Here is a 57,671-nt window from a genome sequence, read left to right as displayed (position 1 = left end):
TACCGCCCACTCCCCCGACATCAACCACCTGCACCCCAAGATCCGCGAGCACACGCTGCGTTTCCCGCGAAATCCCGAATCCCACTTCTTTGACGATCACAGGCACGCCGGCCTGCGCCACGATCTCCTCCACCGAGGCGCGCCAACCGGAAAACTCCCGCTCGCCTTCCGGCATAACAATTTCTTGCCCGGCATTGAGATGCAGCTGGAGGGCATCCGCGTCCAAAAGCTCCACCACGCGCCGAGCATCCGCGCCGCTGCGCCCCACCCCAATATTGCCCATAACGAAGCCGCGCGGATTTTCTTCCCGAATCACAGTAAACGAGGAAGCCGTAGCCGGATCATCGAGGGCCACCGAGGCCGATCCGCTCGCCATCGGCACGCCCACTTCCCGCGCCGCGATCGCCAGCACTCGGTTAATGCGCCCGGTCGCTTCCGTCCCGCCGGTCATGCCGTTGATATAGAAAGGCACCGGCCACGTGAAGGGCCCGACCTGCGTGGACAAGTCCACCGCGGCGACGTCGCACGCGCCAAGCGCGTGATGAACCGGCGCGACGCAATCAAAATCATTACGGCGGATCTCCTGAGCCCGCGCGAGGGCCACATGCTCATCTTTGCGCGCGGCCCGGGAAGTATCCTGCTGTGCACTGGCTCCATCGCCCATACCGCGCGAAGCGCTAGCCTCAGCCGCGCCGGCCGCATTCACCGCGCTCATCCTTCCACCACCGCCAGGTTCAGCGGTTCGACGCCGCCCGCACGCCACCCCCGATACACGGCATCTTTATCCACATCGCTTCCCACCAGGGCAATCCCGCAGTCACCCCCGCCAGCTCCGGATGATTTAGCAGCTCCCCCCAGCCCGGCGGCGACGTCGCATAAATGAGTCAGGCGCTCGGTTTCGATGGTGATACCCGAGCTGGCGCCCAGCTGGCGCAGGAGCCGGCGCGCGGCGGTGAGCTCTGCGCCGATGCGGCCCCCAGTGCGCAATTGGGTGGCCAGGCGTTCCACCACGTCCTCGTATTCGTCCAGGAAACCGGGGAAATAAGCGCCGCGCGAGCGGGCCTGCACCCCGGAAACCAGGTGCTCGGTGGAGGCGGGCAGGCCGGTCCACCCAACCAGAAGTTCTTCGCGGGCGGGAGCGGGCAATGATTCCACCGCCCATGGCTCCCAAGCCGGGGCACTCAGGGTCTCGGTCACGCTGTGGCTGCGCGCGTATTCACTCAGGCCCGCGCGGTCCGGGGAGCGGTAGTAAACCCAGCCGCGGTAGGTGGAAGCAGCAATATCACCGCCCGAAGCCCGCGGGGCCCGCTCCAAAACGGAAAGCAGCGCGATCTTGTAGCGTTCCTCCAGGGTGAGTTTGAGATCGTAAAAACGATTGAGCACATCCACGATGGCCACCGTCACCGCGGCCGAAGAACCCAGGCCGTATTTACGGCCGTCCTCTTCCACCAGGCCGGAGGTGATATCGAGGTTGTAGTGGCGGGCCTCCAGGCCGCGTTCGCTGCGCAGCGCTTCCACGGTGCGGATGGCATTGGCAGCGTAATCGGAGCCAATATCATCAAAAACGGGAAGTGCATTTTCGTGGCGCCAGTAGAGCGGTGCGAAACCGTTGCCGTGCGAACGCACCAGGCCGGAGCCTTCCGCAGGGGTGAGGACCACGTCAATAAAACGGTTCACCGCGATAAGAATCGCCGGCCGGCCGGCTTCCACCACGGCGTACTCCCCCGCGATGTAGAGCTTGCCCGGCGCATTAGCGTGGATGCGCGCGGAGGCCTGCTCTGTATCTGCTCCGCTCAAGCTATCTGCTTCGCTCACAGCACCTCCCGGTGAGACTCCGGTTCCGCTACAAGGTAAGCACCGTTCCCCGCGTGAGCAATGCTTACTTTGCCGAGGGCTTCGGCGTGGCGTGCCACTTCAGCGGCCAGCTCGGGGCGGGTCAGGAGCACTACATTCGGGCCGGCATCCGCGGTGGCATACACATCCATTCCCACGCCGCGCAGGGTGCGGGCCAGCTCAAAAACGCGCCAGGACACGGACGTCAGGTAATGAATGGGCGGTTCGGAGCTCATAATCAAGGCGTGCATACGCAGCGCGGAGAGCTCGGTAAGCTCACCGATGCACCGCATATCCCCCGCCTTACAAGCTTCCACCATCTGCGCGGCCATATCGCGAGTGGATTCCACCCAGCCGCGGTAGTACGGCGAGGTAGCGCGGGTGGTGACCATCGCTTCCCGGGAAGTAATTTTCTTGTGAGCAGTGTTGAGTACCACCGAGACCATGGCCAGCGGCGGGGCCGGGATTTCTTCAGCAAACGATTCTTCATCCGTTCCGGCATGCCAAAGCGCCACCCCGCTAATAACCGAACGCGAAGCCGATCCCGAACCGCGCCGAGCAAGGCGAGAGAGGTGAGCGGTGTTCACATCCATCCCGTATTCCGTGGCGGCCGCGAGCGCCAGGGCCGCGAATCCGGAAGCCGAGGAGGCCATTCCGGCTCCCGTCGGTGCTTCATTATCGCTGATGACCAGCAGTTTTTCGCTGCGCCCGGCCTGTTCGCGGATAACATTGAGCACCCGCTCTACCCGGCTAAGCGCCTTGTCGCTCGCTTCGCGGCCGTTGAGAATGAGTCGGTCACGCTGGGCGGTGGGGGCGAGCCGGGCTGTCGTCGTCGTCGGAAAAATATCGAGGGTGAGGGAAACGGAAGGTGCGGCGGGAAGCATGAGTTCGTCATCCGCTTTCCCCCAATATTTGATGAGGGCGATATTCGGGTGGGCGCGCGCGGTGCTCATTTGCTGGCCTCCACCCAGGTGGACCAGGCGTTTGCCGCGCCCGCTGCGCTCAGGGCCGCGGCGATGTCTTTCGCGTGAGCACTGTTCTCTGCCAGGGCGATGACGCACCCGCCAATCCCGCCGCCGGTCATCTTTGCACCGAGCGCCCCGGCACTGTGAGCAGCGTTTACGAGAGTATCGAGTTCCGGGGAGGAGACTCCCAGTTGCGCGAGGGTCGCGTGGGCGCGCCACATATTCTCACCCATGCTCGCCCAATCCCCCGTCGCGAGCTGCATTTCCGCGTCCGCCGCGTATCCGGCCAGGCGCGCGACCAGGGTCTCCACTTTCGCCGGGAACTGTTCGCGCAGCTCCCGCACCGAGCCGACGGCTTGCCGGGTGGCGCCGGGCACTCCAGAATCACCGATCACCACGTGGAGGGGGCGCGCCACGATGAGCGGAGTGACGTCCGGCCGCTGGAATTTAATAACAGTATCGGCGACGACGCCGTGGGCATCCATCCCGGAGGGGCGCCCGTGGGCCACCCGTTCGGCTACCTGGATGAGGAGGAAACGCTCGGCGGGCGAGAGGCGCACCCCCGCGGCGTCGGCAATGGCCGAAACAATCGCGGCAGCGACCGCGGCCGAGGAGCCGAGTCCGCGCTCATAAGGAATATCGGAATAAATCGTGACGTGGGCGGAGCTGCCCGGGGCCACGAAATCGAGCCCGGCATCAATAGCGGCGACCACGGGACTCAGGCGCTCCGGGGCGGAGGCGGCCGGACCGCGATAAAGCTCGGAACTAATCGTGGATTCGCCAGTGGTGATGGTGGCATTGGCGATAACGGGAAGCACATGAACAGGGAGAGAAATTGCCGGGGCCCCGTAAACCACGGCATGTTCGCCGAATAGGATCGCCTTGCCGTGCGCGCGACCGACCCCGATGCGTACCTTGGGGATACGGGTTTGGGTATCGAACGCGAAGGATTGCGATTGGCTCAACTGTGCGGCTCCTTGTCACGGCCGCGAGCGGCCTACCTGTACTTGCCCTGCTGCGCGGGGCACGGCTCCGCGCTGGTCATTCCCCTATGGTACCGAGAATTTGGTGGCGTGACGGTGAGGATAGCGCGCGCCACGTTATGCCGAGCGCGTTGAGCTTGCCGAACAGGCGATCTGCCGCGCAGGAAATTCACGCCGCCGGCGAAATGGTTCACCAGATACGAGGGGCACAGCCGGGAGCCGCAACCTTCACCGACCCCGCTTATTAGGCGATTTTCCGCTGCGCTCCTCACCTCGCCCCAGCCAGGCGAAACACCCGATGCCAAGGAACCACAGCGGGAGGGTGTAGAGGATATAGCGGGAACCATTATCGAAGAAGAACAGCACAAAATCCGCGATGCTCGCGAGCGCGATAGCGAGGATTCCCACCCAGGTCAGTACGCCGCCGCGATCTTTCTTTTTGCGCTTCGCCACGAGGGCTCCTCTCTGCGCAGATAGGGCTTACAGGTAGCCGCCAGAAACGGCATTGCGGGCTATAGGCCGGCATAGGCCGGCACTGCCATCCCCTACCAGCGATACAACTCAGGCTCGTTTCGCCTGCTTGCTTCCAAACATTCAAAACGAGCCTGAACTCTGGGGTGGCCAACGGGGCTTGAACCCGCGACCTCCTGGACCACAACCAGGTGCTCTGCCAGCTGAGCTATGGCCACCATTTCGGCGAAAGAACGCCGATAAACAACTATAGCCGGTCACCGCGCGCAAACACAATTCAGCGGCGGTGATAGCGGCCACGTTGTGAGCTAGATCGGCGCGCCGCCCGGCTGCGCCGTCGTACCTCAGTCGCGTTTATTCGCGGGAGCGAAAGCTGCGCCGTCGTGCTACAACCGCGCCGCCCGTGACCGAACTACCAGGCTGTCCGCACCGCAATCGCGTCCGCGAAACGGTTGAGGTGACTCTCATCCAACGAGAGATAGAGCGAGCCGTCGATCAGGGAAATCTCCATGACGTAAAACTCGTTCGGATCCCCCGGCGCGGCCGGCACGATGTCCACACGGTTGAAGAGCAGCAGGTGGTCACGCCCGGTGTGCTCGCGGATGAGCCCGTGCAGCACGTTGCGCACCCGCTCACCCCAACGCCATTCCGATTCGCGCGCCTCTGAAACAGACACGACTTCTTCCTGGATTTGATCCGCGCTGCGGAAACGCGGGTGGAGCAGCGGAGCCTTTTCCACCCGGTAGGAAGCCAGGCCGTTGAGGAAGATCAGTGAGACCTCACCGGTGCGGTCAATATTCTCCAGGTAGCGCTGCACCATCACGCTGCGGCCCTTCGCAAGCTCGTGCTGCGCGTGCAGGATCGCCTGGGAGCGCGAAGCCGGATCGGTGGCGGTGTAGCGCCCCGTACCGCGCCCACCCGAGGACACCGCGGGCTTGACCACGAAATCACCGTGCGCCGGGAAACGGGTATGGACCTGGTGTTTCGTGAGGTTTTCCTCCGGTTCCAGCCAGGTAGTGGGAATGGTCGGCAAACCTGCCGCTTCCAATTCCCGCAGGTAATGCTTATCCGAATTCCACGCCATAATATCGGCGTGGTTGAGAATCCGCGGAACGGAGCGGGCCCACGAAATGAAGGCCTGCGGATCGCGCCCGTAATCACGAACTGAGCGGACAACGACAACTCCGGCGTCGTTCCAGTCGTAATCGGGATCGTTCCACGCTACGATGCGCGGTTCGATATGGCGCTCACGCAGGGCATCGGGCAGACCGGCCTCGTCAACGTCGAGCTTCGGTAAGTCTTTGCTCGTTGCAAGAGTAACAATGGGATCAGACACACTCTTACTCTACCCCGGCTAGTCTTATGACGTGGCGATCCTTGACTCTTCCCCGTTACTAACAATTTTCGTTGTGGTGGCCCTCGGCTCCATTCTCGGTGCGATTCCGCTGGGCCGGATACGTATCGGCGCGGCCGGCGCCCTCTTTGTGGGCTTGGCCATGTCCGCGCGCTTCCCCGAACTCGGGGCGGGTATGGACGTGGTGCAGTCCCTCGGGCTCGCGCTTTTCGTCTACACCGTGGGCATCGCTTCGGGCGCGGCCTTTTTCGCGCAGCTGCGGCGCAATCTTTCCCTGCTTGTAGCTTCTGTGGTTGCGGTTTTCCTCGCCGCGGGCACCGCCCTGATGATGGGGTTGCTTTTCGGTATCGAACGGCCGTTTTTGGCGGGTCTTTTCACGGGTGCGACGACGGCGGCACCGGCCCTTGCCACCGCCACCCGACTCACGGACGGTTCCACACAGCCCGCTATCGGATATGCCTTCGGGTATCCTCTGGCGGTCATTATCGGCATTATCCTGGTTTCCCTCATCGTGGGTCGATCTTGGCCGGGACTGCGCGATACTCCTTCGTTGGCCGGAACCCTGCTTGATCCACGCACCATCACCGTGGAACACCCCATGAACCTGCGCGATATCCCCGAATGGGCCGACGGGCGGGTGCGGGTATCCTACTTGCGACGCGGCGAGCGAGTGCGGGTGGCCCTGCCCGGTGAGGATCTCGAGGTAGGGGACGACGTCGTTGTTGTTGGTCTAGCTGCGGATGTGGAGGCGGCCGCCGCGCACCTCGGACACTTGCGAAGTGACCATCTGGCCGATGATCGCAGCCACGTGGATTTCAACCGCCTGGTGGTTTCCAACCCGGATGTGGCGGCGCGTTCCATCGGGGAACTCAACCTGCCCGCCAAATACGGCGCGGTGGTGACCCGGGTGCGGCGCGGGGATCTGGAGCTGCTGGCCCGCGATGATTTCATCCTGGAGCCGGGTGACCGGGTGACCGTGGTGGCCCCGCGCGAACGCTGGGATGCCATCGCGGATCTTTTTGGGGATTCCGAACGTTCCATCTCGGAGATCGACGTGCTGAGCCTATCGGTGGGGATGGTGGCCGGGTTGCTCCTCGGTTTCGTGACCTTCCCGCTGCCCGGCGGCCAGGTATTCCAGCTGGGCACCGCAGCCGGCCCGCTGATCGCGGGGATGTTCTTGGGCGCGGCGCGGCGCACCGGGCCTTTTGTATGGGCCATGCCGGAGGCGGCCAATCTGACGATGCGCCAACTGGGACTCACCCTGTTTTTAGCTGCCCTGGGACTGACGGCCGGGCCCGGCTTCGCGCAGATTGTGCTTTCTCCGCAAGCGGTGGGCGCTGCGGTGACGGTCTGCGTGATCACACTGGTCTCCTGCGCGGCACTGCTGGTAGCGGGCGCCTGGGTGCTCCGGCTTTCCGCGCCCCGCACCGCCGGGGCTATCGCCGGTTTCCTGGGCCAGCCGGCAGTCCTGGACGCGGCTACCTCTCGGGTGGGCGACGAGCGCATCGATAATGCCTACGCAACGCTCTTCGCTTTCTCGATAGTGGTGAAGATTTTCCTGGTGCCGGCGGTACTGGTGCTCTAGCAAAACCGGAGCACCGCGGTGGCGACCGACAGGCAAACGTGAGCCGCGGCGTGGAAACGAGTGGGCGGGCCGGGCGGCGGCGTCGTACCGCGGCTAAAGTAGGGAAGAAGATTCGGAACCGTTTCCGGAACGTACAGGAAGTGAGGCGTGACATGCGCGATATGATGCGCAAGACGACGGCGAGCGCAGCGGCGCTGTTTCTGGCGGGAGCGGGGGCGCTCCTGCTAGGCGGATGCGATGCCGCTGAGACGACCGAGGCCGGGAGTTTTATGCGGCAGGCGGGGGCGTCGATGTATGTGGTGAGCGTGGACGGACGCGAGCTGATCTCCAAGGTGGTGGATTGCAACGGCGGGGAATCCCAAGTGATGACCGGTACTTTCGAACCCGCTAACAACCTCGTCACCTGGAAGGATGTTGATGGTAAGAAGATCGGAACTTCGGTAGCGCATTTCGCTGAGGACGGGAAGAGTATCACGCTGGCCGATGAGGCCACCCCGAATGCCGGTGCCACCTACGTGCGCGAAGGCACGCCGGAAGCCGAGCTCATGGCGCGCGGGCAAAAGAGCGAGTGCGCGCCGAAGTAATACTGTGCGCGTATAAAAGCGGGGCCCTTCTCTATTGAGAGGAGCCCCGCTTCACTATTAAATTGGTTTACTTCTCAGCGGAGTCAGTTTCCGTGGTGCGCTTGCCCGAACCAATCTGAACCTTGCGACCCTGCGAGCCCGCGGTGGTCTTCACCGTGACAGTGAGCACGCCATCGCTGAGATTTGCATCCACCGTGGTGGTATCCACCGCCTGCTCGAAGCCCAGGCTGCGGGAGACGGACCGCGTGCGCGTACCGCCCTCGATTTCTTCTTCCTGCGAAGCCTTGAGGGTAATGTGATCCGGGTAAACGTTGAGGTCAATATCTTCCGCAGCGAAACCGGGAACATCGAAGAGGACTTCGTAGCCATCTTCAGTTTGCTTGAGCTGCGAACGGTATTGCAGCGCAAGATCCTCCAGATCGGAACGCCGCCCGTTCACCATCCGAGTGGGAACGGCAAAAAATCCATCAAAGGGGCTGAGGAACCGGTCCACCGCGTTAGACACCGTGCGATCAATATCGTATGCCATGGTCAATCCTTCTTTCACTTCTATGAACGACGACGCCGCGCGCCTTTCGGCGCCCGGGCCTATCGCCCTGACATCAATCCCAACCCCCACAGGCTTATCTTTGTTCCGCTCATATGTAATTGTTCACTCTAGGCTCAATAGTAGTTGAGTCAATAGCACTCAGCTTTGGAGAGCGTAGATATCGCAAGCCTGCGAATGTATGGCACAGCGATCATCGCACCGCACATCACTGACCGCGGCGAACATCGCGAATGAAAGCACCGAAGAACAGCAGTCCCGCGGCGGCCAGGGCAGCCCCCAATCCGGTGTAGAAAAAGGCAATGAAGGAGTCGGGCAGCACTCCGCTGATGCGCAGGCCAATTCCGCCACCCATCATGATGGCCATAACAAGGTAGGAGCGCAGGTCGAAGAAATGCCACAAGGGTCGCGCTGGCCGGGGATGGGAGCGAATGCGCCGGATATGCTTCCCGGCAACTTTGGTAAACATTGCCCCAAAGGCGGCAAAAACGAGCGGGGGCAGCAGGCAGATCCACGGCGCACCCACGGTAGAATCCGCAAAACTCTCCACTCCGATGCGCGCGACATTCACTCCCGCCAGGCACCACACCCCGCCCGCGAGCGCAATCAAGCCACTCTTAGAAATCCGGAAATAGGGACAGTCACTCATCAATACTCCTCCACTGAGTCCACCCTCAAGAATAACGCGACAGGTGTCGCTTAGATGGTTATCGGGTAGATCCGCAATTTCGCCCTGCGCGTAGCAGGAACAGGCTTCTAACACGGCCTGCTCAGATGCATTGGATGGAGGTAGACGGAGTATTGTACCCCGGGTAGAATGTGCCCGTAGCCAATTTTGGCATGAAAAAGCTCCGCAGCCGAAGCTGCGGAGCGGATTGTACACCGCCTGGGACTCGAACCCAGAACCCACTGATTAAGAGTCAGTTGCTCTGCCAATTGAGCTAGCGGTGCTCGTTATTCTTTTATGTTCGCCGCCCGCGGCGACGAATAGATACTTTACCCAGGGTTCCCACCCAGCGCAAGTTCAGAAGCCTGCCTGAGGCTGTTTCCTCCCTCACACCACCTTCCCAACTACCGCATAGGCGCGAGATACCGCGCTTTTCGCCGTCCTACCAACGGTATCCCGCGCGATTGCGGCAACCCTTAACCCGGAGATTAAGGGTCTATGGGCACTTGCCCGGCGCGACATCACACCCCCGCTTCCACGCCCCTGCACCACCCTCGCTCGCGCAGGGAAGAGCTGTTGCCGTGGTATCCCTCTAGGACCCGCCCGGCACGACCCTCGCTCGCGCAGGGAAGAGACCAGCTTGGTGACGGTGACCGCCTGCCCCGCGGGAATTACCCCCGCTCGTGCGGGGAAGAGAGCCGCATCCTTCACACCCATACCAATAACCAGCATGCCATCCAAATCAACAACAGGGCGACTGCCGGTTCCCGTGCTGCGCAAAGCGAAGCCTTGCTCACGAGCGGCGGCGTCGTACATAAGAGTGAGACTGCCGGTACCCGCAGCAGATACAGCGCGCGAGTCCCGTCTGTACAGGAAAGATTCGAACGCGGTCACATTGCTATCTTTCCCCAGAATTTACTGGACGCACACCTCGCCATCAGTTCCGGCAAATTTTTATGTCGTAGGAGTGTGGCACCCTTAAGTCATGAGTTCACAACAGTCAGATCAGCCCGGGGCCGCGGCGCTGCGCCCTCGTCCACAACTCAATGTTGCCCTGGACCTTCTGGAGGATAAGTATGGGCTCAACCCGCCTGATGATGCGCTTTATGAGGCTTTCACCCAGTGGGCGGAAAGCACCGGGCGGCCGCTTTACCCCCATCAGGAAGAAGCGCTGCTCGCCGCTATTGATGATGCTCATATGATTGTTTCCACGCCCACCGGCTCGGGGAAATCACTCATCGCACTCACCGCCATTTTCTGCGGGCTCGCGCGCGGAAAAACCGCGTATTACACCGCGCCTCTCAAAGCTTTAGTATCAGAGAAGTTTTTCGAGCTCATCAATGTTTTCGGTGCGGATAACGTGGGGATGGTGACCGGGGATTCCACCATTAATGCCGGCGCTCCCGTGGTGTGCGCCACCGCGGAAATCGTGGCGAACCTCAGTTTGCGTGATGGTGCGGCGGCGGATATCGGCGCGCTGGTCCAGGATGAATTCCACTACTACTCCGATCCGCAGCGCGGTTGGGCCTGGCAAGTTCCACTTCTGGAACTCACCCACACACAGCAAGTACTCCTCTCCGCCACCCTGGGGGATACCACCTGGCTGGCGGAGGATCTTGAGAAGCGCACCGGGCGCGCCGTCGAACTCATGAGTAACGCAGAACGGCCGGTACCGCTGTCCTTCTCCTATTCCTATCAGCCGCTCGGCGAACTCCTCCTGGAACTCACCTCCACGCATCGGGCGCCTGTATATGTGGTGCATTTTTCTCAGCGAGAAGCGGTGGCTCAGGCCCAAGCCCTCCTCACCCACGCCCTCGTTTCCAAGGAACAGAAAGCCCGCATCCACGAAGCCCTCGGGGATTTTTCCTTCGGCCCCGGTTTCGGGAAAATTCTCTCCAAGCTGCTCCGTTCCGGTATTGGCGTGCACCACGCGGGCCTTCTCCCCCGCTACCGGCGGCTCGTGGAAAAACTGGCACAGGCGGGCCTGCTTCCGGTTATTTCCGGTACAGATACCCTCGGGGTCGGCATTAACGTGCCTATTCGCACTGTTGTGATGACCGGGCTGGCTAAATTTGATGGCCAACGCAGTCGCCACCTGAGCGCGCGTGAATTCCACCAGATCGCGGGCCGGGCCGGGCGGGCCGGATTCGATACTAAGGGTGATGTGATCGTGCAAGCACCCGAATTTGAAATTGAAAATGCGCGGCTGGTGGCCCGCGCCGGGGATGATCCGGTCAAGCAGCGTCGCATTCAAAAGAAGAAACCCCCGGAAAATACGGTGCTGTGGTCGGAAAAAACTTTTGAGTATCTCAAGGGTGCCGCTCCGGAAACTCTTACGTCCCAGATGCGAGTCTCCCACTCGCTCATGCTCAATTTGTTCCAACGCCCGGGGGATAACGTGGCGGCCATCACCACGTTACTCACGGATAATCACGAACCGCGCACAGCGTCCAATCAATTGATTCGCCAAGCCACCCGCATTTATATGTCTCTGGAGCGCGCCGGGGTGATCATCCACCACACTCCGCAATGGCTGGCCGAGCATCCAGGGCACTCCCCCATCGAATACACGCGTGAAGTTCCCTATGATTTCTCCTTGAACCAGCCGCTGGCACCCTTCGCGCTGGCCGCGCTGGATATCCTTGACCCGGATAGTCCGGAGTACGCCCTCGATGTTATTTCGGTTATCGAGGCGGTTCAGGATAACCCCATGCAGGTTCTGTACGCGCAGGAACGCGCAGCGCGTGGGCGCGCCATCGGGCGCATGAAAGCCGCGGGCATCGGCTATGACGAACGCATGGCCGAAGCAGATAAAATAACCTGGCCGCAACCGCTCGCGGAAGAACTCGGCGCGGCGCTTCAAATCTACCGGCAGACCAACCCCTGGGTGGATGATTTCCAGCTCTCCCCCAAGTCCATCGTGCGGGAAATGATCGAAAACGCGATCACCTTCTCTGAGTTTATTTCCCGCTATGACCTGGCCCGTTCCGAAGGAACCCTACTGCGTTATCTAACAGATACCTACAAAGCGCTGCGCCAAACCGTTCCCCTGGAAGCTCGCACCCCAGATCTTGAAGACATGACCAACTGGCTGGGAGGCCTGGTGCGCTCGGTGGATTCCAGTTTGCTGGACGAATGGGAAGCCCTGCGCGATGGCCGTATCACCGCCACGGAGATCGCCAATCTTGACAGCAGCACAGGTGGCGCCCGCGAGCGCGCTTTCGGGGCGGATGAGGATGGCAAGGTCACGCTCTCGCGCAGCCCACACGCACTGCGGGTCTCCATCCGCAATGCGCTTTTCCGCTTCGTGGAAGCCGTGGCACACGAAAATCTCGACTGGCTTGATCGCGCGGCCCTGGATGACGGAGCCGGAGTGGCCCGCGGGGATGGCATCCCGCTCTGGGTGGGCGGGCCGGTCTGGGATGGCGACACCTGGATGGATGCTACCGACGCCTATTTCGATTCCTACCAGGAAATCGGCATCGGGCCCGAAGCGCGTTCCGCCCAACTCGTCACCATGCTGGAACACCCCGACCGAGCCGATTTCATCACCGCCGGCGTCCCTGCGGAGCACGTGGATAGCGTTATGGACAACCTGACTTCTGCAACCGGGCGCCTGCGCGCCTGGTTAGTGCGTCAAGTTTTTGACGACGGCGCAGGTGACAACTCCTGGGGATTCTGGGCAGTCGTGGACCTTGAGGCAAGCGATACTGCCGGGCACGCCATCCTCGACATTATTAGCGTGGGAGAACTATGAGGCAGCTACTGCACCTGCCACCGCTACCCCGGTAATGAGATATATGCGAATTCGGTGAACAATGCGCCAGTTCTGAGACCATGTCACCAGTTCGCGGCACAGAGACCTACTATAAACAGCGGCGGATACCCGATACCTGTGGAGTTGACACAAACCATGACATATACGGAGCATGACAAGCTTGCTCGCCTTGCTGAACTTTCCGGCGTTACCCCGACCGCGGAGGAGATCCCCGGGCGCATCAACCTGGTGCGTGACGCCCTGCGTGGAGCGGAAGAAGCTGCAGGAATACCGCTGGGCACCGCTCGGCTCCAAATCGTGGTGAAACACCAGCCCATCACCGCCATCCGCGCCGCCCTCGCCGCCGGCTCCCGCCTCATGGGCCAGAATTTCATCCAACAACTCCAGGAGGTAGAAGCCCAACTCGCAATACCCGGAACGGATGTGGAATCATCGGCACGCCTCATCCACGACGCCAGCACCTGGGAAGGCAACGGTATCGCCCCGTCCAGTGCCGGAAACCCGCCCCACTGGACCCATGTCATCGGCCACGTGCAATCCAATAAAGCCGGGCGGGCCCTCGAACTGGCCGATTGCATCGAAACGGTGGACAGTCTCAAATTAGCCCAGCGCCTCAACCGGCTCCAGGGCCGCCTGCGCGAAGAAGGCCACGCCCGCGGTCCCTTCTCTATTTACGTGCAAGTCAATTCCTCCGGAGCGACCAGCCAATACGGGGCCGACCCGGAGCGGGTAGAAGAACTTGTGGGCCAGATTGCGCAACTCCCCCATCTGCGGGTAGACGGTCTCATGACGATCGGAGCCAATACCACTGATGTGCGGGACATCGCCCACTCTTTCGCCCTCGTGCGCGATCTGCGGGACAAGCTCCAAGGCGAGCACCCCACCGTGCGAGAACTCTCCATGGGCATGACCCACGATATGGGTATCGCCGTGGCTGAAGGTTCCACCCAAGTACGCGTCGGCAGCGCCATCTTCGGACCCCGGCCCGCAGCCTAAATCCCTGCCGAAACCGGCACAACCATCGGGGTGCCCGTCACCGGATCCGGGATAACCACAGCGGCCAGCCCATAAATCTCCGCAATATTTTCGGGAGTGAAAACCTCAGCAGCAGAACCCGAAAGGGCAATACGCCCATCCTTCATCGCGATGACATGGGTGGCATAACGCGCCGCCTGATTCAAATCATGCAGAACCGCAACCAAAGTCCGCCCCTCCCGATTCAGGCGAGCACACAAGTCCAGAAGCTCAATCTGGTAGGCGATATCTAAATACGTCGTCGGCTCGTCCAAAAAAATAATCGGTGTATCTTGAGCCAGAACCATCGCCACCCACACTCGCTGGCGCTCCCCACCCGAGAGCTCCCCCAGCAGCGCGTCGGCGAAATCCGTGGTTCCCGTGGCAGCCAAAGCCCGAGCAACCGCCTCCTCATCACGCACCGAAGGCCGCGCAAACAAACCCTGGTGCGGATAGCGCCCCCGGCCCACCAGCTCGGCAACCGTAATCCCCTCCGGAATATGCGGCGACTGCGGCAACAACGCCAGTTCCCGCGCGAAATCCCGCGAACCCAAGGCCGCGATATCCCGTCCATCCAGCAGCACCCGGCCGCGCGCCGGCGAAAGCAACCGCGCCAAACCGCGCAGCAGCGTGGACTTCCCGCACCCGTTCGCCCCCACAATAACCGTGAACGAACCATCCGGAATCACCACATTCAAATCCCGCGCCACCGCCACATCGCCGTAACCGAGACACAGATTCTCCCCGCGCAGCCGCGCCACACCGGCAGAAGCACCGACATACACATTTACGTTCTCGCGCATATTTATCGCCCCTTCCGTTGCGATATCACCACAACCAGCACGTAGAGGCCACCGACCACCGTGGTAATCGCACCCACCGGAACCGGCCGAGCTAGCGCAAATTGCGCAAACAGATCAGCCAGGAACAAAATCGAGGAACCCGCCAACGCGCTATGCACGAGCGAAATTCCGCGTCGCCCGGCCGTCACCCGCCCCACCTGCGGAGCAGCCAAGGCCACAAAAGCAATAGGTCCGGCCGCCGCCGTCACCACACATGTCAAAGCGATACCGACCGCGATGATCCCCCGGCGAGCCCTCTCGACCGGCAAGCCGTGCGCAGCTGCGGCGGCGTCGCCCAATTCCAGTTGCCGCAACGGCCGCACGCAACAGACCACCAACGGCACCAGGCACCCAAGAATTCCCACCGCCGGCCCCACATTCGCCCACGAGGCCTGCCCGAGCGTTCCCGCGCCCCACACCGCAAGGCTCAGCGCCACCTCATCCGAAGCCCGCAACAGCAGCCAGGTATTCACCGCGCTGAGCATCGCCGTCATACCAATCCCCACAATAATGAGACGGAATCCGGACACGCCATGCCGGTAGGCCAGCACATAAATAATTATTCCGACGACGACGCCACCTGCCAGCGCGCCCATACTCACGGCAAGGGCTCCGCCCACGAGGAATGTCCGGGTGAGAATAACGCCGGTATAGGCACCAGCATTGAAGCCGATAATATCCGGCGAACCGAGCGGGTTACGGGTGAGAATTTGGAAGAGTGCACCCGACAGCCCGAGCGCTGCCCCGAAAACCACGGCGGCGAGGATCCGTGGCAGGCGCCACGTCAGAACCACCTGGGCCGCAAAATCCCCCTCACCTGCGGCAACCGCGCGTATCGAATCCGGGGTGAAGCAGGCGGCCACCTCGCCCAGGCTCAGGGGTAAGTCCCCGAGGAGCAGGGCGCCGAGGCCGCCGACCACCAGGGCGAGACTCACCACAGCCGCAACCAGGCGGGAACGGCGGCGGCGTCGTATAGCGGAGTAGCGAGAACGCCGGGACCGGGCGGTTACTGGCGCTTCGGGAGCGGACTGGGGCGCGGCACTCGTATACGGCGCGGCGGAATACGCGGCTGTGGACTTGAGCGCCGCAGGCTGCGGCAACATACTCATAGCGCGAAAGCCTTTCGCCGGCGGACGAGGGAGATAAGAACCGGGGCACCCAGGAAAGCGCTCACCACGGAGACGGGAAGTTCACCGCTGGGGAGGATAATGCGCGCGAGGATATCCGAGGCCAGGAGCAGGGCTGGCGCCCAGATCGCGGACAGTCCCACGACCCATCGTTGATCCGCGCCAGCAAAGGAACGGATGGCGTGCGGTGCCATGAGCCCGATGAAAGAGATGGGGCCGGCAATAGCAACCGCCCCGCCGGTGAGGAGCGTCATCGCCGCAATACCGGCCAGGCGGATCGCGGTGACGTTCGCGCCGAGGGCGCGGGCGGTATCGTCACCGAGGGCGATGATATTGAGAGCCGGGGTGAGTGCGGCGGCCACGATGAGCCCGAGAGCGAGAAGCGGGAGGACCGGCAGAATCACCTCCCAGGGGCGGTTTTCCAACGTGCCGGCCGTCCAGACGAGGATTTCGTTGAAGGTGCGCGGGTCAGCGAGGCGTAGCACCCCCACGGTGCCGTTGAGCACAGCAGAAAGCGCCACCCCGGCCAGGATGAGACGAACCGGATCCGCACGACCCCCACGGTGCGATCCGATAAGGAGAACCGCTGCGGTAGCCGCGAGTGCACCTACCACCGCCCACCACATGTACATGCTCGGCCGGCTGATGCCCCCGAGCGCGATGGCGAGGGTGACCGCAAAACCGGCGCCGGCCGAAACCCCGAGGATCCCCGGCTCAGCCAGCGGATTGCGGGAAATCGCCTGGATAAGAGCGCCCGCAACCCCGAGGGCTGCGCCGATGGCAATAGCTGCGATGGTGCGCGGCGGGCGCAAAGTAAGCACTGCTTGCGCGTCCATGGAATCGCGGTCTGCACCGGAAAGAATAGTAAACAGTGTTCCCGGGGAAATGGGGCGGGCGCCGATGCAGATGGAGAGAATGGCCAGTACAAGAACAGCGATCACCCCGGCGATAAGAGCCGCGGAGCGCCGGCGCGCGATGGCGCGGCCGGGGGCACGGCGAACGGCGTGGTCAGCCGCGGCGGGAGCCATGCCGGGGTTCCGGTTGTCTTCGGAATGCGCGGGGGCGGGACAGGCGCGGCGTCGTACCGAAAAACGGTGGTGGACAGTGCTGTTCATAACGAGAACAGGCTACCCCAATTAAACAACGCCAGCGTATCCTAATAGGGCATCTGTGGTTTCAGTGACAACCACACGACCACCGCAGCCGCAGGTGTGTTCGGCCGCGAGTGCGGCATCCACGAAAGGAAGTTATGAAGAAGTCCCTGACCGCGTGGGCAGGCACCGTCCTGGTGGCTTGCCTGGCTTTTGCCGGATGCGGTTCTCAGAAGAGTAATGATTCTGCCAATTCCTCGGCGTCCACTGCCTCCTCCTCCGCGGCGACAAGCTCCGCAGCGGACGGGAGCGCCGCAACCGAGGCCGTGTTCCCCGCGACGATTGACACGAAGTTCGGTCCCGTTACCGTCAAGGAAGCCCCGCAGCGCGTGGTCGCTCTGGGCTGGGGCGATGCCGAAGTGGCGCTCTCGCTGGGCGTGCAGCCGGTGGGCGCGGCCGACTGGCTGGCTTTCGGTGGTAATGGCGTTGGCCCGTGGGTGAGCGAATCCTATGAGAAGGCCCCGGAGATTCTGGGCACCATGGAGCTTTCCTATGAGAAGATCGCGGCGCTCAAGCCGGATCTTATTCTCGATGTGAAGACGTCGGGCGATAAGGAACGCCACGATAAGCTTTCCCAGATCGCGACGACGGTCTCGCTGCCGGAGGGCGCGGATAATTGGCTGACCTCCACCAAGGACCAGGTCACCATGATCGGTGCGGCGCTGGGTAAGCCGAAGGCAGCCGCGGCGCAGCTGGATGCGGTGGAGAAGAAGTTCTCCGAGGTCACTGCCGCGCACCCCGATTGGAAGGGAAAGTCTGTGACGGTGGCGACCAAGACCTCTGAGGGTTGGGGCGCTTACCTGAAGGGTGATACTCGCCTGGAGTTCATGACGAAGCTGGGCTTCGTGCAGAACCCGAAGGTTCAGGAGCTGGCCACCGCCGATAGTGGTTTTGCCGTGCAGCTTTCCGCCGAGCAGCTCGATGCTATTGACGCGGACCTTATTGCGGCGTTCCCGATTTTCATTGATACCGCGCAGATTACCGACGACGCCACCTGGCAGAAGGTCCCGGCGGTTGCTGCCGGCCACGCCTTCGTGGTGGACGGTGACCTCTCCAATGCGTTCTCACTGGGCACCCCGGCCGCGCAGCTGTGGGCCTTGGATAAGCTGACGCCGCTTATTGAGAAAGCTGCGAAGTAGCAGCCTCGCGGGCTGCCGCGCCCCACGTCGGGGCTGATGCTGTCCGCACCGCGCCCCGGGAAGCACACTCTTCTGCGTGTCTTTCCCGGGGCGTCGGCTATGTGCGGGCGTTAGCGATCGAGTAGCGCGGCCACTCGGTTCATCCACTCGCCTCGGTCACTCACCACGTCGACCATGCTCGCGGTGCCGGGCAATGCCCCCGGCCCGCTATCGGGCATATGTGGAGCCCGCGAATAGGTCCACACCTGTTTTTTCGGTTTCTCGAAAGACGGGTCACACACCGGGATCCGGTTGAGCATGTCATCCTCGCCGCGTCCCAGATAGAACGGGAACGACGGCGCAAAGGCTTTCTTCCCCAAGTAGGTAACGAAAGCAGGACTGCGCAGCGCGGCGTCCACCTCCTCCTGATGTCCCGGGCAGGTGACTCGCACAAGAAACTCTGCTCCGGCCAGGTAGGTGCGGCGGATGACCGCGTTCGAGTTTTGCTGATCCGGGGTGAAAGCCAGGTTTTTATCGGAATCACTTTGTTTCCGGATCCACAACTGGCGTGTTCGGAACTCAAGCTCGTCATTGCGGAGGCCGCTTTTGGTAGCACGGGGATTAATGGTCTGGAATTCATTGATGAAACAGCCGGGACGATCAACCCGTACAGTAAAATCAGCACCTTCCAGCCACTCTGGCCATTGTTCACGCGGAGCACCTAAAGCGCCCGCGAGGAGCCCAAGGAGACCGGACCGGGTAGGCCGAGGCTCCGAGTTGACCACGTTCCCCGTCACTCGCGGCCCCGCCCAGGATTGCAGGGGGCCCGCCAGACGCAGGAATGTTGGATTACTCATTCTGGCCGCCCAAGATCCACGCTACGACCGTATCAACGAGGCCGTCCTTCGAGGTGGGTTCCACCCCAAACAGCTCTTCTAACTGGGGGAACGTTCCCGTGAGTGCCAGCGCCTTCCCGAAGTTATCAGGATCGAAACGGCGAGCAGCATGGAATTGGTCCCGCAGGGCTTGCACCGATGGCTCGAGGTATCCACCTTGGGAGCTGGTCTTCACCGGCGTTTCAAAGCTGTAAGCACAGCGGTAACGCTGCTCTTCAGCGAGGAGAACGACGGGCTGCGTGTAGGGCGCCGTTGAATGCTCTTTGCCACGTGGTTGGCCGTAAATAAGAGCGGTAATCATCTCACGCAGGTTTTTCTCCGCCTCCGGCTTGCCAAAAGCGGTCCAGCTAGCTTGGAGCTGTTCACGATCAATGGTCACCGTGCGGTAGAAAATACCGCTGGTAAATTGACTAACTCCAAGGTAGGTGGCCCCGCTACGGGATTCTTTCCCGCTGAACTTTTCCTGCTCCCGAATATCATCAACGGTGGAGAAATAGTCAGTACCAATAGTGGCGGCGTGGGTGGTCACCGCAGGAGATACGCTCAGCGCCGCTTCTGTACCTTTCTCAGGCTTCGCCGCGAACATGCGACCGAAAGCGGCAATGGCGAGGGAACCGGTGCATCCGTTAAGCACGAACTCGGTATCAGGATCGACTTCGCCGGCCACAACCTGCGCTGCAACCTGAATCTCTTCCCCACTCAACCAGATTGAACGATCCGCTTCAGCAGCTCCCGCACCATCATCAGCATCGGCTTTCGCCTGCTTCTTGGTGAATTGACCGACGAGAGCACGAGCCTTTGTCAGGGTTTTCTTCGGGTCCAGATCGGGGGAAAGCTTGAGTGCGGCGTCGCGAATAACTTCCTCGAGTTTGCCAGAACGCACCGAAACGTCAAGGCTGGAGTTTTCGTAAGCAACGCGTGCACCGCGTTTAATTGCCTGCGAGGAATGCATGGCGCGGAGAACGCCGCCCTCCATGAGGCGCTTGGGGGTTCCTGAATCGTCGCGGTTGAGATTCGAGTAGCTGATCGGAGTAAGGAAATGCAGGGTTAGATGACGGTACATGATTGGTCCTCTCGGTTATGGTTTTAGTTTTCAGAAGTTTTGGCAGGAAGGGTTTCAAGTTGATCCGAAACCACAAGTTGAGGTGCGGAATAGAATTCCTCTATTACTCGCATGCGCACGTATTGGGATTCTGGTGAAACGCCATTACCCCATCGCATCAGGGTGTCGGCAATATCGAAATAATTGACGGGAGGAACTGGACCCGGAATCGTTGAGGCCACCTCAAAAATTCGTTTGATGGATCGGGCCGCTTCTTCCATATCTTGGGTATGCAGGTACGCCAGACGCGCGGCAATCATTCCTGGATTATCTGGTGACACGGATTGTGCACGCCCGTTTTTCCCCTCAGCGATTGCTACTCGATATGCCCACCGTCCCAAACTGTTGCGGCGCTTACCCTCACTGGAATGAGGCACCCGGTCATATTCCGCGGCCAGGGCTGCTACCCGCAGCAAGGCATTACGTTGCTCGGGGCGTGCATCTTCTGGCACTGCGGGCAGGACATAGGGATAAGCGCGCATTTGAGTGAACGGTGTTGCTCCTTGCCGAATTGCGGCACGCGCAGTGCGATAGTCAGGATCTTTACGCCGTTGCAAGATTTCGTACAGTAACGCTTTCCAAGGCTCCCGTTGCGGGGTATCTATCTGCGCCATTGTTATTTCTCCTCGTAAGCCGTGGGAACATCAAATTGTTTTGTGACAGCCCGAATATGACGAGCAACATTCGAATAAACTGCCGCGAAGAGCGCCGGATCTTGACCCCGATAGGGCGCGATTGCCTCTTCGAAAGCTCCGAGCGCAACCTGGGCAGCCCCGCCGCGAGCCGCACGGATTTCCTCAGGACGCCGCTCAGCGGTTGTCACTTGAGAAAGGAAATCTTCATAGGAACGGGTGATTGCACGCCAGAAAATATCCGATGCCGAATCCCGATAGTTTTCAAGTGAGTCAAGAACAGTGGGCAAACCGTTAGGGGTAACGGAGGCCGCCCCGCGTGCGCGTCGGAAAGGTTGGATCACGCAATAGTGCAGAGCCTGGATGAACTCTGCATGGCGCCGAACTTGGCCCTGTGCTCGATCAGATAGCCCGAAAGCCCATAGCTGCGGATCTGCCACATCAACCCGCGAGGAACGGATGACTGGAGAAGAAGCTGTCCCTTCGATGTAATGGCGGATGAATATCAACCGACAGCCAGAGGAGGAAACAATGCGATCATGCGCTTCGGCCACTTGTGCCAGTCTGCCGCGTGCGGCCCATTCCACCGCAAGATCCGTCGCATCCCTCCCTACGTCCATCCGCTGAGCCTTTAACTCGCCGGACTTATTAGGCAAATACAGGTAGAAGGGATCGCTCTGATCGCGCTCAACCCAGTAAGCTTTTCGGCTCTCTTTCGTTGCTCCCGCTTCTGGGGGAACCCACGCCAGTGGAACGCCACCGATGCGCACACCGGCGAGCTCGTTATCCTCCCAGTAGCAGGCAGCACTATTGGATGACCAGGTAGCCCGCCATAGTGGATGATCAGTCCCACCCCGAGATCCGGTTCGATCTGCCCATGATGGCAAGCCATCACCTTCTACCCACGAGCGAGGGATCATCGCTAAAAGCGTATGAAGAAGCGACGGGCCTTCCCAAATTAGTTCGGTAGCCGTCATGCCTACGCCGACAAAATGGAAACCAGGACTTCCCATTTCAGCTTTTTGGCCAGCATAAGAGTTATTTCCAGCCGGCGAATAGCAGTGATAAGCGAGAAGATAAAGCGCCGCATCTTCCAGGGAAAGGGTGTCGCGCTGTGTTAGCAGACTCCAGAATTCTTCACCTTGATCGGAGATCATGGAAGGTAGCAGCTTCTTGAGCCGCAGCTCCCCTTTTCCGAGCTTGCGCTCATTATCTTTCGCATTGCGCATCGGCTCCGCCGGCCGTTGCATAAATGGCTGCTGGTCATCGAATAACAAGGACCCCGGTGCGAGTATTTCAATAGCTTTGTCAATCGCCTCGGGTTCAAGCCCCTCCGAGAGAATGCGTTCCCAGTCGATCCGGAATGGATCCCGGTGGGTGTGATTGGACTGCCTTAAAACCACGGCAACGACCGCCGCTAATAGTCGCAACTCTGCACCATACACATAGCCCGGGACGGTCTTATCCAGAACCACCGGTTCGCGGCCCATTTTTTTGTCGGAGGGCTCTTTTAGAATATGAGCATCGAGAAGCGCATCACGAACTGTCAAGCGCCCGCGTGGCGTAACCAGTAACGGAATGTCCGTCAAAGCATTGATCTTTTCCATGCTTCCTCTCCTTTGAGATGGAATGAGACTAACAAGAGAAGAAGGCGCTTGTCAATCCATTTGACCCGTCTTTACATTTACGGTTCTCCCCACTAATATGAAACTCAAGATAAGGGGAGAAACCCAGCCTCGAAAACGCTGTTACCCCCGCTCACGCGGGGAAAGCGGCCTATCTAGGCAATCCATTAGACCCTGAAATACCCACGCTAGCCGTGGAAACCGCTCGCTAAGAGCCTAGTCGACGGAGACGAATATGGCAGATCAACACACATCGGAACCTCAACCGATCTTCCTAACAAAAGTACCGGTGCACACACTCCTCTCACGCGTTGCCCTGCACAAGCCAGAGCGCGGATGGACACTAAAAGACCCACAAGTACGCCACCGCGCGATCATGGCGCTCTTCCCACAGACCGGCGCGGAACACCCCCGAGCGGAGATGGGGATTCTTTTCCGCTTGGATCACGTTCCCGGAGATGCTCCATTCTTCCTTATCCAATCACGCGAGCCGGTGCCGCAACTCAACCTCCCCCACGAGGCCGCGATGAAAGAGGTTGAACTCAAGGAACTCCCAACTGGAACTCCAGTTTCGTTCCGGATCGCTATCAATGCGATTCAACGCATTGGCACCGGGGGAACTCGGTCGATTCCGCTCGACGGGGAAGAACCCATTCCCGGAGTTCCAAGCCTCTCTGAATGGCTGAGTGCAAAACTAAGCCCGGCGCTAACGAATATAGAGATCATTAATTCGCGGCGCGAAGTTCTGACCACCGTTTCCGGGGAAAATAAACGAGCCGTCCAGGTCGATACAATCGACGGAGCTGCAACCGTGGGCGACGGCGCAGCACTACTCACAGCACAAACCAACGGGGTAGGGCGTGCAAAAAGCTACGGCTGCGGACTCCTCTCCGTCCAGGCACTATCGTGATGCGCACACACCCCAACGTATGGGCAAAGCAGCGCGGTACGGAAACGTCCTACCCACTTCTCGCCCACTTGCTGGATACCGCAACCACTGCCGGCGTGCTCTACGAGGTTTGGTTACGGCCAGGTCTGCGTGAAGTGCTCGGAGCTGCCGGGAAACGGGAAGTAGTGGAATGGGTGGCCGGATCGCATGACATTGGAAAAGCCTGCCCAGTATTCCAGTATCAGCAAACCCAAAAGGGACCGCAGTGGGATGAGATTCGGGCCGCACTCCGTACTAAAGAACCGCAACTTGGTGACATTTCCACGTGGTCTCGAAACTTCTGCGAGGATTACGCTCCCGATATCCGCCACCACCAGAAAATGTCAGCGCTGCTACTGCATCGGAAGGCGATCATTCCCGATGCATATGCAGTAACGTCATGGAAATATCTGCCGGCGCTCGGCCATCATGGTCATTTCGAGGCCCCATCCTGGAGCAAGCAGGAGACTAACTACCTTTTCGAAGATATTGAAAGCACCGGCTGGCTTGCCCTGGCCGACGATCTCCTCACCTGCTTGGAAGAAGGCATCGGAATAACCCGGGCTGATCTTCCGGCCGAGCTTTCCCCAACCGCAACAATCTTGCTCTCCGGCCTCACCGTGCTGGCCGACCGCATTGCTTCGGGAACCGAATGGGTGGCCGCTCAGCAGGAACTCCTCGCGGCCGGAAAACTCACCCTTGATGATCCAGACGGGTGGATTACCGCGTGCCGCGCCCGCGCCCGTGCCCGCATCGAAGAAACCGTCGGGGTGTACCACGGCTGGGAATCCGCAGAGCAAAGCCAACGGGCAATCCTCGGCAACCGTACGCCTCGCCCGCTCCAGGAAGAAGCCACCCGGGTAGGGGGTGGACTGTGGAATGTTATGGCGGCCACCGGCGTCGGCAAAACCGAAGCGGCTCTACTCCGGCACGCCACCGCGAACGAACGCCTTATTTTCCTGCTTCCCACCCAAGCCACCTCGAATGCGCTCATGCGGCGCATCCAGCGCTACTACGCAGGTACTCCCAATGTGGCTTCGCTCGCGCATTCCCTCGCCTCCACCGAAGATTTTTATAATCAACCGGTCACCATGGGGAATGATCGCAGCGAAGCCCCGGGCAAAGCCAGCACCACCTCCGCGGAACACGGCGCTAGCACAGCCGGCCTTTTCCCCACCGACTTCGTTCGCTCCGGAAGCTCCCGCCTTCTGGCACCCGTCTGCGTCGGCACAGTGGACCAGGCACTCCTGGGTGCCCTACCAGCAAAATGGACACACCTGCGGCTCCTCGCCCTGGCCAATGCCCACGTTGTTGTGGACGAAGTCCATACCCTCGATCAGTACCAGAGCGGTCTCCTCAGCAACCTTCTGCTCTGGCTGCGCGCCACGAACACCCGGGTCACCTTCCTTTCCGCCACCCTCGCCTCCGCTCAACGCGCCACCTACCTCGAGGCGTATACGGGCCAACCCCCGCAAGGCGAAGCGCACTTCCCCCTCCTGGAAAACCTGGATACCACCGGAACCCAGCTGCGGAGTATTCGCCCCGACGGCCCGCCCCGTACCCTCACTATTGACCGCAGTACCGAAAAGTATTGCAAGCTCGTTAGTTCGCACCGCGATTGGGTGCGTGACCAGCGGCGGCGTTACCCCCAGGCCCGCATCGGAGTCATGTGCAATACAGTTGCGCGTGCCCAGGAACTCACCCGAGCCCTCGCCGCCGAGGGCAACGTTGTTATCCTCCATTCCCGCATGACAGCTGAGCATCGCCGTCGTAACGCTGAACTCCTCGAACACGAAATCGGATCGGGTAGCACGGGCGCGGCGCTCACGGTTATCGGAACCCAAGCAATCGAAGCCTCCCTAGATATTGACCTCGACCTGCTTCGCACCGAGCTATGCCCGGCGGCGTCCCTCATTCAGCGTGCCGGGCGCCTGTGGCGTTCCGCCGATCCGAACCGCGCCACCCGAGTGCCGGGACTGAGCGGGCCGCGAGTGTCCGTCGTCGCTATTAATGGCACCGAAGGGGAACAGCTACCGTACCTAGCCAGCGAACTTGCACGCGTGGAGAAATGGCTCAAAGAACACAACAACATCCGAATCCCGGAGGATTGCCAGGAATTTGTAGATACTGGCACCCTGCTGCTGGCGGATATCGAGGAAGATAAACCCGATGAACTCAATGAATTCGCGAAGAAATCACTGGCGGCAATCCGCGCCCGGAACGCTACGTACGATATGAAATATTGCCTGAGCAAAAGCTCCCAGGTGCAATCTTTCACCGCCATGACGCAGCGTGATAAAAACCTCGGGGACGAGCGCTCAACCAGGCTCATTGAAGTTGAAACCACCCGCCTGATTGTATGCGGCGATCCGGATATTATCCCCGGCGCGTGGACCGGGGACCCTGAAGATTTGGGGAAGCTGCGCGGCAGTGACCGTGAAGGCATACGCCGCGCTTTGCGTGCGTCCGTTCCGGTCACGGTTACGGGTCGTGCGAAAACACTGTTTACGGATGCGACATCGCTTGAAAATGCGCCGTCGCTACTCTGCCGGTACCACGTTTTAAACGACGGCGCAGCTCATTACGACCCGCTCATCGGGCTCGTTGTGCCGGGTAGCATTCCGGATCCCCACTGCTCGGGCGCACCGGCACAGCCCGCCACCGGGAAGGAGTAAACATGGCTTACTCAGATGAGGCTCTGGCCTTCCGCACTATCAAGGCGAGCGAGCAGGTGCGCCTTGAGGACCGGATCTCCTTCCTCTACCTCGAATACGTGCAAATCCGCCAATCGCGCACGGGCGTAGTGGCCTACGATGCCGGCCGGGAAGGAAAGAATGGATCCTTGGAAGGCACCCGTGCCCGGGCGATCCAACTCCCCGTAGCCGGGTTAGCAGTGCTTACCTTGGGCCCCGGAACCTCAATTTCTAGCGCAGCGCTGACCTCCTGTGCCCGCGCCGGAACCACCGTTCTTATCACCGGCGGAGGAGGCGTGCCCCTGTATACCCACGCCACGCCGCTCACCTCGAGCGCACGATGGGCCATTGCACAAGCCCGGCTGGTGAGTAATGAAGCCCGGCAGCGCGAAGCCGCGCTGGTGCTCTACAAAAAGCAGCTGGGGGTGGAGAATGCGCCTGGTAGTTCTATTGCCACCATGCGCGGGCTGGAGGGGCAGCTCATGCGCAATACCTACCGCACGATGGCAGCAAAATATGGAACCGGGAGTTTCACGCGTGATACTTCCTCGGACGACCCGGTCAATGCCGGCCTGAACTTGGCGAATTCAATACTCTACGGGTGCGCAGCTTCCGTGTGCGCGGCACTGGGGATCAACCCGGCACTGGGGATTATTCACCGCGGCGACGCGCGCTCCTTACTTTTTGACCTCGCGGATCTGTTCAAACCGAGCGTGACGATTCCTCTGGTGTTCGCGGCCGCGCGTGAAGAAGACCCCATGACGGCTGTCCGCAAAGCGGTGCGGAGAGCTATCGTAGACCACCGCATTCTTCCCGATATGCTCGCCACCATCATGGACATCCTCCAGCCTTTCCTCCCCGCGCGCGACGACGACCGACTCATCTCCGGTAATAACGTTGAAGTTTCCGGCCACATCCAATACGGATAAGGAGGCTGTGTTGTTCGTTGTTGTTAATGCGGTCGCCATCCCAGATCACCTGCGCGGATACTTGAGCAGGTTTCTTTCCGAGGTCACCACCGGATTGTACGTGGGCGTTGTTTCCGCGCGGGTGCGGGACAATTTGTGGGAACGCGCGGTATCCGCCGCTGGTTCCGGCAGTCTCACTCTTATTTATAACGACGCCGCCCGTGAGCAAGGCTTCGCGCTACGCAGCACGGGAAGTGGCAGTCGTCCTGTCCTTGATCTGGATGGCATGCTGGTTATCGGGACGGGTGCGGAGGACGCAGTTGGTGTGGAACCGGATGATGTCGATCTGCCAGGTGCTTCGCTCAGCTCTCCTGATTCGGTTAGCAATGCGCCGATTCATCGCGAACGGAGGAGCCGGGTTCGCAAGCGCACGGTCACTATAGCCAAACGGGATAATCGGGGGCACGAGCCTGTGTCCGATGAAGATAGGCATGCCGGAATAAGCTAAATTTAAGAGGTGGGAACTAACGTGGTTGTTACGCTCGGCGAATCGGCGTATCTCCCGGCGAGCCGCAAATCTGGAACTCTGTTCCATTGCGATTTCCGGGTCCGCCGCCGATAAACAACCAGGTCAGGCAATCTCTTCCCCGCGCGAGCGGGGGTAATTCCCTTTGGCACGGATACGCTCGTCGTGGCAAAGCCTCTTCCCCGCGCGAGCGGGGGTAATTCCCGGTAGTTTCTCCGGCATCCGCAAAGAAATCGCTCTTCCCCGCGCGAGCGGGGGTAATTCCAGCCTTGACCCTCGGGCTAGCGGGCTGATCAACTCTTCCCCGCGCGAGCGGGGGTAATTCCAGCTGATGCTGCAAGAGCCTAGCGCGGAAATCCTCTTCCCCGCGCGAGCGGGGGTAATTCCGAATACGGCGCAGATCGAAACCTGCGCCGCGTCTCTTCCCCGCGCGAGCGGGGGTAATTCCCGTGCCATTTTCTCTTTCCTTTCAGAGCTTTGCTCTTCCCCGCGCGAGCGGGGGTAATTCCGGGCTTTAGTTTCTTTCCACCACGCTTGTTCACTCTTCCCCGCGCGAGCGGGGGTAATTCCCCCGAAACCCAAGCTACCGAGCATGAAAGCCGCTCTTCCCCGCGCGAGCGGGGGTAATTCCTGCCGTCATCTCTTCATCATCTTCCAGGCATTCTCTTCCCCGCGCGAGCGGGGGTAATTCCGGTAGCCAGCTCATTGTATTCATTGCGGGATACTCTTCCCCGCGCGAGCGGGGGTAATTCCGCTCAGAGCTCGCAGAGATTTTGGGTGTGGGTCTCTTCCCCGCGCGAGCGGGGGTAATTCCGGTTTGAATCCAAAAGCTCGTGATACGCGGGACTCTTCCCCGCGCGAGCGGGGGTAATTCCACAGTGGCAAATCCAGCAAGCAGCCAGCTATGCTCTTCCCCGCGCGAGCGGGGGTAATTCCGCTGGGGTACACGTCGCTGTAGTAGTAGTCCCCTCTTCCCCGCGCGAGCGGGGGTAATTCCCCGCGCCACCTGCGCCGTAGCAAACCGGACCGACTCTTCCCCGCGCGAGCGGGGGTAATTCCAAGTTCGAGGGTGTTCCTGATTTTCGGGTGCTCTCTTCCCCGCGCGAGCGGGGGTAATTCCATTATGCCGTTCAGCCGTCCATGACCCCCACACTCTTCCCCGCGCGAGCGGGGGTAATTCCGCTTAGCTTCAAGGAATATGCCACGGCCTGCCCTCTTCCCCGCGCGAGCGGGGGTAATTCTATGCGCTAATCGCTGCTGCTAGATCACGGGTACTCTTCCCCGCGCGAGCGGGGGTAATTCCGCGCTCATGTTTCATGCGCAGCGCCTAGCCTACTCTTCCCCGCGCGAGCGGGGGTAATTCCCCTCAAGGAATATAAAGAAGCCCTGAAAGCCCCTCTTCCCCGCGCGAGCGGGGGTAATTCCTTTGCTTCCAGGGAAAGGGAAAGGGTCCCGTCCTCTTCCCCGCGCGAGCGGGGGTAATTCCACAGCCCTACTAATCGCCCCCGCGTTGCTGATCTCTTCCCCGCGCGAGCGGGGGTAATTCCATCGACCCGCGCGCATTGGAGCGCGACCGTCACTCTTCCCCGCGCGAGCGGGGGTAATTCCCACGCTGCGCACCGATTCGGCAACCCTTGCCGCTCTTCCCCGCGCGAGCGGGGGTAATTCCGAGGGCGGTCGGAGCCGGAGCGGAATGCGCAGCTCTTCCCCGCGCGAGCGGGGGTAATTCCGTGAAATTCAATATACCCGCACCCCGGAGCGGCTCTTCCCCGCGCGAGCGGGGGTAATTCCTCGAAAATGGTTTCATGATCTTCCGCGCAATACTCTTCCCCGCGCGAGCGGGGGTAATTCCCAAGCAGAAGCCCAAGCCGCTGGGCTCAAAGACTCTTCCCCGCGCGAGCGGGGGTAATTCCACTTGAGCGCGTATGTTCCCGCGGGGGCTGAACTCTTCCCCGCGCGAGCGGGGGTAATTCTAAGCCGGGCATTAGCCCGCCGGTGCTGCTCTTCTCTTCCCCGCGCGAGCGGGGGTAATTCCAACCATTTAAAGAGAAAGAAAAAAGGGGGAAACTCTTCCCCGCGCGAGCGGGGGTAATTCCCTGACTGGGACTTCTACCACGACCTTTACAAACTCTTCCCCGCGCGAGCGGGGGTAATTCCACTTGAGCGCGTATGTTCCCGCGGGGGCTGAACTCTTCCCCGCGCGAGCGGGGGTAATTCTAAGCCGGGCATTAGCCCGCCGGTGCTGCTCTTCTCTTCCCCGCGCGAGCGGGGGTAATTCTAAGCCGGGCATTAGCCCGCCGGTGCTGCTCTTCTCTTCCCCGCGCGAGCGGGGGTAATTCCAACCATTTAAAGAGAAAGAAAAAAGGGGGAAACTCTTCCCCGCGCGAGCGGGGGTAATTCCCTGACTGGGACTTCTACCACGACCTTTACAAACTCTTCCCCGCGCGAGCGGGGGTAATTCCCGCCCCGGATGATCTCGCGGTGGAGTTTGAGGCTCTTCCCCGCGCGAGCGGGGGTAATTCCCTCGCCGAAAATGGCCATAATCAGAAATGGCTCTCTTCCCCGCGCGAGCGGGGGTAATTCCAGCATCGCTGCTTTTATTATTTTCAATAAAAGCTCTTCCCCGCGCGAGCGGGGGTAATTCCCTCTTCACTCCCCAGAGGGGAGGAGGAGCGCCCTCTTCCCCGCGCGAGCGGGGGTAATTCCTACCGGGGCGGCTAGTTGTGTGGTGGCGTATTCTCTTCCCCGCGCGAGCGGGGGTAATTCCTAACCTTACCTACGACAGGGCCGAGGGTAGGACTCTTCCCCGCGCGAGCGGGGGTAATTCCGCGGTGTCGCCTGCGTTCCGTCGTCATGGCGTCTCTTCCCCGCGCGAGCGGGGGTAATTCCACGCATGGATACCCTCCCCTGACACCAAGTTCCTCTTCCCCGCGCGAGCGGGGGTAATTCCCCGCTTTCGCAAAAGAAGGGCCTGGATCTGGTCTCTTCCCCGCGCGAGCAGGGGTAATTCCAAGCTGCGCAATATTGAACGCTGCGCTGTTGACTCTTCCCCGCGCGAGCGGGGGTAATTCCCTGAAAATGTGGAGGTGCTTGCCCCGGGTATTCTCTTCCCCGCGCGAGCGGGGGTAATTCCCGTGTCCACAGTGGCGGGCAGTTCGGTCGGCGCTCTTCCCCGCGCGAGCGGGGGTAATTCCTGAAGGGTCGATGGGGCAAATGGTGGTCTCTGCTCTTCCCCGCGCGAGCGGGGGTAATTCCGCGGTCATGTTAAAGTGAGGGTCAATCTTGCGCTCTTCCCCGCGCGAGCGGGGGTAATTCCAAGGTTGTTGAGGCCAAGCCGGAGCAGACTATCTCTTCCCCGCGCGAGCGGGGGCAATCCTATGGCCACACCAGCATTTGGCGAGTCACCGATGGAAGAGCTCCGCGATTGTCACCACCATGCATCGCAATATCACCATGACACTGACCGACCCGACTAACCATTTCCGTGTTTTTCGGAGAAGAGATAAGCAGAGACAACAGCTCTCGCTAACACCTCACCTGCCTTTTCCAGCCTCACGATCTCGGCATCTTTAGCTGCGAGTCCTTTTTCGCGCCGCTGTTCTAAACGTTTCATTTTAGCTTCGGCCGTGTCTGCGCTTCGATGCAAACGTTGTTTTTCGCGCTTATCACGGTTACTCATGATCCGAGTCTTGCGTGGGAAACCCCGAATGTTCAAGTCCCAGCAATGTGACGGAAATTCAACAGTGAATGTGGTCCCCAACTCACCGGAGACTTCTAGCGTGAGGATCTTCCTGGCCGTCACTCACAATGTCTGATGTGGGTGGCCTGCTTGACACGCAAAAAAGGCCGACGCGGCTTTCAGGAGTTCATTAACGTCGCGGAGTTCCTGGTTCTCCCGGCGCAACCGCATGTTCTCTGCGAGCACGTCTTCTTCCGCCCGCCTAACCGGCCCGTTCTTACGGGCTTGCTGAACCCATCGGCGGGCCGTATGCCAGGAAACGTCATGTTTGGACGCTACGACCCTGCACGCATCTTGTAAAGATATCCCCTCGGCGAGGATCCGCTTCTCAACAAGGCGGATAACACGGTTCTTAGTTTCCTGATCAAATTTCTTCGACATAATCCAGATGTCCTTATCTACTCAAAAGGAAGAAACCTGGATCACTTCACTTTTCCATGCTTTCTCTCCTTTGAGATACAACAAGACTACCAGATGATTATCAGGTGTAAAAGCATCAAACATGTCCATATAATATCTTTTCTCGCGTCTGCATATTTCGACGCAAGGGAAAGAATTATAGGCCAGCAAACACTGTTACCCCCGCTTACACGGGGAAAACGGCCCACCTAGGCAATGCATCAAACCTTGACCTACCCACGCCTTAGCGTGGAAAACCGCTCGCTACGAGCCTAGTCGATGGAGGCGAACCTGGAAAACCAACACACATGAGAACTTCTGTCAATCTTCCAAGCCCGACGGCCACCCCCACAAGCCCTAGAACAACGCCACTTTCTCCGGCGGCGGGAAGATTGCGTCGAGCTCAGTTAAGTCCGCGCTGCTCGGCTCCCACACCAGGGAGGCTGCATTCTGGCGGACTTGCTGCGGCGTCGTCGCACCGGCAATAACGGATGCCACGCACGGCCGCGAGGCCAACCACGACATCGCCACCTGCACCGGCGTCAAGCCGCGCGCCTGCGCAAACGCAACAAAATCCTCGATCTGATCCCAGTCCGTGGATTCGAGCAACGCCGCCTTAGAGTGCGCAATCCGCGAACCCTGCGGCGCCTCACCCCGCCGATACTTGCCCGTCAGCAATCCGTTCGCCAACGGGAAGTACGGGAAGATCCCCAGGCCAAAGCGCTGCGCCGCCGGCACCACCTCGAGTTCCGCGCGTCGGTCAATCAAGTTGTAATGCGACTCGGTAGCAATCGGGCCCACAAACCCCCGAACAGCCGCCAAATGCGAAGCGTCAGCAAGCTGCCACCCGGCATGGTTCGACGTCGCGTAATACCGAATTTTACCCGCCCGCACCGCGTCCGAAAGCGCCCCGAGCGTCTCCTCGGGCGGCGTCACCCCATCCGGCGTGTGATAAAAATACAGGTCAATCGCCTCCACGCCGAGCCGCCGCAAGGATGCCTCCAAGGCCCGCGTCACGTAGCGCCGTGAACCGCGCGCCCCGTAATCAGCGCCGTTACGCCCCTGCATATCCATACCAAATTTTGTTATAACGACGACGTCGCGGGCCCGCTCCCCCACTTCCCGCAGCGCCTTTCCGAACATGGTTTCCGAAAGCCCCGGCTCTTTGCCGTACACGTCGGCAAGATCAAAGGTGGTGATTCCTTCTTCGAGCGCCGCGCGCACAACCGCATCCGTGCCTTCTTGTGTTTCGGTTTGCGTATGGGCGCGGCCAAAATTATTACCACCGATGCCGACGGCGGACACCATCAGGCCCGACTTCCCTACCGAGCGATACGTCATTGCCATACCGCCAGCCTAGCGGACACCGAGCGCGCCCGTTCCGTAGCTCGGTTACGATGAGGGAACAGTGCTCACCTGTGAGCGGTGTTTTCGGGCGCGGCCCCGGCAGGGAATTATGAGGCTCGGAGCGCGCCACCACCACCGAGGGAAAGAGGGCTTGCCACTATGTCAGATTCTGCGGCGCAACAGCACCAGCACAACGGCTATCCGGAGGGGCGGCGCCAGATCCGCCGCGTCGTTCTTCTCACCAACCCGACCGCGGGAAAGGGCCGCGCCACTTCTCTAGCTGCCCATATCACAGCCGAGCTGCTCAAACATGGCGTTGATGTGGTAGGAAACTACGCCACCACCGTCGCGGAAACTCGTAAGAACGCCAGGGCAGCACTGGCCGATCCAGACATTGATGCCCTGGTGACCTGCGGTGGGGACGGACTGGCGAATCTCATCGTGCAGGAGCAGGCCGGTACCGGCAAGCCGCTCGGCTTAGTCGCGGGAGGAACCGGGAACGATATTGCGCGCGGCCTGGGTATTCCCCTCGATGTGCGCGCAGCGGCCCGGGTCATCGCATCCGGGTATACCGTGATGACAGACCTTGGCCTAGCCACCCGCGAAGTAAACGGTGTTTCCCAACCCGAGCGCCGCTATTTCGCCTCAATCCTCGCCGCGGGTATCGATACCCGCATTAACGCGCGGGCGAAGCAGATCCGGTGGCCAGGAGGTTCGGCCGCCTATTTCCTCGCGGTTCTTGCCGAAGTAGCAGCCATGCGCACCGCCCCACTCACCTTGAGCATCGACGGCGGCGAACCCTTCACCCTAGAAGCTACCCTGTGCGCGGTTGGCAATACCAGCAGTTACGGAGGCGGGATCCGAATGTGCTCGCACGCGGATCCGCGTGACGGCAAGCTGGCACTTACCGTCGTCAGCCCGGTATCGCGCCGCACCGCGGCTCGCAACCTCCGCAATATCTACACCGGAGATTTCTCCAAACTGCAAGATATCGTCACTCAAATCCAGGTAAACAGTGTTCGCCTGGAGATGCCCGACCTTATTCCGGCGGTCGATGGCGAAGACCTCTTCCCCACTCCGCTCACCGTGACGGTAGCCGCTGGTGCCGGATGTTTCCTCGTCCCGCCGCCGCGCCAGTATCGAGCCCAGACGCACAAAACGAACTAGCCCAAACCCGCGGGCGTCGCTCACCCCAGCGCCGCGCGCGTAACGCCGCCCAACCCCGCTAGGCGATCCGGTACATCCAGCCAAAGGGATCTTCGCGGGTACCGTTTTGGATGCCGGTGAGCTCCTCGTAAATCCGCTGGGCCACGGTGTGGGTGGGCAGCTCAACGCTGAAGTCCTCCCCGGTGAGCTGGCCGATAGCGGTCACAACGGCCGCGGTCCCGCAGGCGAACATTTCTGCCACGTTCCCGTCCTGAATACCGCTCACCACATCACGCAAAGCGAGAGTATCTTCGCGCACCTCAACCCCGGCGCGGCGCAGCAGCTGCATAATGCACGAACGGGTATTCCCGGGCAAGATATTGCCGGTGAGTTTCGGGGTGGCCACGCTGCCGTCCGCGTACACCACAAAGACGTTCATCCCGCCCAGTTCATCAAGGTTCGTGGCGGTTGCGGCGTCAAGGAAAAGAACCTCATCGTACCCGGCCGCACTTGCGGTGACCTTGGGCAGCAGCGAGGCCGCGTAGTTCCCGCCAGTTTTCGCCGCGCCCATACCTCCGGGGCCGGCGCGATGGTAATCGGGCTCCACCCACACCTTGATGGGCTGGAAACCATTGGGGAAATACGCCCCGGCTGGCGACGCGAGCACGATGTACTCGTACGCGGCAGCCGCACGCACCCCGAGGAAAGCCTCCGAGGCGAAAATGAAGGGCCGCAGGTAGAGCGATTCCCCCTCCGCGCCCGGCACCCAGCGCCGATCCTGGCGCACCAGGTTCACCAGCGAGGCCACAAAATCATCCACGGGCAGTTCCGGAATCGCCAAGCGATGCCCGGAGAAGTTCAGGCGCGCCCCGTTGTAGGTGGGTCGGAACAGCCACAGCGAACCGTCCGCATGCCGGTAGGCTTTCAAACCTTCAAAAACTTCCTGGCCGTAGTGAAGTACCGCGCCGGCCGGGTCCAGGCTGAGCGGGCCGTAGGGCACGATGGCATGGTTATGCCAGCCCTCTTCCGCGGTCCACGTTGCCCGGGCCATATGGTCAGTGAAGTAGCGGCCGAAACCGGGGCCGGCCAGCACCTGGCTAATCTCCTCTTCGGTGGCCGGGTGTTCATTCGGGTGAACAACGAACCGGCCGGCGAGGCCATCCGCGGGCGCGGGGGTGGTAGCGGCAGCTTCCAGTTCTTCCGGAGTGCTCGGAACGCTCATACCTGAGTCCTTCTTTCTTCGTGGTGATCCTTAACGGTTATCTTCCATAGCGGCGAGAATAGCATCACCGATCTGGGTGGTTGTGCGGCGCAGCGGCGTTCCGGTTGCCGCGGCCGCGGCGCGCGCTTCCATATCTGCCCTGATGGCCGCCTCAATACGCGCGGCCGGCTCAGCGAGCCCGAGGTGGCGCAGCATGAGCGCCGCGGAGGCGATTGTTGCCGTCGGATCTGCTTTCCCGGTCCCCGCAATATCCGGCGCTGAACCGTGGATCGGTTCGAACATGGAGGGGAAGTCTCCTTCCGGATTAATATTGCCCGACGCCGCAAGCCCCACGCCTCCGCTTACCGCCCCGGCTTCGTCGGTCAGAATATCGCCAAAGAGGTTATCTGTCACGATGACATCGAAACGCTGCGGGTCGGTCACCAGGTAAATCGTGGCGGCATCCACATTGCAGTAATCAACGTTTACGCTCGGGTACTCCGCGGCCAGGCGGTTCACGGTGCGCTGCCACAACCCACCCGCGTGCACGAGCACATTGGTTTTATGGACGAGGGTGAGGTGGCGGCGAGGCCGGGATGCTGCCAACTCAAAGGCGTAGCGCACCAAACGCTCAGTTCCGTGAGCGGTGTTTACAGATACTTCGGTTGCCACTTCGGTAGGCATGCCGCGGTGAACACTGCCCCCGTTGCCCGAGTACAGACCTTCGGTTCCCTCGCGCACCACCACCAGGTCAATATCTCCCGGTACCGCTAGCGGGGTGGGAACCCCGGGATAGAGCACACTGGGCCGCAAATTAACGTAGTGGTCGAAGGCGAAGCGCAGCCGCAGCAGAATCTCACGCTCCAGGATTCCGGCGGGCACCCGCGGATCTCCAATAGCGCCGAGCAGCAGCGCGTCATGCCCGGCCAAGGCTTCCAGATCGGCATCACTGAGAGTTTCTCCGGTATCCACATAGCGCTGCGCCCCGATGCTATAGGGTGTCACGCTCAGCTCCGTGCCGCTTTCTCCCAGCGCAGCGCGTAGCACTTTCAGACCTTCGGGCACAATTTCCGGACCGATGCCATCTCCGGCAATAACAGCGAGATTAATAGAGGCGCGCATACGGGTGAGTATACGAGATCCGTCCACTTGGTGAGACTATTCGTCTCACTTTTCGGAATGCTCGGCGGGTGGGACGAAGCAGCGGGGCAGCGTTGAGACCCGCGCGGCGGGAACGTAGGTACAGAACGGAGGCGCAAAGCTCAGGCTGCACTTAGGCCGGGGTTAGGTACCTCTCCTGGAGCCGGCGCGCCTCTCCTCGTAGAATTGAATTCTTGAATCTCGGGAGGCAAGGTTATGGCGTTCGATTCACCTATCGTCATTGTCAGCGGCGCTCGCATTCCCACGGGGAAGTTCCGCGGCTACTACGCGAATACTCCCGCGCACGAATTGGGTGCGGCGGCGGCGCGCGCGGCCGCCGAGCGCGCGGGTATCCCCATGGCGGATGTGGATGATTTCGTGGTGGGCTGCGTGGGCCAGACCGGTGCCGATGCCTATATTTCCCGCCGGATCGCCCTGGCCGCCGGAGCGCGGGCCTCCTCCACTGCCCTCACTGTCAATCGGGTGTGCGGCTCCGGGGTGCAAGCCCTCGCGAGCGCAGCCAGCGCCTTGCGTTCCGGGGATGCGCGCATCGTCATGGCGGGCGGTGCTGAGAATATGACGCGCCAGCCGGTCATGGATTTTTCCCGCGCCGGTCACCTCAACGGGCCGAAGCACGTGGACGGCACATTTTCGCTGATTTCTGATCCGTTCTCGGGCCGGCCCATGGGCTGGACAGCGGAGCGGGTCGCGGAGAAATTCGGTATTTCCCGCGCCGAGCAGGACGCTTTTGCGGCCCAGTCCCAGGCCCGTGCCCAGGCCGCCATCACCGCCGACGCTTTTGATAAGGAGCGTGTTCCTTTCACGATTGACGCCGGGGAACCCACTGAGCGCGTCGTCGCTGCAGAAGAATATCCGCGCGCGGGCGTGACGGCTGAAACGCTCAGCCACCTCCCCCCTGTTTTTGCCGCGCACGGCACCGTGACGGCCGGTAATTCTTCCGGGATTAACGACGGCGCCGCCATGCTCGTCCTCATGCGGGAAGAAGATGCGATTGCGGCGGGTGTGGATATTCTGGGCGAGCTGGTGGATGTGGCAACCGTCGGGGTGGAACCGGAGTACATGGGCTACGCCCCGCGCTTTGCTATTGAGAAGGTGCTTGAGCGTACCGGCCTGAGCCGGGCGGATATTGGCTGGGTGGAACTCAATGAGGCTTTTGCCTCCCAGGCCATTGCGGTGATTCGCGATGCGGAGCTGGATCCGGAGATCGTCAATCCGCTGGGCGGGGCGATTGCGCTGGGCCACCCGGTGGGGGCTTCGGGAGCGATTATTTCACTGCGTGCTCTCCTCAATCAGCGCGAACGCGGAATCGAGCACTCCCTTGTGACACTGTGCATCGGCGGCGGGCAGGGCATCGCGGCGATTATCCGCGCCCGCTAACCTCGCTTGCTAACGACTCCCGCTAAGCTGACTCGCTAACCGTTCCTCGCCTCGCGCCTAATTCTTGAAAGCGTGCACGGGCGCCGGGATAGTACCCCCGCGGCCAATGAATGCCGCGCTGGAGTACGGGCTTACCGGCATCACGGGAGCGCTGCCAAGCAGGCCGCCGAATTCCACGGTATCGCCTTCGCTCAAGCCCGTAGCGGGGATGACTCGCACGGCGGTGGTCTTGGAGTTCATGATGCCGATGGCAGCTTCGTCTGCGATCATGCCGGCGATGGTGGCGGCCGGGGTATCCCCGGGCACCGCGATCATGTCAAGGCCCACCGAGCAAATAGCGGTCATGGCTTCGAGTTTGGCCAGGCTAATAGCGCCGAGCCGCGCCGCTTCGATCATGCCTTCATCTTCGGAGACGGGGATGAAGGACCCGGAGAGGCCGCCCACGTGCGAGCAGGCCATGAGCCCGCCTTTCTTCACCGCATCATTGAGAAGCGCGAGGGCCGCCGTGGTGCCGTGGGCTCCCACGCGTTCCAGGCCCATGGCTTCCAGGGCGCGTGCCACCGAATCGCCGACTTCCGGGGTGGGAGCCAAAGAGAGGTCAACAACCCCGAAAGGCACCCCGAGGCGCTGCGCGGCAAGCTGCCCGACCAGTTCGCCCATGCGGGTGATTTTGAAAGCGCTGCGCTTGATTTCTTCCGCGAGTTCATCGAAGGATGCCCCTGCTGCCGCCGTAATTGCCCGGGTAATAACACCCGGCCCGGATACCCCCACGGAAACCACACAATCGGGCATTTCTACCCCGTGGAAAGCCCCGGCCATAAAGGGGTTATCCCCCACCGAGTTAGCAAAAACGACCAGCCGAGCAGCCCCGGAGCCCTTTTCCGTGCGGGCGGCAAGCTCACAAATGGTTTCCCCCATGCGCCCAACCGCGCTCATATTAATTCCGGCGCGTGAGGTTCCGATATTGACGGAGGAGCACACCACCGAGGTGGCGGCCAGCGCGGCAGGAATGGAATCGATGAGCGCCTCATCCGCGCGCGTCATGCCCTTTTCCACCAGGGCGGAAAACCCGCCCACGAAATCCACGCCGATTTCCCGGGCGCATTCATCAAGCATCACCGCCCACGGGGTAAGGTCCTTTTCCCCGCTTGCCGCGGCCACTAAAGCAATCGGGGTCACGGAAATGCGCTTATTAATAATGGGGATACCCAGTTCCGCTTCGATCTGCCGCGCTACCGGCACCAGGCGCGCGGCCCGCTCCATAATGCGGGCGCGGGCCCGTTCGCGAGCGCGCTCGCCATCCGAATCCGCGCAGTCCAGCAGGGAAATCCCCATGGTGACGGTACGGATATCGAGGCGGTCCTCGCGGATCATCGCGAGGGTTTCCAGAATGTTTTGGGCAGTGGGCTCACTGCTGGCATACATAGGTATTCTCCCGTTCCTGTGCGAGTTCCCGTGCACGTTGCCGTGTCTGTTCCAGTGCATATCGCTGTGCCTGTTCCGGTGCGCCGGCCAGTTTTACGCACCGGGCCAGCCTATCCACCAGACCGGGCTAGACGCGATGCATGGCGCGGAAAATCGAATCCGCCTGCACGTGGATTTCCAGCGCTTCCGCGCCGCCCAGTTCCGCCATGGCCTGCTGCACCTGGGTAATGGAGCTACCCTCCGGAAGCGCAACTTCGAGGATCATAGTGAAGTACTCATCCATGAGGGTTTGGGTGACGTTGATAATATTCACCCCGAGGCGAGCAAGTTCAGCGGAAACGGCCGCGATAATCCCGGTGCGATCCACCCCGGTCACAGTCATAATGGCTTTCATGGCCTCTATTGTGCCACGCCCCTGCGACAGTTTTTTCGCACTCCGTGCCCCGCGAGCTACAACCGGTCACCCCTGCGGGCCGCAACCAGTCGCTGCCACGCGCCACAACCAGCCACCGCCACGCGCTACCGCCACCACCTACTTCAAGGGCGCGAGGAACTGGTCCAGGTTGCCGTTATTCGGATCGCTCACCAGCTTCTCGTCAATAACAACGGCGGGAATGTACTTCATGCCGTCGGCGAGGAATTGCTCGCGTAGTTGCTTGAGAAGGGGAAGGTACTCATCCGCGGCCAGCGTGGCACGCAGGCTCTCCAGCTGCGCGGCGTCAAGACCCACCCGAGTAGCAAATTGTTCAATCAAGGCCGGGTCGGGCTGCTGGCGTTCGGCGCGGTCCGCGTGTTTCACCACCGGGATGGAGCCTTCTTTGTAGAGCAGCTCGTGGAAATCAAGGTATTTATCCGGGGCGTTGACCGCGAACCACACTTCGGCCTGCTCCCCCTTGACACTGTAGGGCGATTCCTCGAAGCGCATATTCGGGTGGTAGACCAGCGTGATTTTCCCGTCCTTGGCCATCTGGATGAGTTCTTCACCGTGGTCGCGTACCAGGTCATTGCACCAGGGGCACCAATAATCGGAATACACCCGCACCACCGGCTTGCCTTCATTGACGCTTCCGGCCACACCATCAGCCCCGATAGAAATACCACCCCATTGATCGAGAGGCGCGGGAATTTTCTCCGTGACCACATTGGCTCCGCGTTGGATAGGCACCAGATGAGCGGGCTCTTTACTCGCGCTAGGAGTCGCGCTGGCGGTGGGCCCGCTGGGCGCCGTCGTACTATCGGTGGTCGCGGCCACGGTAGGTTTCACCCCCGGTGCATCGGACGTATCGGTGCAGGCGGCAAGGCCGAAGGCCAGTACCCCGAGGAAAGCAAAAGCGGAACGACGACGCATCTGCGGCCTTTCTCACAGTAGAACTCAGCTCGTACAAACCGGCCCACCCGCGGTACCTTGCCGCGAGCGGGCCGGTTAACTGGCGCTCATCCTAGCCGCCCCACCTGGGAACGGCAATGCTGCGCTTAGCGGGCGGTCTGCCCGTCCGTGTAATCGGCGTCCACATCGGTATTCCACGCGAACATGGAACGCACCTCGCGCCCGGTGGCCTCGAGCGGGTGGCTTTCGTGCTCGGCGCGCAGCTTCTTGAATTCGGGGGCGCCGGCATCCTGGTCGTCAATGAAGCGCTTGGCGAAGGAACCGTTCTGGATATCAGCCAGCACTTCCTTCATATGTTCCTTGACATCCGGGGTGATAACGCGCGGGCCGGACACATAGTCGCCGTATTCGGCCGTATCCGAGCAGGACCAGCGCTGCTTGGTCAGCCCGCCTTCGTTAATGAGGTCAACGATGAGCTTGAGTTCGTGACACACCTCAAAGTAGGCCATCTCCGGCTGGTATCCGGCTTCCACCAGCGTTTCGAAACCGTAGGTGATGAGCTGGGAAACCCCGCCGCACAGCACGGTCTGCTCGCCGAAGAGGTCCGTTTCGGTCTCTTCCTTGAAGGTGGTCTTAATGGCGCCGGCGCGGGTGCCGCCAATCGCGGCGGCGTAGGACAGGGCCACGTCCCAGGCCTGCCCGGAGGCATCCTGTTCCACGCACACGAGCACCGGCACTCCGCGCCCGTCTTCGTACTGGCGGCGCACCGTGTGCCCCGGGCCCTTGGGAGCCACCATGCACACATCGTGGCCGGCAGCGGGCTTGATATATCCGTAGTGAATATTGAAACCGTGGGCGAAGAACACCGCGGCGTCGGCCTTGAGATTCGGCTCGATTTCCGCGGCCCACAGCCCACGCTGGGTCTGATCCGGCACCAGAATCATGACGACGTCAGCGTCCTTGGTGGCATCGGCCACGGAACGCACCGTCAGGCCCTGTTCCTGCGCTTTCGCCACGGAACTCGAGCCTTCGCGCAGGCCCACCACCACGTCCACGCCGGAGTCGCGCAGGTTGAGCGCGTGCGCGTGCCCCTGCGAACCGTAGCCAATAATGGCAACCTTCTTCGATTGGATGAGGGACAGATCGGCATCGGCATCATGGAAGATTTCTGCCATGGTTTTCTCCTTTTGTTGGTCGGGGCCAGGCCCCGCGGTTGCGGTTTTTCGGTTTCGGTTTCGTTGCGGTAGTGCGGCGCCGCGCACGCTGTAGGTGCGCCGCATATACGACGACGCCGCTTATCTTCGCCGCGCGCCACTGCGGCTAGATGCGCCCGCGGGCGAGCGCCTCCGGGAAGTCCCCGGGGTCTCCCGCCATATCGGCGGTGACCCGTTCGGAAAGCGAATGCGCTCCGCGCCCGAGCGCCACGGTTCCCGACTGCACAATTTCCCGGATCCCGTAGGGCTCCAGGGCGGTGAGCAGGGCTCCGATCTTGCGGTCGGATCCGGTGGCTTCAATGGTCACGGCATCCGGCACCATATCGACCACGTGGGCGCGGAAAAGGTCCACGACCTGCACCACGTGGGAACGGGTTGTATCATCAGCGCCAACTTTAATGAGGACGAGGCGGCGCAGCACCGCTTCCTCACTGTCTAATTCCACGATTTTGATGACATTGACCAGCTTATTGAGCTGTTTGGCCACCTGCTCGAGGGGTTGTACCGCGGCGTCGACCACCACGGTGATACGCGAGAGCGCCGGGTTTTCCGTTTCTCCCACGGCGAGCGAATGAATATTGAACGCGCGGCGGGCGAAGAGCCCGGCCACCCGCGTGAGCACTCCGGGTTTATTCTCCACCAGTACGGAGAGCGTGTGGCGCTGCGGCATTGTTATCCTTCCTTTCGTGGCGGCTCGAGCGGCGACAGTGCGCTACTCACGCGAAGTTCTCATCCACTTCGGGGCGCAGCCCCTTGGCGTACATAATCTCATCATTGGATACCCCGGCGGCGACCATCGGCCACACCTCCGCATCCGGGGAGGTAATGAAGTCGATAACGACGGGCCGATCATTGATCTCCATAGCGCGCTGGATGGCAGTGTCGACGTCGTCCTTCTTCTCCACGCGCCAGGCCGCGCAATCATAGGCTTCGGCAAGTTTGACGAAATCGGGGATACGGCGGGTGTTGTTCCCAGTTTCCAGATCGGTGAAAGAATAGCGCCCGTCGTAGAAAAGGGTCTGCCACTGGCGCACCATCCCCAGCGAGGAGTTATTAATAACGGCCACTTTGATATTGATGTTATTGAGGCGGCAGGTGGCCAGTTCCTGATTGGTCATCTGGAAGGAGCCGTCGCCGTCAATCACCCACACGGTGCGCTCGGGCTGACCCACTTTCGCGCCCATACCGGCCGGGATCCCGTAGCCCATGGTGCCCGCGCCCCCGGAGGAAAGCCAGCGGTGCGGGTGCTCGAAATGGAGGAATTGCGAGGCCCACATTTGGTGCTGCCCCACCCCGGTCACCCAGATGGTGTCCTCACTGCCCGCCACGGCGCCCAGACGCTCGATCACATACTGAGGGGAAACAAGGCCGTCCTCCGTGGGGGTGTAGCCGGCCGGATAGGTATCCCGCAGGCGGTTGAGGTACCCCCACCACGGTTCCAGATTCGCTTCCCCGTACTGTTCGCGAGCCGCGCGCACCGCCTCGAGGAGGGCGGGAACGGACTGCGCCAAATCACCGATAATGGCCACGTCCGCGGTGCGGTTCTTGGAGACTTCCGCCGGGTCAATATCGAGGTGGATAACTTTTGCCCGCGGCGCGAAACCGTCAAGCGCCCCGGTAACGCGATCATCGAAACGCGCCCCGAGCGCCACGATGAGATCGCTGCGCTGGAGGGCGCCCACCGCGGGAACAGTACCGTGCATGCCCGGCATCCCCAGGTTGTGGGGGTGGGAATCGGGTACGGTGCCGCGAGCCGGCAGGGTGGTGACCACCGGGGCACCGGTGAGATCGCTCAGTTCGGTGACCTCGCGGGAGACCCGGGCGCGCACGGCCCCGCCTCCCACGTAGAGCACGGGGCGGCTCGCGGTGGCGATAAGTTGGGCCGCCTCGCGGACGGCAGCGGGATCCGGTTCGCCGGCCGGGCGGTATCCGGGTAGGTCCAGGCGCGGGGGCCACACAAATTCTGTTTCTTGGTTCTGGGCGGATTTCGCGATATCCACGAGGACGGGGCCGGGGCGCCCGCTCGCCGCGAGGTAAAAAGCTTCTGCCAGGCGGGCCGGAATATCAGCGGCGTCGGTCACGAGGAAAGAATGCTTGACCATGGGCATGGTGGCACCCACGATATCGGCTTCCTGGAAAGCGTCGGTTCCGATGGCCGCGGCCCCCACCTGCCCGGTGATCGCCACCAGCGGGACGGAATCCATATTGGCATCCAGCAGCGGGGTGACGAGGTTCGTTGCCCCCGGCCCGGAGGTGGCCATCACAACACCCACGCGCCCGGTTGCCAGCGCATAGCCTTCGGCCGCGTGGCCCCCACCCTGTTCGTGGCGCACCAGGATATGGCGCGGCGAATCGCTATCGTACATCGGGTCATAGGTGGGCAAAATAGCTCCGCCGGGCAGCCCGAAGACGACATCCACACCGAGTTCCGCTAGGGTGCGGACAATGGCGCGGGCGCCGTCCATTTTTTCGCGGATCTCACCGGGCTGGTCCCGGTGAGACGCGGCCGACGCGCCCATCGCGGATGCATTCATCTCGGATGCGGCCATGGTTCCTCCTTCAACCTGATTCACCTGGTTCTTCGGGCCTGTTCTCCTGGAGTGCCGAGCGGGGTGGCTAGCTGTGGTGGTTAGCGCATAAAAAATCCCCTCACGTGAGGGGAGCGCGCAACCGGTGGTGCGCGCTACCTCACTACGATAATAAGAAGAATCTGAGCCATGCCTTTCAGACTACCGGAGCGCGGTCCGCGAACGCTAAAAAGATCAATCTGTCTCACATCGTGGATTTCGGTTTCATTGTTCGGACAGTTTTCCGGAGTTTTTCGGGAAGCGTACCCTGGACGCGTGACGTTTTCACACCGGCCCCCTGCGCCGCAGCAACCCAGCCATCTGCGCTATGCCGCGCGGGCGGTACTGCGCGCCGGATTGCTACTCCTGGCGAGCGGTGCCTCCGCCTACCGGGTCAAACACTCGATGGAACGCACCGCACACGCCCTGGGAATCCGCACGACCCACGCCGCGGTATCCTTCACCGAAATCACGCTCACCTGCTACGGCTACGGGGATGTGTGCACTCTCACCGGGGAACAGCGCGCCCTCGGGGTAAACGCCGCCCGTATCGACGCGCTTATTACGGCCATTGATGCCCTCCCGGACGGCTCGACTCCCGCGCGGGTCACAAGCACCCTCGACGATGCAATAGCGCGGGCCCGCACCTACCCGGCCTGGTTACTCGCCCTGGTATCCGGGCTTGCCTGCGCCTGTTTCTGTTTCCTCAACCGAGGCGGGGTGGTGGAATGCTCCGCGGTTTTCTTCGCGGCGAGCGCGGGGCAGGCGGCGCGCGGCTGGTTAGCTCGCCGCCTCGTGAACCACTTCGGGATTTGGTTCCTGGTAGGAGCGCTAGCTGCGGTGCTGTATCTCGCCACGGTGGGGGTGGCTGAAGCCGCGTGGCATATCGCGGTGGTGCACGAGGCCGGGGTGGTTTCCGCCCTCCTCTTCCTCATTCCCGGTTTTCCACTGGTCACCGCGATGCTCGATACTATTCGCGCTGATTTTTCCGCCGGCCTGACCCGCGGGGCCTATGTCACCATGCTCATGCTGGCCGCCGGGATGGCGGTGTGGGTGGTCACTGTCCTTTTCGATACTGATATTGCCCCGCACGCTGCTTACGTGATCCCCGAACCGTGGTTGGCCTTGGCGCGCGGCGCCGCAACCTTCGTGGCCTCCTACGGTTTCGCCATGCTCTTTACCGCGGAGCAAGGTGCGGCGCTGCTGGCCGGCGCTATCGGCGCGATTGTCAATGCCGCGCGCCTCAGCGCCCAGGATGCCGGTTTCTATAATGTGGCCGCGGTTTTCCTCGCGGCCCTGGGCGCCGGGGTGCTCGCCCATCTGCTCACTCGCCGCACCCGTTTTTCCCGGGTGTCCCTGAGCGTACCAGCCGTCGTCGTCATGATTCCCGGAGTGGTATTTTTCCGCGGCCTGCACGCCATTAATGCCGGGCAGATTGCCCAGGCCGCCGGCGCGCTCACGAATGTGGTTCTGGTGATTTGCGCGGTGGGTGCGGGGGTTGCCGCCGCGCGCATGATCACGGACCGGCACTGGCTTATGGAGCCACCCCACGAGCTCAGCCCTGCCTTCGACGAGTAACGAATAGTAACGAATACCGCGCCGGGGCTCGTGTGAACGCGGCATCGTGGAGGCGCCGGGCGTGACCACTGGCCGCAGCCCGGCGCGCACCGTGGCGCCTTAGTCCACGCGGCCGTCCACCACCCGCACCGCCCCGCGATCCGCCGAGGTGGTCATCATGGCGTAGGCCCGCAACGCCTTGGAAACGTGCCGGTCCCGCTTCTCGGGACGCCAGGGCAGCTCCCCCATCTGGGCACGCCGCTCGGCCAGTTCTTCTTCGGATACGTCCATGGCAAGTAGCCGGGTGGGAACGTCGATAATAATACGATCCCCTTCGCGCAGCAGCGCAATATTGCCGCCTGCGGCAGCCTCGGGGGAAACGTGCCCGATGGACAGACCCGAAGTTCCCCCGGAAAAACGCCCGTCGGTAATCAACCCGCAGACCTTCCCGAGCCCCAGGCCCTTGAGGTAGGAGGTGGGATAGAGCATTTCTTGCATTCCCGGCCCACCCTTGGGGCCCTCGTAGCGGATCACCACAATATCGCCCGGCTCCACCGCCTTGGATAAAATAAGTTCGACGGCGGCCTCTTGGGAATCGACCACTCGGGCCCGCCCTTCGAAATGGAAAAGCTCTTCGCTAATCCCGGCCGTCTTAATAACCGCACCGTCTTCCGCGAGGTTCCCGCGCAGCACGCACAGCCCGCCATCCTCGGTATAGGCGTGATCTGCGCTGCGAATACACCCGTGTTCCCCGTCCACATCCGGGCTTTCCCAGGTGGAGTCCTGCGAAAATGCGCGGGTGGTGCGCACATTCCCCGGCGCGGCACTGAAAAGATCACGGGCCTGCTCCGAGGGTGCCACCCCACGAATATCCCAGGTTTCCAACCAGGATTTCAGATCATCGGAATGCACCGAGTGCACCGAATCATCGAGCATCCCCGCCCGGTACATTTCCCCGAGCAGCGCCGGAATCCCGCCGGCGCGGTGGAAGTCCTGAATATGGAATTCGGTGGAATTCGGGGCGAGCTTAACCATGCAGGGCACCCGGCGCGAGAGCGCATCAATATCCGCAAGCGTGAAATCCACGTGGCCTTCCTGGGCGATGGCCAAAATATGAAGCACGGTATTGGTGGAGCCCCCCATGGCCACATCCATGGACATGGCATTGGTAAAAGCCGCTTTCGTCATAATATTGCGCGGCAGCACGCTGGCGTCGTCGTCGTTATAAAAACGTTTCGTGAGCGCAACGATACGTTTCCCGGCCTCTTCGAAAAGCCGGCGGCGCCGAGTAGCGGTGGCAAGGGTGGAACCGTTGCCGGGCAGGGACATGCCCAGCGCTTCGGTTAGGCAATTCATGGAATTCGCGGTGAACATTCCCGAGCAGGAACCGCAGGTGGGGCAGGCGTTTTCCTCCACTCGCGCGAGTTCGTCGTCCGTGATGGAATCGTCCACGGCCAGGGCCATCGCGTCGATGAGGTCAATATTATGGTCGACGACGCCTTCCACCGGCTTGCCCGCTTCCATGGGACCACCGGACACAAAAATTGTGGGAATATTCAGGCGCATGGCGGCGATGAGCATGCCGGGCGTGATTTTATCGCAATTCGAAATGCAAACGAGGGCATCCACGGTATGCGCATTGCACATATATTCAATGGAGTCGGCAATTATTTCGCGGCTGGGCAGCGAATAGAGCATGCCGTCATGGCCCATGGCGATGCCGTCATCCACAGCGATGGTATTAAATTCGCGCGCCACCCCGCCGTTTGCCTGGATAACATCCGCCACGATTTTCCCGACATTACGGAGGTGCACGTGCCCGGGAACAAATTGGGTGAAGGAATTAGCGATGGCAATAATCGGCTTGCCGAAATCTTCCGAGCCCATCCCGGTAGCGCGCCAGAGCGCCCGCGCCCCGGCCATATTCCGGCCTGTTGTTGAGGTTGCCGATCGCAGCTGCGCCATAGTTCCCCTTCGTATCGTGTGTTGTGGTGGCGGGCGATGCCGCCGTGATCTTTAGTCTAGCCGTGTCCACGTAGTGAGAATTGCCTTCTCACTTTGCGGACATGGTCGCGGTGGTGGGAACGACGACGATGGTCCCATCCCGCAGAGTCTCCACTCGTATCGGCCATTCGTAGACCCGGGTCAGTAGCTCCGAGCTGAGTACCTGGCGCGGAGTGCCAGCCGCCTCCACCCGGCCGTGGCGCAGCAACACCACGTCATCGCAGAGCGCGCCGGCCAGCTGGATATCGTGCAGCACGGCGACGACGGTATGCCCGCCGGCCGCCAGGCACCGGCACAGCTCGAGGAGGCGCTGCTGGTGGGAAATATCGAGAGCGGCGGTCGGCTCATCGAGGAGCACCACCCCGGCGCGCTGGGCGAGCACCCGCGCGAAGGTGACCCGGGCCTGCTCGCCGCCCGAGAGGCGGGTGACGTCGCGATCCTGGAGGTGGGTCACATCGGCGACGCGCAGAGCGGCGTCAATAATAGCGTCGGCCGCTGTTCCCCCGGTGCCGGCCCCGTTCCCGGATCCGAGGCCCATGGCTACCAGGTCGCGCACCAGGTAGGCGAAGGGGAAAGTGGAGTTTTGGGGCATAACGGCACGCATGCGCGCCAATTCCCGCCAGGAAAGGGAGGAAACGGAGGTGTCGCCGATGCGCACCTGCCCGCAGGTGGGGGAAAGATCGCCGGCGAGGAGCGACAGCAGGGTGGATTTGCCGGTGCCATTGGGGCCGAGCACCCCGAGAACCCGCCCGGGCTGGGCGGTGATGCTGACGTCGTGGAGAACCCGGTGGGTACCGTAGGCGAAGCTGAGATGCTCGGCCACGAGTGCCCCGGCCGGCCCACCCGCGGCGGAGAAGAGATCAACCACGGGCACCTCGCAGGTTCTTGCGTAGCAGGATGAAGAAAGTGGGGCCACCCACCAGGGCAGTGAAGATCCCGATGGGGAGTTCCGCGAAGGGCACGAGGGTGCGGGCCGCGAGATCGGCGTAGGTGAGGAGCACCGCCCCGCCCAGCAGCGCGGCGGGGATAAGCATGCGGTTCATCGGCCCCATGAGGAGGCGCAGCACGTGCGGGACAATAAGTCCCACGAAGCCAATAACCCCGGCAAAGCACACGGCGGCGGCGGTCAGGATGGCGGTGAGGACGATAGCGGCGGCCCGCAAAGCCGCGACGTTCACGCCCACGTGCCCGGCTTCCCGCTCCCCCAAGCTGAGCAGGTCGAGGCGGCCGGCCAGCCCGAGGGCACCGAGGATACCGATGCCGACCACCGCACCCACCACGGCCACCTGGAACCAGGAAGCCCCGGCCAGCGATCCCATCTGCCAGAACACGATTTGTTCGCGGGCATTGGTATCAGCCAGGTAGGTGGCGATGGAGGTAAGCGCGGAAGCCACCGCGGTCACCGCGATGCCGGTGAGCACCAGGGTGAGAGTTTCAGCTCGCCCCTGCGAGCGCGCCAGCAGGTAGACGGTGGCGGAGGTGACAAGCCCGGCAACGAAGGCGCCCAGCGGTACCGATAACCCACCCAGCGCCCCGGGAATAAAAACCATGGTGAGAGCGGCCCCGAAAGCGCATCCGGACGAGACCCCGATAATTCCCGGTTCAGCCAGAGGATTGGAGAAAACTGCCTGCATAACAGCGCCGGCCACCGCGAGCGCCCCGCCCACCAGGATTCCTAGGCAGATACGGGGAAAGCGAATATTCCAGAGCGCCGCCATAACAAGGGGATCTTCCGGGGGCGCGGCCAGCCCGAAACGGGCGGCGATACCGCGCGCCACATCCCCCACGGTCACGGGGAATTGGCCCAGGTGCGCGGAGAGGAGCATTCCCAGCGCAAGGAGCGCGATGAGGATGAGGAAGGTCCAGATACGCCGGCGGCGGCGTGCTTTAATGCCGGCGGGGAGCGCGGGCATGACTGGCGCGCTAGCCACCGCGGCGAGCGCGGTGGCCGCGTGCCGCTGGTTGCCGCGCTGTCCACTCATCCTGTCTATCTTGCCTTAATGTTGTACGGAGCGCTAATGGCGCGGCGCGCGGGGCGCATTATTCACCGCATTCCCCGGATGCATGGCAGTGTCCGCCGCTACCTCACGGTGCGCCGCCCCGTCGACCGCGGCGCTGTTCTCCCGCACCGCTGCGCGTACCCGGGCTTCGGTGATGTCGGCGGGTGGGCCGGTCAGCACCAGGCGCCCGCTCGAAAGCACGGCCACGGTATCCGCTTCGCGCACCGCATCAAGGCGGTGACTCACTTCAATAATGGTTGCATCGGGGAGTGCGGCGCGCAGCTTAGCTCGAATCCCGGCTTCGAGTTCCCTATTGAGGGCTGCGGCGAATTCATCGAGGATGAGAACGGCCGGGCGCATGAGCACCGCACGGGCCAGGCACAGCCGCTGCACCTGCCCTCCCGAAAGCGCGTATCCGGTGGGTCGGCCGTGCGAGGTACCGCCTCCCACCCGAGTCGCTAAGCCCTCCGGCATGGCCCGCACATCGCCCTCCAGCCCTGCGACGGCGAGGGCACGCCACAGTTCAACTTCGGTGGCGCTCGGGACTCCCAGGCGCAGGTTATCGGCAATCGTCCCGGCCACGATCTGGCTTTTTTGGGAAACGCCCACCACGCAGGAGTGCAGCGAGGCGACTTTGAGATCCGTGGTGGGAATCCCACCGATGCGCACCGTCCCAGATGTCGGGTCATCGTAACGTTCCACTAGATGGACCAGGGTGGATTTGCCCGAGCCGGATCGCCCGGCCAGCACGGTGTGGGAGCCGGCAGGAATGCGCAGACTCACCCCGCGCAGCACCTCGCGTTCGCGCTCCGGGTAGGTGTAGCGAACGTCGTCGAATTCTACGGACAGGCCGCGTTCGGGCATGAGGATACCGGAGCCGTCCGGGCACGGTTGGGGCGCGTGCGCGAGGGTATAAATGCGCCGCGCGGCCGCGAGCGAAGCATCGAGGGACGACGCCGCATCTTCGAGAGCCTGGGGGCCTTCCCATACACGCAGTGCCGCCACCGCGCCAGCCGCAGCGAGCGGCAGGGAGATAGTCGGGTCGCTCAGGCCCGCCGCGATAATCCACGCCGCGCTCATTCCGGCGGCAAGAATATTGGCCCCGCGGCGCAGTCCGGCCACCCAGGCGGGCAAAGACCCGCTGCTGGCAACCTTCGCGCCGAGTGCGGCTGTTTCCTCCATGCGGTCGGCAGTGCGCCCGAAGACGAGCACGTCTTCGAGGCCGTAGAGCGAATCGGTCACATGCGCGGCTAGGTCGGCGCGGGCGGCTAGTTGCGCCGTCGTCGCATCAATCGCGCGCCGGGTACCCGCGTAAGGGATAACCGCAAGTGCGAGCGCCGTGGCCACCACCGGCAGCGCCATCGCGCTCCAGCCGAGCACCGCGCCTCCCACCAGCATCGCGGCGGGGGTGAGCACATAGGCGCAGACCACCGGCGCCACCGTATGAGCGTAGACCACTTCGATACGGTCAATATCGCGGGTGAGCGAGGCAACCATATCCCCCGAACGCGAGCGGGCCATAATTCCGGGGGCCTTGGGCCACAGGCTGGCGAAAACACGGGTGCGCAGCAGCTCGAGGGCCCGGAAAGCCACGTAGTGCCCGGTGAATTGTTCGAGATAGCGCAGGCCCGCTTTGAGGAGCGCGAGAAGGGCCACGAGCCAGAGGAAGCCCGCTCCCCCGCCACTGCTCACGGCCGCCACCATTCCGTAGGTCGCCACCGCGAAAAGCCCGATATCAGCCACCTGGCCGGCAGCCCGGCAGAGGGTGGAGAGCGCGAGCGGGCCGTGAACGGGGCGGGTGAGGGAAAGCAGCCAGCGCAGCACGGTGCGCAGCCCCGGCGCGGCGCCGTTGCTCTCACGCGCACCATTCCCGCGCGGCGTTGCGCTGTTATTCGGCGTGGACATCGCTGACCTCCTCGAGAATTCCGTCGCGGAGCCGCACCACCCGATCAGCGAGCGCCGCTAGCGCGGGACGGTGCGTGACCATAACGAGCGTGTACTCGGGCCCGAGCCCCGCCAGCGCCGCGCAAATCCGGTCCTCGGATTCCACATCGACCTGCGCGGTGGGTTCGTCAAGGAGCAGCAGGGTACGGCCGGCCAAAAATGCCCGCGCTAGCGAGATACGCTGGGCCTGCCCACCGGAAATCAGCGCGGAATCCTCGCCGAGATACGTATCGAGCCCCTCCGGCATGCGCGCCACGTCTGCAGCCACCTGGGCACGCTCGAGAGCATCCCACATCTGCTTCGCGGTGGCATCCGGGCGTGCCAGACGCAGGTTATCTGCAATGGTTCCGGTAAACATCCACGTTGTTTGAGCGACGACGGCGCTGCGCGCGCGCAACTGCGCCAGGTCACCACCGCCGGCATCCACCCGTGCCCCGGCTACCTGCACACTCCCGGCCTGCGGGCGTAAAGCGCCGCGCAGCAGGGCGAGCAGGGTGGATTTCCCGGCTCCGCTCACCCCCACAATCGCGAGGCGCTCCCCGCGCTCCACGCGCAGGTTTACCTCGGTGAGGACCTCTTCACGCCCGTAATTCACCGCCGCGTTCTTCACGGTGATGAGCGGGGCAGCACTGGCGGGCGAGGTGGCGCCGTCGTTCGCAACGGTGCTGGGTGCCGCAGCTGCGCCGTCGTGCAACATACGCGGAGCGATGGAAAGGTAACGAGTGATGGCTTTTTGGGCGGCACGCCCGCCCATGCCAATGTAGAAGAATCCGGCCACCTGCGAAAGCGGTTCGAGAAGAACCACCGCGAGCAAGGCCACGGCGAGTGCCTGCCACGGTGCGAGGTGCGCGGCGCGGGCGGTGGTGAGCCCGGCGGTGAGGCAGATGAGGAGGAGGCCGACCAGGCCGTCCATAACAATAATGACAATTTGGTTACCGGCCAGCATCCGCATAATGGCGCGCCGGTTAGCTTCCCCGCGGCGGGCCAGGTCCGCTTCGACGCGTTCCCCAGCGTTAAAGAGGCGGATAGTGGTCATATTGCGGATAGCGTCGAGGTAGCTATCCACGAGGGTGTCACGCGCGCGGCGTGATTCGCTGGAGGCGCGGCGGAAGAAACGGAAGAAAATTCCGATACCTGCGGGAATAAGCGGGAGTGCCGCCATGACACCGAATCCAATGACCGGGTCGATGGCCACACCAATAAAGGTAAGGGTGAGGAACGGGGCAAGCAGCGCGCCGATGGTAGTACCCACGTAGCCCTGCCGGTAGTTGGTGATCCGCTCGACGCTATCGGTGAGGAGCGGCAGGAGCCGCCCAGCAGTATAGGGCGTAGGGGTGCCGGTGCGGGCAAGCGTAAAAGTACGATCCAGAAGCAGAGCGCGCAGCCGGCGTTCTTCCGCGCGAGCTGCACCGGTACTCCCCACGCGTTCAGCAATGGCGCAGGCACCGGCAACCACGAAGAAGCCGGCAGCGAGCCACAGGGTGCCGGTGCCAGGCGGCACCACCGTGCCACCCGCTACACCGACAACCCCCGCGCTGGCATGGGCCGCCGTCACGTAACCGGCAATAATCGCCGCGATGGTGGCCAGGCGCAGGAAGGCCGCGATAAGTGCGGCGCGGCGCCCGGGTGCGGAAATAGGATCCGCCCCGCGCGAGCTAGGGCGCTGGGCCACGGTCATCCTCTCACTATCCTTTCGTGCTTTTCTACCGCGCGGACATACTGACCGCCCGCGTTGTCCCGCTAGTGGCGATGTGTTCCGACCGCCGGGCTCCGTTATGCCCCATGACCGGTCGGGGTGTTCCCACTACTGGGCAGTGTAGAGCGCTTGGCCCATTGCCCGAATCAAATCGCCACTTTGCGGACCGAAGCCGAGGGCAAGGTTATCGGGAATGGCAAGCACGCGCTGTTTCTTCCCCGCTTCGGTTTGCGAGATCCCGGGCTGCCCTTCGAGCGCCTCGATCCCGCCGAGCGCGCTCAACCCGTTGGTCATAACGATAATAATTTCCGGGTTAGCTACGAGGAGCGCTTCCTGGCTGGCGGGCCTGGCCTGGGTGACTCCCGCTTCCCCGGCCATATCACGCCCACCTATCGCATCGATCACATCGCTGGCGCCCGATTCGCTGCCGAGCAGCATGAAAAGTCCGGCTTGCGGGCGAATATTGAGGAAGACCATGCGCAGCGGATCGGCTGGGGCGAGCTGCGCTACGTCGATCCGCGCCTGCGCGATGGATGTAGAGATCTGGGCGGCCAGTTCTTCGCCGGCCTGCCCGGCTCCCACGGCGCGGGCGACTTCCGCCGCGCGTGCGGGCGCGTCGTCGAACTTTGTTGCGCGTGAGAGGCGCACCACCGGAATACCGGATGCTTCCAGCTGGGCGAGGGCGCCTTCGGCCCCGCGGATGGTGCCGTCGGTAAGAATAAGGGTGGGTGCGAGGCGCAGCACCGCCTCGGCATTGACGGTGTGCCCACTTTCGGTGACGACCGGTACGCTCGCCAGGCTCGGCTCGGTATCGGAGATGGTGCGCCCGGCGATGGTATTGCCCAGCCCGAGGGCGAGAAGCGTTTGCGAAATTGCGGCGGACATATCGAGTGTGACAACCCGCGATGCATCGGTCACGGTAATTTTCGCACCGCTGGCGTCGGTGATGGTGACGGGAAGATTGACCGCGGCAGGTACGCTCGGATGCGGTTCGGGGAGCGGGGCGACGGTCGCCATCCCGGTGAGGCTACGCGGATCGGGCACGGGCGCCGCGGTGGTGGGCGTGGGCGGTGTCGCTGGCGTTGCCGACGCTGATGCACCGGGCTGCTTCGGGGAATTCCCTTCTGTTGTCACGGTTGTCCCGCATGCACTCAGGGCGAGTGTGAGCACCGCGCACAGCGCTCCCCAACGTTTCATTCTTACCTCCATTTCGCGTGTACCTGAGGGTACGACGGCGCAGCCAGCCCCCGCGAGCAACCCGCGTGCATATCGCTATCCGGGAGCGGCGTGCCAATCATGTATCGGACGGTACCACACCCTTAGGGCAAGGTTGAGCCCTGGCGACGCATCCGACTAACTGTCGCTATGTACGTGGATTGGCTGGGCGCATAGAAGCGGGCCCCGCTCACGAAACGGAGCGGGGCCCTTTCCCGGCTAGGACACGACGCAGCCGGAGCGTCACGGAGATTTAGCGGCGTACCGCCGGGGTATCGATACCGTCCCCATCCCAGTCACCGATGTAAAGGGTGTCAGAAACCCGCCCGTAGGCCAGAACCCGATCAGCAGCACCGGGCGTCAGGGAGTTCTTCACGTAGATGGTATTGCCGCGGCGCACCGCAAAGGTATCCACGCCGTCGCCATCAAAATCGCCCAGGAGAGTGGTGTCACCGTCCCGCCCGTAGGAGAAGACGCTATCTGCCACACCCGAGGCAATACTGTTCTTGACGTAGTACATATTGCCGCGGCGCACCGCAAAGGTATCCACGCCGTCGCCATCGAAGTCACCGGTGTAGACGGCATCATTAGCACGCCCGTAGTAGATGACTTGATCGGCAGCCCCGCTGTGCAGCGAGTTGAGGACATGATATGCATTCCCACGGCGTACGGCGAAAGTATCCTTACCGTCTCCGTCGAAATCGCCGACGACGATCTCGTCGCTCGCGCGACCGTAGGAGAAGACGTGATCGGCCTGGCCTCCCTGCACGGAGTTCTTGACGTACAGGATGTTTCCGCGGCGCACCGCAAAGGTATCCACGCCGTCGCCATCCCAGTCCCCGACGAGCACCTGGTCACCGGCGCGGCCGTAGGAGAACATATGCTCAGCAACCGTCGCTGTCCAGTTATTCGAAACGTAGAACATATTGCCAGCATTCGGAACCGGCGGCGTCGGCGTCGGCTGAACAGGCTCAGTCGGATCCGGAACCGGCGGCGTCGGCTTAGGTGGCGTGACTTCTCGAGCCGTTACGGTCAACGTAGAATCCTTAAATATGATTCCGTACCCCGCCGCACATTCGGCTTTGACTTTCACGGTTCCTTGGGTAATCGGATATTCACCGGGTGTAGTTTCCGTGGTGTACGTCAGGGCAGGTTGGCCTTCCAGACATGGCGCGAATCCTTCGGGATCGGTCGTGAGCTCCAGGCTAGGCTCCGGGCTTCCCTCCACGACACTCAATGGGGCAACCGTGACTCCAACCATAAAGTTCGGGCGCACGTAGTACACCGCATCATCGCGAAGCTCGTCAGCAATGCTGAAGAGTTCGTTAGCGTTCTGACCCAGCACCGCTTCTGATCTCAGCGGAAGCGGAACGTCAGCAGATTCGCTCTCTTCCACGATATTGAAAGGATGATCTTTCATAAACTTAAAGTTATTTTCACCTTTCGCAAGTGCTTTGACTTGACTACCAGCGAGTCTAATAGTGGCAGGCGACCCCGTAGTGAAAACAGAATTCATTGAGGCAGGAAGGTTGCCCCAGTTCGTAATATCGAGGAACAGCGCCGAGTTATCCATATTGAACATGCTGTCCATATCGGTAACCTTGCTCGTATTCCACTTTGAGACGTCTGGATTGGCAGAGACCGCAACAGCAAACATGCTATTCATATTTGTAACGTTGCTGGTATCCCAATTAGTGACGTTCGGGCGGGCCGCAAAAGCCCATGTGAACATCCCGCTCATATCGGTAACGTTCCCGGTATCCCAGTTCGAGACGTCGGGATTCGCCTTGGCAGCATGAGCAAATATGGAGCTCATGTTCGTCACCTTGCTGGTATCCCAGGCCGCAACGTTTGGATTGGCTGAACTCGCGTACTCAAACATACTCGCCATCGTGGTGACACTCCCCGTCTTCCACGTCGACGTATCGGGGTTAGCCATAGAAGCATTCTCGAACATCGAACTCATATCAGTGACCTTGCTGGTATCCCAGCTGGCCACATTCGGGTTGGCCGACTTCGCGCCCTTGAACATACTTGCCATCGTGGTGACGTTTCCGGTATCCCAGTTTGAAACATCAGGGTTCGCTTGTTTGGCATGAGCAAACATGGAGTTCATGTCTGTCACCTTGCTGGTATCCCATTTCGTAACGTTCGGGGTAGCCGATTCTGCACTCCAAAACATATTTGCCATTGTGGTGACATTCCCAGTCTTCCACGCAGTCACATCGGGATTTGCATGTGTGGCCTGGTAGAACATGTCACTCATATTGGTGACGTTAGAAGTGTCCCACGTAGTTACGGCTGGATTAGCCGAGGTAGCGCCTTTGAACATCGAGTGCATGTCCGTGACTCTTCCGGTGTTCCACCTAGAGACATCCGGATCGGCGCTCGTTGCATGGAGAAACATGCTGTTCAATATCGGTGACGTTTCGAGTATCCCAGTTAGCTACGTTCGGATTCGCCTTTGCCGCACCGTTGAACATTGCCATCATCGTTGTAGCCTTGCTGGTATCGATGCCGTTTTCTGGCAATTGGATATCGGCAGCGGCGCATAGAGCAAATAAACTGCTTGAGTGCTGCGGGAACGAGATTGTCTTATCGGCGTCCGGACTGAAAATAATCCGCTTCGCCGGCGCGGTGTTATTTTCGCAATAGCGTGACTGTGACAGCCGCTGCGCGTTTTCTAATTTTCAACACGGCGTAGCCTTCCTCCGGTCAAGCTCCTTGCTTGACCGTAATATCGGTCACCACGTTTAGTTCCCATTTACGCGGTGGAACCGACGAAAGTCACAACTACGTGACTTTCTTAAACTACTTTAAGTCAAAGTGCTTGACTCCGTCTAGATTATGCAAGCACTGCACGAGTTATTCACCAACGCGTCGGGTTAAATGTGTGTGGGGTGCCACCCACAAACAGGCAACACCCCACACACTCTAAAAAACATGGCGGCAGCAACCTACTCTCCCACACCCCACCGAGTGCAGTACCATCAGCGCAAACAACCTTAGCTACCGGGTTCGAA

Annotated in this window: 46 protein-coding genes, 2 tRNA genes and 1 CRISPR repeat array (1 of these 49 running past the window's edge); of the genes, 12 read left to right on the top strand and 36 right to left on the bottom strand. The window is 61.7% G+C overall.

The window, feature by feature from the left end:
- The 7 genes from fni to HMPREF9237_RS03570 form a co-directional block, all read right to left on the bottom strand.
- Positions 1-715, bottom strand: partial view of a type 2 isopentenyl-diphosphate Delta-isomerase gene (gene fni / locus HMPREF9237_RS03600; protein ID WP_016442372.1) — the 5' portion only. 425 nt of this gene lie to the left of the window's left edge; 715 of the gene's 1,140 nt are visible here — the first part of the coding sequence; it begins with the start codon at positions 713-715; its stop codon lies off the left edge, out of view.
- Positions 712-1,815: a phosphomevalonate kinase gene (locus HMPREF9237_RS03595; RefSeq protein ID WP_016442371.1), complete on the bottom strand. Its 1,104-nt coding sequence runs from the start codon at positions 1,813-1,815 to the stop codon at positions 712-714. Before HMPREF9237_RS03595 ends, fni begins: the two co-directional genes overlap by 4 nt.
- A complete protein-coding gene (mvaD, locus tag HMPREF9237_RS03590) occupies positions 1,812-2,786 on the bottom strand; it encodes a diphosphomevalonate decarboxylase (RefSeq protein ID WP_016442370.1) in 975 nt (324 codons plus the stop codon). Before mvaD ends, HMPREF9237_RS03595 begins: the two co-directional genes overlap by 4 nt.
- Positions 2,783-3,763, bottom strand: a complete 981-nt coding sequence (gene mvk, locus HMPREF9237_RS03585; RefSeq protein ID WP_016442369.1) for a mevalonate kinase — start codon at positions 3,761-3,763, stop codon at positions 2,783-2,785. The genes mvaD and mvk overlap by 4 nt, the downstream gene beginning before the upstream one ends.
- A gap of 246 nt (positions 3,764-4,009) precedes the next feature.
- Positions 4,010-4,234, bottom strand: a complete 225-nt coding sequence (locus HMPREF9237_RS03580) for a hypothetical protein (protein WP_016442368.1) — start codon at positions 4,232-4,234, stop codon at positions 4,010-4,012.
- A gap of 160 nt (positions 4,235-4,394) precedes the next feature.
- A tRNA-His gene (locus tag HMPREF9237_RS03575) sits at positions 4,395-4,470 on the bottom strand.
- Between the two features lie 194 nt (positions 4,471-4,664).
- Positions 4,665-5,588 (bottom strand): ATP-grasp domain-containing protein, encoded by a 924-nt coding sequence (locus tag HMPREF9237_RS03570; protein WP_016442367.1) that lies wholly within the window; start codon positions 5,586-5,588, stop codon positions 4,665-4,667.
- 31 nt (positions 5,589-5,619) lie between these two features.
- On the opposite strand from HMPREF9237_RS03570, the gene HMPREF9237_RS03565 reads away from it, so the two are divergent.
- Both HMPREF9237_RS03565 and HMPREF9237_RS03560 read left to right on the top strand, forming a co-directional pair.
- The gene (locus tag HMPREF9237_RS03565; protein ID WP_016442366.1) at positions 5,620-7,191 is read left to right on the top strand and encodes an aspartate:alanine exchanger family transporter; all 1,572 of its coding nucleotides are present in this window, start codon (positions 5,620-5,622) and stop codon (positions 7,189-7,191) included.
- A gap of 152 nt (positions 7,192-7,343) precedes the next feature.
- Complete coding sequence (locus tag HMPREF9237_RS03560; RefSeq protein ID WP_016442365.1) at positions 7,344-7,775, top strand: hypothetical protein; 432 nt, start codon at positions 7,344-7,346, stop codon at positions 7,773-7,775.
- Positions 7,776-7,842: 67 nt separating this feature from the next.
- On the opposite strand, the gene HMPREF9237_RS03555 is transcribed toward HMPREF9237_RS03560, so the two are convergent.
- The 3 genes from HMPREF9237_RS03555 to HMPREF9237_RS03545 form a co-directional block, all read right to left on the bottom strand.
- Entirely contained in the window at positions 7,843-8,304 is a 462-nt protein-coding gene (locus tag HMPREF9237_RS03555) for an Hsp20/alpha crystallin family protein (RefSeq protein ID WP_016442364.1), read from the bottom strand.
- Between the two features lie 226 nt (positions 8,305-8,530).
- Positions 8,531-8,971, bottom strand: coding sequence for a hypothetical protein (locus HMPREF9237_RS03550; RefSeq protein WP_016442363.1), 441 nt, complete (start codon positions 8,969-8,971; stop codon positions 8,531-8,533).
- Positions 8,972-9,200: 229 nt separating this feature from the next.
- A tRNA-Lys gene (locus HMPREF9237_RS03545) sits at positions 9,201-9,273 on the bottom strand.
- A 701-nt stretch (positions 9,274-9,974) separates the two neighbouring features.
- Between HMPREF9237_RS03545 and HMPREF9237_RS03535 the strand changes: the two genes are divergently transcribed.
- Together HMPREF9237_RS03535 and HMPREF9237_RS03530 are read left to right on the top strand one after the other, a co-directional pair.
- Complete coding sequence (locus tag HMPREF9237_RS03535; protein ID WP_016442362.1) at positions 9,975-12,746, top strand: DEAD/DEAH box helicase; 2,772 nt, start codon at positions 9,975-9,977, stop codon at positions 12,744-12,746.
- A 156-nt stretch (positions 12,747-12,902) separates the two neighbouring features.
- Positions 12,903-13,763, top strand: a complete 861-nt coding sequence (locus HMPREF9237_RS03530) for a YggS family pyridoxal phosphate-dependent enzyme (RefSeq protein ID WP_016442361.1) — start codon at positions 12,903-12,905, stop codon at positions 13,761-13,763.
- On the opposite strand, the gene HMPREF9237_RS03525 is transcribed toward HMPREF9237_RS03530, so the two are convergent.
- Genes HMPREF9237_RS03525 through HMPREF9237_RS03515 form a run of 3 tightly spaced genes read right to left on the bottom strand, consistent with a single transcriptional unit; the run spans position 13,760 to position 16,865 of the window.
- A complete protein-coding gene (locus tag HMPREF9237_RS03525) occupies positions 13,760-14,584 on the bottom strand; it encodes an ABC transporter ATP-binding protein (RefSeq protein ID WP_016442360.1) in 825 nt (274 codons plus the stop codon). The genes HMPREF9237_RS03530 and HMPREF9237_RS03525 overlap by 4 nt on opposite strands.
- 2 nt (positions 14,585-14,586) lie before the next feature.
- Complete coding sequence (locus tag HMPREF9237_RS03520) at positions 14,587-15,732, bottom strand: FecCD family ABC transporter permease (RefSeq protein WP_016442359.1); 1,146 nt, start codon at positions 15,730-15,732, stop codon at positions 14,587-14,589.
- Positions 15,729-16,865 (bottom strand): FecCD family ABC transporter permease, encoded by a 1,137-nt coding sequence (locus HMPREF9237_RS03515; protein WP_196800235.1) that lies wholly within the window; start codon positions 16,863-16,865, stop codon positions 15,729-15,731. The genes HMPREF9237_RS03520 and HMPREF9237_RS03515 overlap by 4 nt, the downstream gene beginning before the upstream one ends.
- Before the next feature lie 134 nt (positions 16,866-16,999).
- Here HMPREF9237_RS03515 and HMPREF9237_RS03510 point away from each other — a divergent pair, with 134 nt between their 5' ends.
- A complete protein-coding gene (locus tag HMPREF9237_RS03510; RefSeq protein ID WP_016442357.1) occupies positions 17,000-18,040 on the top strand; it encodes an iron-siderophore ABC transporter substrate-binding protein in 1,041 nt (346 codons plus the stop codon).
- A 110-nt stretch (positions 18,041-18,150) separates the two neighbouring features.
- Here the strand turns inward: HMPREF9237_RS03510 and cas5e are convergent, their stop codons facing one another.
- The 4 genes from cas5e to HMPREF9237_RS03490 are packed head-to-tail and all read right to left on the bottom strand — an operon-like array spanning position 18,151 to position 22,256.
- Entirely contained in the window at positions 18,151-18,876 is a 726-nt protein-coding gene (gene cas5e, locus HMPREF9237_RS03505) for a type I-E CRISPR-associated protein Cas5/CasD (RefSeq protein ID WP_016442356.1), read from the bottom strand.
- Positions 18,869-19,978 carry a type I-E CRISPR-associated protein Cas7/Cse4/CasC gene (locus HMPREF9237_RS03500; protein ID WP_016442355.1) on the bottom strand — a complete coding sequence of 370 codons (1,110 nt, stop codon included), beginning with the start codon at positions 19,976-19,978 and terminating at the stop codon, positions 18,869-18,871. Before HMPREF9237_RS03500 ends, cas5e begins: the two co-directional genes overlap by 8 nt.
- Positions 19,979-20,001: 23 nt before the next feature.
- Positions 20,002-20,631, bottom strand: coding sequence for a type I-E CRISPR-associated protein Cse2/CasB (gene casB / locus HMPREF9237_RS09255; RefSeq protein WP_016442354.1), 630 nt, complete (start codon positions 20,629-20,631; stop codon positions 20,002-20,004).
- Positions 20,632-20,633: 2 nt separating this feature from the next.
- Entirely contained in the window at positions 20,634-22,256 is a 1,623-nt protein-coding gene (locus tag HMPREF9237_RS03490; protein WP_016442353.1) for a type I-E CRISPR-associated protein Cse1/CasA, read from the bottom strand.
- A gap of 253 nt (positions 22,257-22,509) precedes the next feature.
- Here HMPREF9237_RS03490 and cas6e point away from each other — a divergent pair, with 253 nt between their 5' ends.
- From cas6e to cas2e, 4 genes are read left to right on the top strand one after another with little or no spacing between them, the layout of a single operon-like run.
- Positions 22,510-23,184 carry a type I-E CRISPR-associated protein Cas6/Cse3/CasE gene (gene cas6e / locus HMPREF9237_RS03485; protein ID WP_016442352.1) on the top strand — a complete coding sequence of 225 codons (675 nt, stop codon included), beginning with the start codon at positions 22,510-22,512 and terminating at the stop codon, positions 23,182-23,184.
- Positions 23,184-25,877 (top strand): CRISPR-associated helicase/endonuclease Cas3, encoded by a 2,694-nt coding sequence (locus HMPREF9237_RS03480; protein ID WP_016442351.1) that lies wholly within the window; start codon positions 23,184-23,186, stop codon positions 25,875-25,877. The genes cas6e and HMPREF9237_RS03480 overlap by 1 nt, the downstream gene beginning before the upstream one ends.
- 2 nt (positions 25,878-25,879) lie before the next feature.
- Positions 25,880-26,824, top strand: a complete 945-nt coding sequence (gene cas1e / locus HMPREF9237_RS03475) for a type I-E CRISPR-associated endonuclease Cas1e (protein ID WP_016442350.1) — start codon at positions 25,880-25,882, stop codon at positions 26,822-26,824.
- Between the two features lie 7 nt (positions 26,825-26,831).
- On the top strand, positions 26,832-27,311 hold the full coding sequence (gene cas2e / locus HMPREF9237_RS09250; RefSeq protein ID WP_231366661.1) for a type I-E CRISPR-associated endoribonuclease Cas2e: 480 nt from the start codon (positions 26,832-26,834) through the stop codon (positions 27,309-27,311).
- 132 nt (positions 27,312-27,443) lie between these two features.
- Positions 27,444-30,706: direct repeats of the CRISPR family, unit length 29 nt; unit sequence CTCTTCCCCGCGCGAGCGGGGGTAATTCC.
- Between the two features lie 95 nt (positions 30,707-30,801).
- Here cas2e and HMPREF9237_RS09465 read toward each other — a convergent pair.
- The 3 genes from HMPREF9237_RS09465 to HMPREF9237_RS03460 all read right to left on the bottom strand — a co-directional run bounded on the left by HMPREF9237_RS09465 (position 30,802) and on the right by HMPREF9237_RS03460 (position 32,814).
- Positions 30,802-31,008, bottom strand: a complete 207-nt coding sequence (locus HMPREF9237_RS09465) for a hypothetical protein (protein WP_155875821.1) — start codon at positions 31,006-31,008, stop codon at positions 30,802-30,804.
- A 123-nt stretch (positions 31,009-31,131) separates the two neighbouring features.
- Entirely contained in the window at positions 31,132-31,449 is a 318-nt protein-coding gene (locus HMPREF9237_RS03465; protein ID WP_016442345.1) for a transposase, read from the bottom strand.
- Between the two features lie 375 nt (positions 31,450-31,824).
- Positions 31,825-32,814 carry an aldo/keto reductase gene (locus HMPREF9237_RS03460; protein WP_016442344.1) on the bottom strand — a complete coding sequence of 330 codons (990 nt, stop codon included), beginning with the start codon at positions 32,812-32,814 and terminating at the stop codon, positions 31,825-31,827.
- A 159-nt stretch (positions 32,815-32,973) separates the two neighbouring features.
- On the opposite strand from HMPREF9237_RS03460, the gene HMPREF9237_RS03455 reads away from it, so the two are divergent.
- On the top strand, positions 32,974-33,981 hold the full coding sequence (locus HMPREF9237_RS03455; protein WP_016442343.1) for a diacylglycerol/lipid kinase family protein: 1,008 nt from the start codon (positions 32,974-32,976) through the stop codon (positions 33,979-33,981).
- A 58-nt stretch (positions 33,982-34,039) separates the two neighbouring features.
- Here HMPREF9237_RS03455 and HMPREF9237_RS03450 read toward each other — a convergent pair whose 3' ends face one another.
- Together HMPREF9237_RS03450 and HMPREF9237_RS03445 are read right to left on the bottom strand one after the other, a co-directional pair.
- Entirely contained in the window at positions 34,040-35,182 is a 1,143-nt protein-coding gene (locus tag HMPREF9237_RS03450; RefSeq protein ID WP_016442342.1) for a branched-chain amino acid aminotransferase, read from the bottom strand.
- Positions 35,183-35,212: 30 nt separating this feature from the next.
- On the bottom strand, positions 35,213-36,283 hold the full coding sequence (locus tag HMPREF9237_RS03445) for a 3-isopropylmalate dehydrogenase (protein ID WP_016442341.1): 1,071 nt from the start codon (positions 36,281-36,283) through the stop codon (positions 35,213-35,215).
- A 234-nt stretch (positions 36,284-36,517) separates the two neighbouring features.
- Between HMPREF9237_RS03445 and HMPREF9237_RS03440 the strand changes: the two genes are divergently transcribed.
- Complete coding sequence (locus HMPREF9237_RS03440; RefSeq protein WP_016442340.1) at positions 36,518-37,699, top strand: thiolase family protein; 1,182 nt, start codon at positions 36,518-36,520, stop codon at positions 37,697-37,699.
- Positions 37,700-37,756: 57 nt separating this feature from the next.
- Here HMPREF9237_RS03440 and HMPREF9237_RS03435 read toward each other — a convergent pair whose 3' ends face one another.
- From HMPREF9237_RS03435 to HMPREF9237_RS03410, 6 genes are all read right to left on the bottom strand, one after another.
- A complete protein-coding gene (locus HMPREF9237_RS03435; RefSeq protein ID WP_016442339.1) occupies positions 37,757-39,124 on the bottom strand; it encodes a PFL family protein in 1,368 nt (455 codons plus the stop codon).
- Between the two features lie 127 nt (positions 39,125-39,251).
- Positions 39,252-39,518, bottom strand: coding sequence for an ACT domain-containing protein (locus tag HMPREF9237_RS03430; RefSeq protein WP_039898278.1), 267 nt, complete (start codon positions 39,516-39,518; stop codon positions 39,252-39,254).
- Positions 39,519-39,656: 138 nt separating this feature from the next.
- A complete protein-coding gene (locus HMPREF9237_RS08885) occupies positions 39,657-40,472 on the bottom strand; it encodes a DsbA family protein (RefSeq protein ID WP_016442337.1) in 816 nt (271 codons plus the stop codon).
- A 125-nt stretch (positions 40,473-40,597) separates the two neighbouring features.
- On the bottom strand, positions 40,598-41,626 hold the full coding sequence (ilvC, locus tag HMPREF9237_RS03420) for a ketol-acid reductoisomerase (RefSeq protein WP_016442336.1): 1,029 nt from the start codon (positions 41,624-41,626) through the stop codon (positions 40,598-40,600).
- A 145-nt stretch (positions 41,627-41,771) separates the two neighbouring features.
- A complete protein-coding gene (ilvN, locus tag HMPREF9237_RS03415) occupies positions 41,772-42,335 on the bottom strand; it encodes an acetolactate synthase small subunit (RefSeq protein WP_016442335.1) in 564 nt (187 codons plus the stop codon).
- Between the two features lie 46 nt (positions 42,336-42,381).
- Positions 42,382-44,184 carry an acetolactate synthase large subunit gene (locus tag HMPREF9237_RS03410; RefSeq protein ID WP_196800252.1) on the bottom strand — a complete coding sequence of 601 codons (1,803 nt, stop codon included), beginning with the start codon at positions 44,182-44,184 and terminating at the stop codon, positions 42,382-42,384.
- A 324-nt stretch (positions 44,185-44,508) separates the two neighbouring features.
- Here HMPREF9237_RS03410 and HMPREF9237_RS03405 point away from each other — a divergent pair, with 324 nt between their 5' ends.
- Positions 44,509-45,810: a threonine/serine ThrE exporter family protein gene (locus HMPREF9237_RS03405; RefSeq protein WP_196800234.1), complete on the top strand. Its 1,302-nt coding sequence runs from the start codon at positions 44,509-44,511 to the stop codon at positions 45,808-45,810.
- Positions 45,811-45,909: 99 nt separating this feature from the next.
- On the opposite strand, the gene ilvD is transcribed toward HMPREF9237_RS03405, so the two are convergent.
- The 8 genes from ilvD to HMPREF9237_RS09890 all read right to left on the bottom strand — a co-directional run bounded on the left by ilvD (position 45,910) and on the right by HMPREF9237_RS09890 (position 57,179).
- Positions 45,910-47,754 carry a dihydroxy-acid dehydratase gene (gene ilvD, locus HMPREF9237_RS03400; RefSeq protein WP_039898276.1) on the bottom strand — a complete coding sequence of 615 codons (1,845 nt, stop codon included), beginning with the start codon at positions 47,752-47,754 and terminating at the stop codon, positions 45,910-45,912.
- A gap of 88 nt (positions 47,755-47,842) precedes the next feature.
- Complete coding sequence (locus HMPREF9237_RS03395) at positions 47,843-48,661, bottom strand: heme ABC transporter ATP-binding protein (RefSeq protein WP_016442331.1); 819 nt, start codon at positions 48,659-48,661, stop codon at positions 47,843-47,845.
- Entirely contained in the window at positions 48,654-49,775 is a 1,122-nt protein-coding gene (locus tag HMPREF9237_RS03390; RefSeq protein WP_016442330.1) for a FecCD family ABC transporter permease, read from the bottom strand. The genes HMPREF9237_RS03395 and HMPREF9237_RS03390 overlap by 8 nt, the downstream gene beginning before the upstream one ends.
- Before the next feature lie 33 nt (positions 49,776-49,808).
- Positions 49,809-51,698: an amino acid ABC transporter ATP-binding/permease protein gene (locus HMPREF9237_RS03385; RefSeq protein ID WP_016442329.1), complete on the bottom strand. Its 1,890-nt coding sequence runs from the start codon at positions 51,696-51,698 to the stop codon at positions 49,809-49,811.
- Positions 51,682-53,415, bottom strand: a complete 1,734-nt coding sequence (locus tag HMPREF9237_RS03380; protein ID WP_016442328.1) for an ABC transporter ATP-binding protein — start codon at positions 53,413-53,415, stop codon at positions 51,682-51,684. The genes HMPREF9237_RS03385 and HMPREF9237_RS03380 overlap by 17 nt, the downstream gene beginning before the upstream one ends.
- A gap of 126 nt (positions 53,416-53,541) precedes the next feature.
- Positions 53,542-54,630: a heme/hemin ABC transporter substrate-binding protein gene (locus HMPREF9237_RS03375; RefSeq protein ID WP_016442327.1), complete on the bottom strand. Its 1,089-nt coding sequence runs from the start codon at positions 54,628-54,630 to the stop codon at positions 53,542-53,544.
- A gap of 271 nt (positions 54,631-54,901) precedes the next feature.
- Positions 54,902-57,055 (bottom strand): BspA family leucine-rich repeat surface protein, encoded by a 2,154-nt coding sequence (locus HMPREF9237_RS03370; RefSeq protein ID WP_081637290.1) that lies wholly within the window; start codon positions 57,053-57,055, stop codon positions 54,902-54,904.
- Positions 57,015-57,179, bottom strand: coding sequence for a BspA family leucine-rich repeat surface protein (locus HMPREF9237_RS09890; RefSeq protein WP_419456734.1), 165 nt, complete (start codon positions 57,177-57,179; stop codon positions 57,015-57,017). The genes HMPREF9237_RS03370 and HMPREF9237_RS09890 overlap by 41 nt, the downstream gene beginning before the upstream one ends.
- Positions 57,180-57,671: the final 492 nt, after the last annotated feature.

Origin of the sequence: Actinotignum schaalii FB123-CNA-2, assembly GCF_000411135.1 — a bacterium.
Lineage (GTDB): Bacteria > Actinomycetota > Actinomycetes > Actinomycetales > Actinomycetaceae > Actinotignum > Actinotignum schaalii_A.
The sequence above is the reverse complement of the archived record's forward strand: the minus strand, read 5'-3'. Positions and strand labels throughout refer to the sequence as shown.

Excerpts from the sequence above, each read along its gene's own strand:
- mvaD (WP_016442370.1), bottom strand. The coding sequence starts at position 2,786 with ATGAGCACCGCGCGCGCCCACCCGAATATCGCCCTCATCAAATATTGG.
- HMPREF9237_RS03560 (WP_016442365.1), top strand. The coding sequence starts at position 7,344 with ATGCGCGATATGATGCGCAAGACGACGGCGAGCGCAGCGGCGCTGTTT.
- HMPREF9237_RS03555 (WP_016442364.1), bottom strand. The coding sequence starts at position 8,304 with ATGGCATACGATATTGATCGCACGGTGTCTAACGCGGTGGACCGGTTC.
- HMPREF9237_RS03550 (WP_016442363.1), bottom strand. The coding sequence starts at position 8,971 with ATGAGTGACTGTCCCTATTTCCGGATTTCTAAGAGTGGCTTGATTGCG.
- HMPREF9237_RS03535 (WP_016442362.1), top strand. The coding sequence starts at position 9,975 with ATGAGTTCACAACAGTCAGATCAGCCCGGGGCCGCGGCGCTGCGCCCT.
- HMPREF9237_RS03530 (WP_016442361.1), top strand. The coding sequence starts at position 12,903 with ATGACATATACGGAGCATGACAAGCTTGCTCGCCTTGCTGAACTTTCC.
- HMPREF9237_RS03525 (WP_016442360.1), bottom strand. The coding sequence starts at position 14,584 with ATGCGCGAGAACGTAAATGTGTATGTCGGTGCTTCTGCCGGTGTGGCG.
- HMPREF9237_RS03520 (WP_016442359.1), bottom strand. The coding sequence starts at position 15,732 with ATGAGTATGTTGCCGCAGCCTGCGGCGCTCAAGTCCACAGCCGCGTAT.
- HMPREF9237_RS03515 (WP_196800235.1), bottom strand. The coding sequence starts at position 16,865 with ATGAACAGCACTGTCCACCACCGTTTTTCGGTACGACGCCGCGCCTGT.
- HMPREF9237_RS03510 (WP_016442357.1), top strand. The coding sequence starts at position 17,000 with ATGAAGAAGTCCCTGACCGCGTGGGCAGGCACCGTCCTGGTGGCTTGC.
- cas5e (WP_016442356.1), bottom strand. The coding sequence starts at position 18,876 with ATGAGTAATCCAACATTCCTGCGTCTGGCGGGCCCCCTGCAATCCTGG.
- HMPREF9237_RS03500 (WP_016442355.1), bottom strand. The coding sequence starts at position 19,978 with ATGTACCGTCATCTAACCCTGCATTTCCTTACTCCGATCAGCTACTCG.
- casB (WP_016442354.1), bottom strand. The coding sequence starts at position 20,631 with ATGGCGCAGATAGATACCCCGCAACGGGAGCCTTGGAAAGCGTTACTG.
- HMPREF9237_RS03490 (WP_016442353.1), bottom strand. The coding sequence starts at position 22,256 with ATGGAAAAGATCAATGCTTTGACGGACATTCCGTTACTGGTTACGCCA.
- cas6e (WP_016442352.1), top strand. The coding sequence starts at position 22,510 with ATGGCAGATCAACACACATCGGAACCTCAACCGATCTTCCTAACAAAA.
- HMPREF9237_RS03480 (WP_016442351.1), top strand. The coding sequence starts at position 23,184 with ATGCGCACACACCCCAACGTATGGGCAAAGCAGCGCGGTACGGAAACG.
- cas1e (WP_016442350.1), top strand. The coding sequence starts at position 25,880 with ATGGCTTACTCAGATGAGGCTCTGGCCTTCCGCACTATCAAGGCGAGC.
- HMPREF9237_RS09465 (WP_155875821.1), bottom strand. The coding sequence starts at position 31,008 with ATGAGTAACCGTGATAAGCGCGAAAAACAACGTTTGCATCGAAGCGCA.
- HMPREF9237_RS03465 (WP_016442345.1), bottom strand. The coding sequence starts at position 31,449 with ATGTCGAAGAAATTTGATCAGGAAACTAAGAACCGTGTTATCCGCCTT.
- HMPREF9237_RS03460 (WP_016442344.1), bottom strand. The coding sequence starts at position 32,814 with ATGGCAATGACGTATCGCTCGGTAGGGAAGTCGGGCCTGATGGTGTCC.
- HMPREF9237_RS03455 (WP_016442343.1), top strand. The coding sequence starts at position 32,974 with ATGTCAGATTCTGCGGCGCAACAGCACCAGCACAACGGCTATCCGGAG.
- HMPREF9237_RS03450 (WP_016442342.1), bottom strand. The coding sequence starts at position 35,182 with ATGAGCGTTCCGAGCACTCCGGAAGAACTGGAAGCTGCCGCTACCACC.
- HMPREF9237_RS03445 (WP_016442341.1), bottom strand. The coding sequence starts at position 36,283 with ATGCGCGCCTCTATTAATCTCGCTGTTATTGCCGGAGATGGCATCGGT.
- HMPREF9237_RS03440 (WP_016442340.1), top strand. The coding sequence starts at position 36,518 with ATGGCGTTCGATTCACCTATCGTCATTGTCAGCGGCGCTCGCATTCCC.
- HMPREF9237_RS03435 (WP_016442339.1), bottom strand. The coding sequence starts at position 39,124 with ATGTATGCCAGCAGTGAGCCCACTGCCCAAAACATTCTGGAAACCCTC.
- HMPREF9237_RS03430 (WP_039898278.1), bottom strand. The coding sequence starts at position 39,518 with ATGAAAGCCATTATGACTGTGACCGGGGTGGATCGCACCGGGATTATC.
- HMPREF9237_RS08885 (WP_016442337.1), bottom strand. The coding sequence starts at position 40,472 with ATGCGTCGTCGTTCCGCTTTTGCTTTCCTCGGGGTACTGGCCTTCGGC.
- ilvC (WP_016442336.1), bottom strand. The coding sequence starts at position 41,626 with ATGGCAGAAATCTTCCATGATGCCGATGCCGATCTGTCCCTCATCCAA.
- ilvN (WP_016442335.1), bottom strand. The coding sequence starts at position 42,335 with ATGCCGCAGCGCCACACGCTCTCCGTACTGGTGGAGAATAAACCCGGA.
- HMPREF9237_RS03410 (WP_196800252.1), bottom strand. The coding sequence starts at position 44,184 with ATGGGCGCGTCGGCCGCGTCTCACCGGGACCAGCCCGGTGAGATCCGC.
- ilvD (WP_039898276.1), bottom strand. The coding sequence starts at position 47,754 with ATGGCGCAGCTGCGATCGGCAACCTCAACAACAGGCCGGAATATGGCC.
- HMPREF9237_RS03390 (WP_016442330.1), bottom strand. The coding sequence starts at position 49,775 with ATGAGTGGACAGCGCGGCAACCAGCGGCACGCGGCCACCGCGCTCGCC.
- HMPREF9237_RS03385 (WP_016442329.1), bottom strand. The coding sequence starts at position 51,698 with ATGTCCACGCCGAATAACAGCGCAACGCCGCGCGGGAATGGTGCGCGT.
- HMPREF9237_RS03380 (WP_016442328.1), bottom strand. The coding sequence starts at position 53,415 with ATGACCGTGGCCCAGCGCCCTAGCTCGCGCGGGGCGGATCCTATTTCC.
- HMPREF9237_RS03375 (WP_016442327.1), bottom strand. The coding sequence starts at position 54,630 with ATGAAACGTTGGGGAGCGCTGTGCGCGGTGCTCACACTCGCCCTGAGT.
- HMPREF9237_RS03370 (WP_081637290.1), bottom strand. The coding sequence starts at position 57,055 with ATGTTTCTCCATGCAACGAGCGCCGATCCGGATGTCTCTAGGTGGAAC.